This is a genomic window from Pseudarthrobacter sp. AL07, from assembly GCF_029960665.1.
In the GTDB taxonomy this organism is placed as follows: domain Bacteria; phylum Actinomycetota; class Actinomycetes; order Actinomycetales; family Micrococcaceae; genus Arthrobacter.
The window spans coordinates 112,959-169,343 of sequence record NZ_JASBRB010000005.1; the positions used below are offsets into that span (position 1 = coordinate 112,959).

Genomic DNA, 56,385 nt, shown 5'->3' on the forward strand with positions numbered 1-56,385 from the left:
CGCCGGCGGCGTGGTGGGCGCCGTCTGTCACGGGCCAGCCGGACTGTTGAACGTCGAGTTGGCCAACGGCTTTCGGTTGGTCGAGGGCAGGAAGGTGGCGGCCTTCACCAACGACGAGGAAGTTGCCGCGGGGAAGGACAAGGTCATCCCGTTCTTTTTGGCCGACCGGCTTGAGGAGCAGGGTGCCACCCACGTCTCCGCTGGCGTCTTTGAGGAAATGGTCGTGGTCGACGACCGGCTGGTGACCGGCCAGAACCCGGCCTCAGCCGCTGGCGTGGCCAAGGAGATGGAGAAGCTCCTGGCGGAGGTTATCCACCAGGAAAAAGCCGAGGAACAGCACGAGGCGGAGGCGCTGCGCGCCGAAAAAGACGCCGAGAAGAGCGCCAAAAAGGCTGCTGTGGCAGGCACCGAGCACTAACGCCCGCAGCGCGCTGAAACTTGGAGGCCGCCCCGCTGACGGGGCGGCCTCCAACCGGCGTACACGCGCCGGCGACCGTACTGTCCAGCGCATCGCGGACCTGCTTCAGATTCCGCGCTCCATGACGTACGGCAACCTCAACGAATCAAGGGGCCAAGTTTGGGGCAAAACAAAACCCCTGCTTCCCTTTGTTTACTAGGGAAGCAGGGGTCTTGCCAGTTGGCGGTGACGGTGGGATTTGAACCCACGTTGGCTTTGACACCAAACAACATTTCGAGTGTTGCACCTTCGGCCGCTCGGACACGTCACCAACCTGAATAGGCTACCGGAGCATACCGCCCATCCACAAAACGGCATGTGTTCAGCCCCTCATGGCGAAGGGACACTTAGCGCAGCTCCAGTACGAAGGGGCAATTGAGTCCCACTCTTCAACTCGAACGGACAGTTGGGCCTCCAATGTAGCGCCCTCGACGTGCTGCACGGTCAGGGGGCCGAGGAAGGCCGCGGAGTTTTCCACATAGCCATTGGGCCTCGGCGTTATTGTCGGACCCTCACGGGATGATTTGTGTATGGATAGCAGAGCAGCTGTGGCGACGGCGGAGGCCCTTTCGGTGTCTTTCGCGGAGCTTGCTGCTGTGCTCCGGGGCGGGCCGGAAGCCGCCGGCTTCGGGGATGCTGATCCGTTGCGCCGGGTAGCGGATGATTTCCTGGACGGGCTGGCGGAGATCTCACGGTTGGACGCGAAAAGTGCTGCCCTGAAGGTCTGGCTGGCTGCCGGTTACAGCGCCGCTGCCGAGGCCCTGGCGGGCCCTGCTGAGTCGCCGCAGGACCATGGCGGGCAGGAGATGGCTGTCGTCGCTGAGGTCGCCTGCGTGCTGACGGTCAGTGACCGCGCCGCCAGTGCCCTGCTCGCTGAGGCGCACGCGCTGACCACGGCCCTGCCGCTGACGTTCTCGGCGCTGCAGGCCGGGGTCATTTCGTGGCAGCACGCGAGGATCATGGTCGATGAAACCGTGAACCTGGACCCTGCAGGCTCGCAAGCTCTCGAAGGGCATTTCCTGGACCCGGACGTCGCGAATCCGGCCCGTGGGTGCCCGGCCGGTGAGCTCGCCCCCGGGAGGTTCCGGCACAAGGCCCGCACCTGGCGGGAACGCCATCATCCGGTCAGCATCGAAAAGCGCCACGCAAGGAGTGCTGCCGATCGGCGGGTGGAGTACGCCCCGGACCGTGACGGGATGGCCTGGCTCTCCGCGTACCTGCCCGCCGATCAGGCGGCCGGGATCTGGGACCGCACCACCACAGCCGCCCGGGCCCTCCAGGGGCCTCATGAGGGCCGGACCCTCAGCCAGCTCCGCGCAGACACCGTCGCGACCTGGCTCCTGACCGACACCAGCGCCAGCGCCGGGGCCGGAACCGGTGATGAGGGTAGGGAAAACAGCGGCAGCGCGACCGGTGAAACGAGCCACCAAGAGACCGGGGGCATCGCCGTGAGCGGCGGTGTTCCCTCGCCCCGGGCACAGGTGCTCATCACCGTGCCGGTGTTTGCGCTGCTGGGCCTCACGGATGAACCGGCCATGCTCGACGGATACGGACCGATCCCACCGTCCATGGCCCGCCAACTCGCGGCGGAAGGTGCGGAGTCCTTTCGTCGGGTCCTGATCGATCCGCGGGACGGTGCTCCGCTGGAGATCGGGAGGACCAGCTACCGGCTCACGAAAGCGCAACGCCAATGGCTCAGACTGCGCGACGGCAAATGCCCGTTCCCGGGTTGCAGCAACCAGTCCCTGGACAACGAAGCGGACCACCTCCTCGCCTGGGCCCACGGAGGCAGCACCGGGATCAGCAATCTCGGCCAGCCCTGCCACAAACACCACCGACTCCGCCACACCACAGCCTGGAAACCCAGCAGCGCCACCAAGAACGAACCACCCGGCTGGATCTCACCCACCGGACGCCACTACCCCAGCGAACACCCCGACTGGGAACCACCACGCTGGCCACCACAACTGTCGGGCCAATGGTCAGCGCTGGCGCCCCGTGCAGATTGAGGAGTGCCCGAAGACGAAATTCCGGGCGAACCCGTGGGGGGCGATCCCTTTCCCGAACTTCATGCTGCTGAACTTCAGCTGCCAGACAATGAACCGCCCGGCTATTCCCTGTTCTCGGACGCTCTTCCCGACGGTCCGCTGCCCGACGACCCCTACCCGAACTGGGACTTCAGTGCGAACGGACAGTTGCGGCCCCGATTTCAAGGGCTTCAAGTGTCATCTCGACCGGAGTGGGTGTCGCGGAGAGCGCCCGCGGACTAGATTCATAAGCAAGATGACGAATTCAGGCAAAGAGGCACAGGCAACCGCGTACTGGACTACGGGGCCGAAACAAGGCGAGCTTCGGAACGAGGCTCTGCCCGCCCCCGGACCCGGCGACGCTTTGGTCCGCACGCTGTATTCAGGCATCAGCAAGGGCACGGAAATCGTGGTCCACACCGGCTCCGTCCCACCACGCGTGGCCGAGGAGATGCGCGCACCGCACCAAGAGGGCACCTTCCCGTCGCCCGTGAAGTTCGGGTATCTCTCGGTGGGCATTGTGGAGGCGGGGCCCGAAAACTGGGCGGGCCAGAAGGTCTTCTGCCTCAATCCACATCAGGACCGCTATGTCATTTCCACGGACGCCCTCACCAGGATTCCCGACGGCGTCCCGGCCCGCCGCGCCGTCCTCACAGGTACCGTGGAAACCGCCGTGAATGCCCTCTGGGAAGCCGGGCCGAGGCTGGGGGACAGGATCGCCGTCGTCGGTGCCGGTCTGGTGGGCGGCATGGTGGCCACGCTCCTGCGCACGTTCCCGCTGGCACGCCTGCAACTGGTGGACCTTGACCCGGAACGTAGGCACCTGGCGGACAAGCTGGGCGTGGGGTTCGCCCACCCCGATGATGCCAAATCGGACTGCGACATCGTATTCCACTGCTCTGCCTCCCAGGAAGGCCTCGAACGCAGCCTGCAGCTGGCCGGCTATGAGGGGGAGATCATCGAGATGTCCTGGTACGCCAACCGAAAAGTCACGCTGCCGCTGGGAGAGGACTTTCACGCCCGCCGCCTCTCCATCCGGGCCAGCCAGGTGGGGGTGGTTTCCCGGGCGCGGCGGCACCGCCGAACCACGGCTGAGCGCCTGGAATTGGCTGTTGAGCTCCTCAAGGACCCGGTCTTCGATGCCTTCCTTACCGGTGTCTCTCCGTTCACGGACCTTCCGGCGGTAGTTCAGAACCTCGCCGACGGCACCCTCGAAGCCCTGTGCCACGTGATCGAATACCCCAACGCTGACAGCCTTGGAGCGTACAACCCCGGGCACGACAGCCCAGCCGAAGCCAACCCCAAAGACAGGAAGTAGCCAGTGTTCAGCCTGACCGTCAGACGTCACTTTATGATCGCCCACAGCCTCCCGCGGGAGGTATTCGGCCCGGCCCAGGCCCTCCACGGGGCGACGTTCGTGGCGGAGGTGACATTCCGCCGTCGTGCGCTGAACCAGGACTCGATCGTCCTGGACATCGGCGCTGCGGGCGGCATCATCGAGGACGTGCTGTCCGGCCTTAACTACAAAAACCTGGACGAACATCCGGACTTCGTGGGCAGGCTTAGCACCACCGAAGCACTTGCCGAGTACATCGCCCACGCCGTCGCAGCCAAGCTCAAGGATGACGACGACGGCCGCGAGCTCGCGGGAATCGACGTCACCCTGCGCGAAAATCCGGATGCCTGGGCCGCCTACACCCTTGACCTGTCCGCCTGATCCCATGCTGGTCAGGTTCCTGGTCCCCGCCAATATCCGCCACAACTCCGGCGGCAATGTCTACAACGCACTGCTCACCCAAGGCCTGAGATCGTTGGGGGTTACCGTCGAGATACTGGCGGTGGAAGGTTCGTGGCCTGACGCCAGCGCTGGAGAACGACGGCGGCTGGGCGGCCTGCTGGGCGCCTGGGACGCAAGGGCGGACTCACCACAGGCGGACACCACCCCGGGAACCGTCACCCTCGTGGACGGGCTGATTGCATGCGGTGCCCCTGACGAACTGGAGTACGCCGCGGCCGCCGGACAAGACACCTGGGTCCTACAGCATATGCCGTCGCCCAACCACGCCGACGGCGAAGGGCGGGCACTGCGGGCGGCCGCCGGAGTGATCTGCACCAGTTTGTCCGCCGCGGCCTCGGCGGAAGAAAAGCACGGGCTCCCCGCCACCCGGATTGCCCTGCCCGGGACGGACCCAGCCCCGGTGGCGTCAGGTTCGTCCCCGCCCCACATCATTGCGGTGGCCGCGCTGCTCCCTAACAAGGACCAGCTGCTGATTGTGGCCGCGCTGGCCAGGCTCCAGGACCTCGCCTGGACAGCGTCCCTGGTAGGAACGGACGACGCCGACCCCGCCTATGCGGCACAGGTCCGGGCAGCCATTGCCTCCTCTGGAATGGAAGGCAGGGTGCGTGTGACAGGCCAGCTCGCCGGGACGGCCTTGGCGGACGAATGGAACCGGACGGACCTGAGCATTCTTGTGTCGCGGGCCGAAGCCTTTGGGCTTGTGGTGACGGAATCGCTGGCCCACGGCATCCCTGTCATTGTGCGGGAGGGAACCGGTGCCGTGGACGCGTTGGGCCTCGCCGGGGGATTCACCCGCAGGCTCGCGGGAAGAACGGACGGCGGGCGTGGTGGTGAACGTGATGGCGGGATATATGCGGTGCCAGGTGCCGCCGTCGGACTCGCCGGATCCGAAGGCGACGCACCTCGTGGCAATGGACCTGAAGACCACCACGCGGACGTGCTCGCTGCCGTGATCCGGCGGTGGCTGGTGGATGAATCCCTCCGCGCCGGCTGGCGTGCGGCTGCCCTGGCGGCACGGGAACGGCTGCCCGGCTGGGACTCCACCGCCCGGACCGTCCTGGAAATCCTCGGTGGATCTGCTGAAGCAGTGACTGCCGAAGGGAAGCCTATCGCCACAGGGACGGCCGGTGGACAATAAGCCATGACCACGCTCCCGAGCTCCGCCACCGTCTTGATTCCACCGGCCGTGATCCCACCGGCAGTAAGCCGCGATGCCCCGGATCCGCAGGTGCTCACTCCAGAGCTCCTCAGGGCATGGGCCTGGCACAAGCAGGGCCTCGATGGCACACTGCTGGGCGCGGACGCCGCCGACGTGTATAGCAGGGCCGGCTGGGCCCGTTCCGTCGGCGGAGCCAACCCCTACCTCACGCTCTTTGCCCGCGCCGGCACCAGCCGCGCGCAGGCGGATGCCGACGTCCTGGCGCTGAAAATCCACGAGCTGCCCACCGCCCGAGGTTGCACCTACGTGCTGGGAAGGGATGACTTTGCGTGGGGCCTCCAGATCGGCCGGGACGCCGCCGTGGCGCCGTTCCGTGCGCTGGCAAGAATGGGCGTTGAGCGTGGCGAGATCACGCTCCTGGAGGAGGAGATCCTCCACGCCCTGGCCGAGGCCGGCAGCCCACTGGACCCCAAACAGCTCAAGGACCTGCTGGGCGCCTCGGTCCGGAACCTCGGCGAGGAGGGCAAAAAGAAAGGCGCGGCCACCACGTTGCCAACGGCACTGGGCCTCCTCCAAGCGGACGGCCGGATCCGGCGCGTACCCGCCAACGGCCGGCTGGATCAGCAGCGCTACGCCTACACACTGTGGGGTCTGGCGCGCACCGCCATGGACGACGACGCCGCGCGCAGCCTCCTGTTGCAGCGCTACCTCGGCTGGACTGGCGGTGCCACGGTCAAGCAGTCGCAATGGTTCACCGGGTTCACCCTGGCCCACACCAAGGCTGCGTTGGCCGCCACCGGGGCGGTGGAAATTCCCACCGCCAAGGGCGAGATGCTATGGGTGCTGCCCGACGACGTTGGACGGCTTGCGTCGTTCGAGGCGCCGGCCGAGGAACAGATTCAGCTGCTGGCCGGCACTGACTCGTTGGTCCTGCTCCGCAGGAACTCGGGAGATCTGTTTGCCGAGCAGGACAAGGGAAGGCAGGTCCTGGGGTCCACGTTGGCGTTGCAGGCTGATCTGCCGGACCACCCCATCTTCGACCGCGGCCGGATCATCGGACTGTGGCAATACGATCCGGGGGAATTCCGGATCGCCCATTGGCTCTTTGGCGGGGCCACGCCCGCAGTATCCCGGCGCATCGGCGAGGTAGAGGCCTGGATCCGGGAGGAACTGGGCGACTTCCGCTCCTTCAGCCTGGACTCACCAGCCTCGCGCCAGGACAGGATCGACGCCCTTGATGCCGCCGGCTAAGCCGCGTTACAGCTGGCTGCGGTGCGCAGCGAAAAAGTCCCTGAGGACCGTTCCGCACTCCTCTTCCCGGACGCCGCCGTACACCTCAACCCAGTGGTTGAGCCGGCGCTCGCGGAGGACGTCGAACACCGAGCCCGCCGCTCCGGCCTTCTCGTCCCAGGCTCCGAAAACCACGCGGGGAATCCTGGCCAGCACCACCGCGCCGGCGCACATGGCGCACGGTTCCAGGGTCACCACCAGTGTGCAGTCCGCAAGCCGCCAGCCATCCCCGGTGCCGCCGTCGAGCTTGGACAAGGCACGCAACCTGTCCGCAGCCTGGCGGATGGCTACCACCTCGGCGTGGGCGGTGGGGTCTCCCAGCTCTTCCCGCTGGTTCCGTCCGGTACCCAGCACGGCGCCGTCGGGCCCTATCACCACTGCGCCGATGGGCACGTCATCGGTGGCCAGGGCGCGCCGGGCTTCGTCCAGGGCAAGACCCATCCATTCGATGTGGTTCTTTCCTGCAGCGGCCATGGCTCAATGATAGTTTCGAAGGATATCCATCCTTGACACCCACTGACGCCAGGAGGAATTCGTGGACGGCGATACATTCAGGGGCCGTGTAGGCCAATGGTTCAAGCCCTATGCCGCCTTGTGGCTCACCATGCTGGTGGGTGGTGTGCTGGTGGTCATCCTGGCACTGCTGGGTGCTGAGGTTTACAACAACGTAGTGGACGACGCAGGACTGACGTCGTTGGACCTGCCCGCGCTGGAGCTGTCCCAGAGCCTGCGGAACCCGGCGCTGGATGCCGGGGTAACCGCTTTGACCAACATCGGCGGGGGCATCGGCATGCCTATCCTGGCCAGCATCCTGACCGGCTGGCTGACGTTCCTGAGCCGGACCTGGCGGCCGATCATCCTGGTGGGCGGTGCCGCGGCTGTCTCCACAGTGGCTACCACTGTGGGCAAGCGCTTGGTTGGCCGTACCCGCCCGGACCACTCCGAAGCGGTCCCGCCCTTCGAGACTTCGCCGTCCTTTCCCAGCGGCCACACCCTGAACACGACGGTGGTGATCGGTGTCGTGGTGTACGTCATGTGCCTGCAGTTCGAAATGCTGTCGGCGCGCATCACGGCCATCACCGCCGGGGTGATCTTCATCATCGCCATGGGCCTGAGCAGGGTGTTCCTGGGCCACCACTGGCTCACGGATGTGATGGCCGGCTGGTTCCTGGGCCTTGCCTGGGTTGGCATCGTGATCCTGGCGCACCGGCTCTTCCACGTGCTGCGGAAACGCGAGCACGCGGGCCCGGCGCCGACGTTCGAACACCCAGTCCTGCGGGATGATCCGTCGAGCTGATTCCCGGCCGGAGGCTGCCCGCGTGGGTGATAGTTTTGACGCATGCGCACTCTCGTTGTGGACCACCCGCTGGTCGCCCATAAACTCACCGTCCTGCGGGACAAGAACACTCCGTCGCCGGTCTTCCGGCAGCTGACGGAAGAGTTGGTGACCCTCCTGGCCTACGAAGCCACCCGCGAGGTCCGCACCCAGCCGGTCACCATTGAGACGCCGGTCAGCACCACTGTGGGCACCGCTTTCACCAAGCCCACGCCGCTGGTGGTTCCCATCCTGCGCGCCGGGCTCGGCATGCTTGAGGGCATGACCAAACTGGTCCCCACAGCTGAGGTGGGCTTCCTGGGCATGGCCCGCGACGAGGAAACTCTGGACATCATCACCTACGCGGAGCGGCTCCCGGAAGACCTGACGGACCGGCAGATCTTTGTGCTGGATCCCATGCTTGCCACCGGAGGAACCCTGCGCGAAGCCATCAAGTTCCTGTTCAAGCGCGGCGCCTCAGACGTCACGTGCATCTGCCTCCTGGCCGCGCCGGAAGGCCTGGCCAAGCTCGAAGAGGAGCTCGCCGAGGCGAACGTCACCATCGTCCTGGCGTCCATCGACGAACGGCTCGACGAGAAGTCCTACATTATTCCGGGGCTCGGCGACGCCGGCGACCGCCTGTACGGCATTGCCGGCTAGTTATGGGCTCCTCCAGAATTTAGTTCTTCCGCTTTCCCGCCGCCGCAGTTAACGTGTGGCCGATGGAAGGCATCCGCTTCGTCCAGCTGACCCCGCCGGGTTCCGCCTGCTCCATCTGTCTCGGCGAGGGCCTCAATGACGCCCCCAGGTACGGCGCCAAGCCTGCAGATGTGGGCAGTGACATCCAGGCCGCCCACGTGGCGTGTGAGGCAAAATAGGCAGCATGAACATCCCTACACCTGCCGCCACACGAGCACTGACCTGTCGTGCCGTACTTTTCGACATGGACGGCACTCTGGTGGACTCCACAGCAGTAGTGGAGGAGGTATGGGGAGAATTCGCGGCCCGGTACGGTCTGGACATCGCCGAAATCCTCCGCACTTCGCACGGCATCCAGGCCGCGGATACGGTGCGCCGGTTCGCGCCGGCCGGAGCCGACGTTGTGGCGCTCACTGCCGAACTCGGCGCCGTGGAAAGGGTGCGGACTTCCGGTATCGTCGCGTTGCCTGGGGCTGCCGAGCTGCTTAGAAGCATCCCGGCCGAGGCCGTGGCGCTGGTGACCTCAGCGGATAGGACCCTTGCAGACATCCGCATGGACGCCGCGGGACTCGCCATGCCAGCCACGGCCGTGACGGCGGAACTGGTCACACGGGGCAAGCCGCACCCGGAAGGGTACCTGAAGGCAGCCGGGCTGCTGGGCGTGCAGCCGGCGGACGCCCTTGTGTTCGAGGATGCACCCGCCGGAATCGCGGCAGGTGTTGCCGCGGGGATCCGGACTGTGGCCGTGGGCCCCAACACGGGCGAATTGCCGGCAGGAGTGCTCCACATCCCGGACTACGGTGCAGTGACAGTCTCCGTGGAACCGGACGCCGCGGGCCGCCGGCCCAGGGGACTGGAGCCGGCCTAGTACCAGTTGTGCGACAGGTGGAAGTTCAGGGCGCCGCACGGTGACTGGTAGCGCTCCTGGATGTAGTTCAGGCCCCAGTTGATCTGCGTGCGGTAGTTGGTGAGGTAGTCCCCGCCAGCGCTCGCCATCTTCTCAGCGGGCAACGACTGGACGATGCCGTACGCGCCGCTGCTGGCGTTGGTGGCCGTGGTGGTCCAGTCGGATTCCTTGGTCCACAGCGTCTGCAGGCACTGCATCTGGTCAGCGGACCAGCCGTAGGTCCCCAGTTGACCGGCGGCGTAGGCCTGGGCTCCTGCGGGGTCGTTGACGGCCACAACAGGTGCCGGGACAGGCTCGGGAGCCGGCGCCGGGACGGCCTCCGGGGCCGGGGCAGGTGCGGGTTCGGCAGCCTGGGGCGCCACGTTGATCTCGGCCGGTGCAGCTTCCGGGGCGGCCGGGGTCTGGATCTGGGCTGCTTCGAAGCTCAGCTTCGACTGGGCGCTGGCTTCTTCGGCGGACTGGTCCGCGCTGGCTGCAAGCGACGCGGATTCGGAAGCGTGTGCTGCGGCGCTGACGCCGACCAGGAGGGCGCACGCCGTCGCAAACACGGCGACGCGCTGGCCCACGGAGGGAATCCGGGCCGCCTTGGACAGTGGGGACATTGCTGCACCGACGCGGGTCTGCTTGCGGTGGCTGTTGGACTCTGGGTCGCCCTGCGGGCGTGTTTCTACCTTGAATTCAGACATGATGGATCGCCTCTCACACCTGCGGAGTTAGCTGTCGGGTTCGGATAAGGGCATCCGGCCACACGGCACAATCACGTGTTGGCTTAACCCCAAAGGGCACTTGGTGCCCGGGACGGTGGGTCCCCCGCCTCTGCCTCTGAAATCGGAATCCGGGAAGCGGCAGAGCTTGGCGTCATCCGGATATGCGGCCCGAACGGGATCCGCACCTGTTCGACGGTACAGGAGCTGGACGCTTAAGTCACATTTTGGTAACAGGAATCACGACGACGGTGTGTCGCCTTGCTGTCCTCGCGCTTCGGCTGGTTGCGCCACCGCACCGGCGGGGAGGAGCAAGGCGAACTCTGTCCGCTCGGCCCGCGATGTCACTTCCACGTTCCCGCCGTGCGCCTCCATGATGGACTGGACAATGGACAGGCCCAGGCCGCTGGTGCCCTCCGACGCCCCGGCGCCCGAGGTCGGTGCCGTGCCCTTGCGGGCCGCGTCTGCGCGGGCAAACCGGGAGAAAACATGGTCCACGAACTCCGCAGGGATGCCGCCGCCGTCGTCCGTTACAGTCACCGCTGCGCTGCCATCGGCAGACCTCGTAACGGCGGTGACCACGGTGGTCCCGGGCGGCGTGTGCTTGCGCGCATTCGAGAGCAGGTTGACCAGCACCTGACGCAATTGGGACGCGTCACCGGTGACGGCGAGCGGTTCGTCAGGCAGTTCAAGGCGCCAGTGGTGGCCCGGGGCTATGACTTTCTCGTCACTGACGGTTTCGATGACGAGTTGGGTGAGATCAACTTCGGTGAGTTTCAGGGGCTGCCCCTCATCGAGCCGGGCCAGCAGGAGCAGGTCCTCCACCAGGGTGGTCATGCGTTCGGACTGGCTCTGGACCCGCGCCAGGGATTTTCGGCCGTCCGGCGTGAAGTCCTCGGTCATCCGCATCAGCTCCGTGTACCCGCGGATGGCGGTCAGCGGGGTGCGCAGTTCGTGCGACGCGTCCGCAACGAACTGCCTCACCTTGGTCTCGCTCCGCTGCCGCGCCTCGAGTGCGTTGGCGACGTTATCCAGCATCAGATTGAGGGCGTGTCCTACGCTGCCCACTTCGGTTCCGGGTTGGAGTTCGACGCCGGGACGCGCACCGCGAGTGCCACCTCGCCCGCATCCAGCGGGAGCCGGGCCACCCGGGTTGCCACCTCGGAAAGCTGCTCCAACGGCTTCATGGTGCGCCGGATGAGCACGGTTCCTGCCAGTCCGATCAGCGACAGGCCGCCAAGGGAAACGAACACAAAAGTCCAGACCAGCGACGTCAGCGTGCTCTCCTTGGCAGCGAGCGGAAGTCCCGTTACCAGGACATCGCCGTAGCCGGTGTCCACGGCCACAATCCGGTAATCCCCGTTGGACAGCGAACGGTCCACAGGAAAGCCGGTCCGGGTCAGCGCCAGCAGGGTTTGCTTGTCTTCCGCGTCGAGTGCCAGGCGTGCGGTGTCCGAGTTCAGGAAGCCGCCGCTGGGGATCTGGCCGTCCAGAATACGCGCATTCAGCGTTCCTACGCTCTGCCCGCGGGCGTCGAGCGGGTCTGTCCGGGCGTTGAATCCGCCCAAACCCGGACGGCCGGGACCGTTCGAGAGTTTGGCGGCCTGGCTCAGTTGTTCATCCAGCTGGCCGGTCAGAAAGGAGTCCATGGAAGCGTAACTGAACAGGCCCACAGCGCCGCAGATGGCCACCAGCAGCGCCATGGCCAACAGGATCAGTCGCGTGCGCAGGTGCCACGTGTCAGGTTTCAGCCAGCTCCGGGCCGGTGCTGGGCTTGCTCGCGGTGAGGACACGGCCTAGTCCGCCGGCTTGATGACGTATCCGGCGCCGCGCACAGTGTGGATCATGGGCGGATGGACGGCATCCACTTTCTTTCGCAGATATGAGATGTAGAGTTCCACGATGTTGGCCTGGCCGCCGAAGTCGTAATTCCAGACGCGGTCAAGGATCTGGGCCTTGCTGATGACGCGTTTAGGATTCTCCATGAGGTACCGGAGCAGTTCGAACTGGGTGGCCGTGAGCTGGAGGTCATCGCCCGCACGGGTCACTTCGCGGGTGTCGATGTTGAGGACAAGATCGCCCACCACAAGTTCGGCTGTGTCCATCGCGGCAACGCCGGACCGTTGGACCAGGCGGTGCAGCCGCAGCAGGACCTCCTCCATGCTGAACGGCTTGGTCACGTAGTCGTCCCCGCCGGCCGCGAGGCCCAGGATCCTGTCCTGGACGGCGTCCTTGGCGGTCAGGAAAAGCGCAGGCACCTCCGGGGCGAAGGCGCGGATCCTGCCCAGCAGCTCAACGCCGTCGAAGCCCGGCAGCATCACGTCCAGTACCAGGACGTCCGGGCGGAACTCCTTGGCGAGCTTCACGGCCTCGGGGCCATCGGCGGCAACGGCAACAGACCAGCCGGCCATGCGCAGCCCCATGCTCATCAGTTCGGAGAGGCTGGGTTCGTCGTCAACCACCAGGGCACGGATGGGGGAGCCGTCCGGGTGGGTCAGTCGCGGAAGGTTGTTGGTCATGGAGTGCGAAGTGGCCATGGGACAACTCTCCGGTTATTGAGTTAGCCCGCGCTATGGGGTTCCTGTGCGCACGCTGTGAATCCCAGCCTCGCGAGCTGGGTGCTGAGAGATGGGTGCAGCTAATGCACGGGCTGGAGCCGTTTCCGCTGGACAGGCGGCAAAAGGCAGCAAGCAATTTCAGGAAGCCATACTGCGGTGAATTTCAAGGACTTAACACCGCGAATGGACGAACATTGTTCGCCAAAATAGGCTATTTGCACACCTTCGACGGACAGCAGCCGCTAATTTGTCGTCATATAAGAATGGTGATCCATGACACAAATCCGCATTCTGTCTCACTATGCGGGACAACGCACCCATTGTTACTTGCAAGTTCTCATTGTTACGTTGCACACTTTGAATTGTGAACAAGAACTCAACAGCACCTGCAGCCGCAGAATATTGGCCCAGCACATCCGCTGCTGCCGACATGCGCTGTTGTCGAATGCACGCCTGACCTTCAGACCCCGCGGAGTTCCTAGGCATTCGCCCCCAAGCCCAGCGCCCCAAGCCCAGCGTAGGGCGCCCTCCCCAGATCTCATTGCGGGGAAATTCAGCATTCGAGCCGCGATGACGGCCATTCACATTGAGGTAAGCATTCATGTCAGTTGCATCCGGATACGTCCATATCTCCGTCCGTAACGCAGGCAAGGCGGGCCAGGCCTCCGGCCTCCGCCAAGGCTTCGGCGCCCGGCCGGCATTCGTCCCGGCAGCCCCCGGCGCCAGCTTTCCTGCCCCCGGCTACGCACCGCAAGGCTACAATCCAAATTCCTACGGCCAGCTCCGCGCTGTCCAGCCTGCCGAAGCCGCACCGCTTACCGCGCCCACCCCGGTTATCGCTGGTCCAAACGCCGGGCGGCCGGTCGCCAACGACACCGTTGCCCGTGGATTTGTCCTCTACATGGGCATCGACGAGGAAACCGCAGCGGCTGCCGGCACCTCCATTGCCAAGCTTGCCCAGGAAATCCGCACTTACGCACAGTCACTCGTGACCGGCGCCGAAAGCTACGCCGCCGTTGCCGTGGCCCCGGCCGGCACCCCCGGTTCCGCGCTCGACGTCGTCCGGTCCACCTTTGGTGACCCCACCGTGAATGCACAGAAGCGCACCGAGACTGCCCGGCTTCAGCAGCCCCAGGACCCGCGTCCGTCCGGCGTCCTGATCGACCTTGCCCGCCGCGAAGTCCACCTTGACGGCGAGTCCCTGAACCTGACCTTCAAGGAATTTGAGCTCCTGAACTACCTGGTGGAAAACGGTACCCGCACGGTTGGTCGCGATGAGCTGCTTGAGGGCCTGTGGCGCAACGCCGAGGAAGTCCCGAACGAGCGCACCATCGACGTCCACATCCGCCGGCTCCGCTCCAAGCTGGGCCGTCTCGCCAACACCGTCCGCACCGTCCGCGGCCAGGGCTACCGCTTCTACGAGCATCCCGAAGTGATTGTCTGGGCCGCTCCGGAATACTCGATCTAGTCCTTACTTCCGTACCGCGAAAAGGCGGCACGACCCCTCTGCGCCTGCGCTCGTACCGCCTCACTAGCCTCGCAAGCTCGGCCAGGGAACCCTGGCGGCGTGGGCCCCGGCGATGCGGCACTACGCGCAATTCCGCTTTTGTGCGTTCGGGACCCGCGAGTGTTGGCCTCCGCGGCTGTTGCTCGACGGCGGCGCCGTGGGTCCTGCGGGTCTAGGCTTGGGGGATGAGCGACCACCACATCAAACGCCTGGTGATCATGCGGCATTCCAAGGCTGACTGGCCCGGAGGCGTGGCGGATCATGAGCGGCCGCTGGAGGAACGGGGCCACCGCGAGGCGCCCCTGGCCGGCAAGTGGCTGGTCAAGCACGGTATCCTCCCGGACTTCATCCTGTGTTCCAGCGCGCTCCGCACCCGCCAGACCTGCACCTGGGTGTGCTCCGAGCTGGGGGACAAGGCCCCGACGCCGAAACTTGAGGACGGCCTCTACGCGGCCTCTGCGCTGCGGATGCTCGCCGTGGTCAACCATGTGCCTGACACCGTGACCACGCTGATGCTGATCTCGCACATGCCTGGCGTCCAGGACCTCGCCATGCACCTGGCCTCACGCGACTCAAACCACGACGCCTACATGGACGCCGCCACCCGCTACCCCACCAGCGCCCTCACGGTGCTGGAAACGGAAAAGTCCTGGGCCGAGTTGGATGGGCAGGACGCCCGGCTGACCAAGTTCAAGGTCCCGCGAGGCCACTGACCGCAGGGGACCCGGCAACTCCGCGCGTAGCGGCGACCTCGCGCAGCAGTCCGGCGACGTGCTGGATGCCCGGGCTGGCCGCCATGGTCCGGCGGTACACGATGCCCACCTGCCTGACCTGCATGGGGTTGACCAGGGGCAGGGCGACGACGTCCGCAGGCAGCGCAGGCCGGCCGAGGCGGGGGACCAGCGCAACCACGGCCCCCTGCTCCACCAGGGCGATGTGGGTTGAAAAGTCAGGATCGTAGACCCGGATGTCCGGCACCCGGCCTCGATCAGCGAAGATCCGCAGCAGGGCCTCGTTGCAGATGGCGCCGTGCGGTGTGCTGATCCACCGTTCGTCGACGAGGTCGGCCGGTTCCACCTGGCTGCGTCCGGCCAGCGCATGGTCGCGGTGCACCAGAACGTCCGCAACGTCCTCGCACAGCCAGTCGAGCGCCATGTGCTCCGGTATCACCAGCGGGACAGAGTTCCAGTTGTGGACCACACCCAGATCCGCCTCCCCGTTGGCCACCCGCGCCACCGCTTCCCGCGGGTCCTCCGCCAGTACGCTGATCTCCAGCTCCGCTCCGGATGAAGCCAGCCGTCCCAGCAACGGCCCCACCAGGCCCCGGCAGGCGGTGGAAAAGGAAACAACCTTGAGGCGCCCTGAGGGTTTGGTCGGATCCGCCAAGAGGGTGGATTCCAGTTCCTCGAGCTCCGACAGGATGCGCCGGCCGTAGGCTGCCAGGGTGAGCCCGCGCTCGGTCAGCAGCACGCCGCGGCCGCGGCGCTCCAGGACGGGGAACCCGGTCTGCTTCTCCAGCTTCTTGATCTGCTGGGAGACGGCCGAAGGACTGAAGCCCATTACCTCCGAGGCCGCTATGACCGAACCGTGTTGTTCAATCGCAGCCAATGCCCGGAGCGAACCGATCTCAATCATGAAGCAAACGTACATGATGTGACGCAAAATTCAACGCTGGTGCTTCATCTGTTCTTCTGCGAGAGTGGGACCGTGAACCTCCGCCACTCCCTCCTTGCCGCCCTCGTCGCCGTCCTTTGGGGCCTGAACTTCGTGGCCATCGATGTCGGCCTTCATGCGAACGGCGGGGAGGTTCCGCCGCTGCTGTTTGTGGCCCTGCGGTTCCTCCTCGTGGTCTTCCCCTGGATTTTCTTCATCAGGAAGCCGGACGTCAGCTGGAAGGCGATCGTCGGCGTCGGCGTCTTTATGAGCGCGGGCCAGTTCGGCCTCCTCTACCTGGCCATGGCGCTGGGCATGCCGGCAGGGCTGGCCTCCCTGGTCCTCCAGGCGCAGGTACTGCTCACGGTGCTTCTGGCTGCCGGCTTACTGCGCGAGCGGCCCAGCCGGAGCCAACTGGCCGGCGTCGTTCTCGGCGTTGCGGGCCTGACCGTGGTAGCCGTCGGCCGCAGTGCCGTGGCCCCGCTGCTGCCGCTCATCATCGTCCTGGGAGCCGCGCTGTCCTGGGCTGCCGGGAACGTCATTGCTCGGCAGGCCAAGGCCGCCTCCGGGCTGGGGCTGGTGGTCTGGTCCGGAGCAGTAGTGCCCCTTCCCCTCGCCGGACTGTCGCTGCTGGTGGACGGCCCGGAGGCGGTGTTCAGCACCCTGGCAGACCTCCAGCCGGCCACGGTCCTGAGTGCGCTGTACACGGCCATTTTCGCATCGCTGGTGGGGTACGGAATCTGGAACCGGCTCCTGGCCAGCTACCCGTCGTCGGCCGTGGTGCCTTTCACCCTGCTGGTTCCCGTGGTGGGCATGAGCGCTGCCTGGCTGGCACTGGGGGAGGTCCCGACGCCGGCTGAACTGGCTGGCGGGCTGCTCCTCCTGGGAGGAGTGGCGACGGCGGTACTCGCTGGCCGAGGCCGGCGCGGTCTGCGGCTAAGTCAGCGGCGGGGTGCCGGTTTGGCGCCCGTTGTGGTGCCCGGCTTGGGTGCCGGCTTGCGGACCGGGGAAGCGGACGACGACGGCCGCTTGGCTGCCGAGGCTGGCATCCGGGCGGGTGCGCGGGTCCCTGACGCGCGCTGAGCTGTGGCCGCGGTCCGTGTGGCAGTGCCCCCGGCTGCCGGGCGCCGCCCAGCGGGCCCTCCTGCGCCGGACGCGGGCCGCCGCTTGGCCGGTGAGGGCTTCCGTTTCACCGTTCCCGGACGCCTTCCCGCGGGCCAGACGGTGCCAAGGAAGAGGAACACGAGGGTGGCAACTGCTGAGGCTGCACCCCAGTAGAAATAGTTGTCCGGATCCCCGGTGGGGAGCGGTGTGCCGAAGAATGATGATTGCTCGGCGAAGGCCAATTCCCAGGTGCTGACGAAGGCCAGGGAGAAGGCAATGGTGAAGCTGGAACCCGCAGCGGTGGCCACCAGCACAAAGCGGCGCCCGCGGGCCAGGACCTCCGCTATGGCCGCCACGTAGGCCAGCGCAACCAGGCCCAGGAACGTGACCATCACGGCTTCCTCCAGGGTGATGGCGGTGAGCACCAGCATGCCCAGGGCGGCGACAGCCGCGATCACGGCGAACTTCCCGCTGTTACCCATGTGGCGCATGTGTTCAATCATCCTGCTACTTCACGACATAGCCGCGCATGATTGCCATAATTGCTGCAACGCTTTGGTCACGGGTGCGTTCGGGGTTGTAGGTCTGCCGGTCCAGCCCCACCACAAAGCAGGCGCCAAAGATCGCCGTTTCCAGGCTGCCCCGCGAGATCGTTTCGTCCACCGGATAGACGGCAGCCACGCTCTCTATGGCCGCGCCGATCACTGCCAGGAGTTCAGCCCGGAGCACCGCGAACGTGTCCCGCCATTCGCTGGGAGTCCGCCAGTTTTCGCTCACCCACAAACGGGCGAAGGATGGGTAATCGGCCATAAAATCCATGGCCTGGCCGATCATTGCCTCCATGGACACGAGCGGATCGGAGCCGGGCTGCCTGGCCTCGCTGATCAGGCGTGCCTTCAGGATGTCCACGCCGTGCCGCAGCAGCTGCGCGATCAGGTCCGACTTGCTGCCGAAGTTGTAGTAGACGGTGCCCTTGGAGACACCCGCCGCCGCGGCGATCTCATCCACGGTGACGCCAGCTGCGCCACGCTGGCCGATCAGCTCCATGGATGCGTCGAAGAGCTTCTGCCGGGTGGCGTTGGTCCGGGCCGGGCGGAGTTTCTTCTCGGCTGGCCCATGCATGGCCGGCTCGGGCGCGGCGGGAACATGGTCAACAGGATCGTGCCCGCCGGGATCAGTGACGGCAGGATCGTGCACACCAGGATCAGACACCCCAGCTCCGGGAACCGGCTGGCTCATACCGCGATCTCCGGCTTGAGCGTCTTGAGGGTCCAGTACTTGTGCTTCCGGACAGCAAACGTGGACATCGCCGCGCCCAGCAATGTGTAGCCGAGCAGCCCCAGGACAGTGGGCACGATCCCGGACAGCTCCGCGCCGTAGATGAGGTGCCGCATCCCCGTGACCACGTAGCCCATGGGCAGGATTTCGTGGACAACATGGAGAGGCTGCGGGGTGGTCTGCCAGGGGAACGTGCCGCCCGAGGACACCAGCTGTAGCACCAGCAGGATCAGCACCACCAGCTTGCCGGGTGACCCCAGCAGCGCCACGATGCCTTGGATGATGGCGCTGAAGGCCATGGCCGCGGCCAGCATAAACAGCCACATCAGCACCGGATGAGCGGGGTTGAGGCCCAGCGCCAGATCCACCACGAGGGTCAGCAGGCTCGCCTGCACCACCGAAACGGCCAGGAACGGAAGCCATCCGCCGACGGCGATCTTCCAGGCCGGGGCGTTCGACGCCAGGGCCCGCTGGGTGATGGGCCGCATCGCCTGGACCAGCATGAAGATGCCGATCCACAAGGCGAGCGTCAGGAAGAACGGTGCCAGCCCGGCACCGTAGGAGTCCGCCTTTGCCTGCGAGACGTTGCTGACCGCAACCGGATCAGCAATCACCTCTGAGAGGCTGCTCTTCTGCGAATCGTCCGGGTTGGGCACCTGGCCGGCTCCCTTGGCAATTTCGTCGGCCAACGTCCGTGAGCCGTCAGCTGCGGTGGCGGCCCCCGCCTCAAGCTGCCCCGCGCCGGCGTCGAGCGTTTGCGCTCCCTGGACGAGGTGCCCGGTGCCGTCCAGCGCAGACTGCTCGCCGGTGGCCAGCGTGGCCGCCCCGGTATGGAGTTGGTCTGCGCCACCGGAGGCCTGAACAACGGCGTCCTTCAGCGCAGGGGTGGCCGTGGCCAGCTGGGCTGCGCCGACGCTCACGGCTTCGGAGCCGTCCGCGAGCTGCTGGATCTGGGTGGCGTCGGTCTGGATCCGGGTTTTCGCCGCGGCCACGGGGCTGGAGGCTGCCACCGTATCGAAGTCGGCCAGGATTTTGTCTGCCTGCACCTGGGTGATCACTTCGGAGGCGACCAGGCGGGCATTCGATTCGATCACGCGCGTCCGGAGTCCTTGGTCCGCGGCATCGAGCTGGGTGACGACGTCCTGGACCTTGGTGTTCAGCTGCGCATTCCCCGCGGCCACCTGGGCCGCGCCGTTGGCCAGGGTCCGGGTGTCGGTGGGCAGCATGGCGGTCGTCTCTTTCAGGACGGAGAGCCCGCTGCTGAGCTGCCCGGCGCCGTCGGTCAGCTGATTGGCGCCGTCACGCAATTTCAGCTGCCCGTTGTAGAGCTCGCCGGCTCCAGCGCTGAGCTCGCTGGTGCCCGTATGCAGGGTGACCGTCCCGTCGCGGAGGGTTGCCACGCCGTCCGCCACCTGCCCGGCGCCGTCTGCGGCCTTGAGCATCTGGGCGTGGATGGTGCCGAAGCCGGTGAGCAGCTGGTTCGCCGTCTCTTCGCCCACTTCCTTGGCCACAGTTGTGTGCACCGCGGTGGTCAGTTTGTCCACGATGGTGCTCAGCAGATAGTTGTTGGCATCGTTGGTGGTGACGTTCAGCATCGCCTGGCTGGCTGAGTCGAAGCTGCCGGGGGAGACCAGGTTCGCCGAGAACTCCGCCGGGATCTTCAGCGCAAACGCGTACTTGCCGCTGCTGACCCCTGCATCGGCCTCAGCCGCCGTGGGGACCCCCTGCCAGTTGAAAACGTTGCCCTCCACGAGGCCGTCAGCCACTTTCTTGCCCGCCTGGAGCCCGGTGCCGTCGCTGGACGTGGCGCCGGTGTCTTCAACCACCAGGGCGGCCTCGATCTGGTTCAGGTTCCCGTAGGGATTCCAGTTGGCGTACAGGTACACGGCCCCGTACAGGAGCGGCACCATGATCAGGGCCAGGATGGTCAGCTTTGGCAGCAACCCGCCGGTCATCCGCTTGAGTTCGGAACGGGCCAGCCGCAGCACGGTCACTTGGCATCCTCAGTTTCAAGTAGGAGGGATTCGGTTTCTTCGTCTGTGAGAGCCGGCGCATCGGGTGCTTCGTCGGCGTCGGGGAAGGCGTTGCCGATCACCGCGGCCGGCCGCGTCCACCCTGTCGGGAGCGAAGTAACGGTGACGACGACGGCGAGCGGCCGGCCGGCGTCGTACGCCAGCTCCTCAAGCCGCGGGAGCCAGTCCGCGGAGTGCGCACCGTGCCTGTCGGGGGAGTCCACCACCAGGAGATCGGTGTGCGGGTTGGCGAGGGCCAGGGCTGTCAGCAGTTCAATGCGCCGGTCCGGGGCCAGCTGCTCAGTCCACAAGTCCGCGATGTCCTCGAAACTGTTGACCTTGAGCCAAGGCTTGCTGAGCAGCGCGCCCCGGTAGCGGCGGGGGATCAGCACGAGGTCCTCGGTGACAAGGTCCCGGACGCTGAGGTGCTGCTCGGGCTCATTCACATTGGGGGAATCCACCAGGGCGCTCGCGAGCCTGAGGGATTTGGTGCGTTCGTTGGCGTCCCACGAGATCCGGCCGCCAGTGGGTTTCATGCGCCCGCTGATGGTCAGGGCGAGGGCTGTCCGCTGGTCCTGGCGTTCGGCGGTGACGAGGAGGAGCTCACCCCGGCCGACCCGCAGAGAGGTGGGCGGGAGCAAATCGTCGCGCCGGCCTTTCACATGGAGCTGCTGTACGGAGAGCAAGAATGGCCTTTCGACGGGGTATGTCCGTCCCAAGTCTAACTGAACTGACTGGTCAGTTCAAATAGAAGGCAGAGTGGCGCAGGGGAGCAAACCAGCCCGAACGGACACTTGCGGCCCCGACTACAAGCCGTACTTCTCCAGGAGCCGCAGCCACACCTCGCTGACGGTGGGAAACGACGGCACCGCATGCCACAGCCGCTCCAGCGGGACCTCGCCCACCACTGCGATGGTGGCGGCGTGCAGCAGTTCACCCACGTCCGGGCCGGCGAACGTGGCGCCGAGCAGGACTCGGCGGTCCTCGTCCACCACCAGTTGCGCCCAGCCTTCGTAGTGTTCGGAGTGCAGGGAAGATCCTGATACCTCGATGGGCAGTTCCACGGACGACACGTTGTAGCCGTCCCGCTTCGCCTGTTCCACTGTGCGCCCCACGGCCGCCAGTTCGGGGTCGGTGAACACCACGCTGGGAACGGCATGCTGGTTTGCGGTGTGGGCGTAGCGGCTCCAGGGCTTTGGGGTGCCGCGGAGTTCACCCTTGGCGCGGGCTGCGATGGCGTCGCCGGTAGCGCGGGCCTCGTACTTGCCCTGGTGGGTGAAAAAGTTGCTGCCGGCGGCGTCGCCAACAGCGTAGAGCCAGGGATCCACTCCATCCGAGCCCTCCTCGCCCTGAACGTTCGGGGTGCCCGGGACGTCCGGGAGGCCCTGGACTAGTCCAGTGGAGTCTGTGGTGAGTTTCAGCGGCTGTCCGTGCTGCGCCTCGAAACCCAGGCTTTCCAGGCCGAGGCCTTCGAGGGCGGGATGCCGGCCTGTTGAAACGAGGACCTTGTCTGCAATGACGGTTGTGCGGCCGTCCGCCGTCGGGTCCTGAAGTGTCAGGGTGAACGTGCCGTCGTCGTTTTCCCGGACACTCTCGGTGGATGTGTTGAGGCGGACCGCCACGCCGTCCGCGCGCAGCCCCGCGACTACAAGTTTGCTGGCCTCCGCGGGGAACGTGCCCAGCAGGCCGCTCCTGGCCACCAGCGTCACGTCCGAGCCCAGGCGTGCGAATGCCTGCGCCAACTCGCTGCCCGCGACGCCGCCGCCGATCACAGCCAGGCGCTCCGGTACCTCCTTGGCCGAGGTGGCTTCGCGTGTGCCCCAGACCTGAAGGTCCGCCAGGCCGTTGATGGAAGGTGTGGTTGGCGTGGAGCCGGTGGCGAGGACGACGGCGTGACGCGCCTTGAGCTCATAAGTGTTGCCGTCCAGCCCGGCTACTTCAACGGTGTGTGGTGCGGTGATCCAGCAGTGGCCGCGGAGCAGCTCAATTCCGGTATCTTCCAGCCACTTCACCTGGCTGTCGTCCTGCCAGTTTGCGGTGAAATAGTCCCGGCGCTTCAGGACTGCCGCTGCATCCAGTGTCAGGGTGACGGCTTCCGCTGCGCCGGGTACGGCCTGTGCGCCGTGCAGGGCGGTGCCGGGGCGGAGCAGGGCTTTGGATGGCATGCAGGCCCAGTATGAGCATTCGCCGCCCACCAGTTCGGCTTCAACGAGGACCGCCGTCAGGCCGCCCTGGACCACCCGGTCGGCGACGTTTTCCCCCACGGCACCGGCGCCAATCACAATGACATCGAATTCACGTTGCAGCGTTGCAGGCGTCATTCGTCCAGCCTACGCCCGCCTCCTTTGAGGCGGGGAGTGCCGCCGTCGTCAATCCGGCGACTGCAGAAATGCGTAACTTAATGACAAAAGGCCCGTATCGGCGAACCGATACGGGCCTTGCTCTGTGCGCCCAGAGGGATTCGAACCCCCGGCCTTCTGTTCCGTAGACAGACGCTCTATCCAGCTGAGCTATGGGCGCATCTTGCGTTTCGCGGAGTTTCTTGCTCCCCGAACCTCGAATTACTTTACGCGAGGGAGGCCCGGAGTTCCAAATCGGGAAGCCTGTAATCTAGCCGACTAGACCGGTCTAGGTGAGCTTCGTCACTTAATTCCGGCAAGTTGTCCGCTTTTTCCTTGAATTTGCGCGGTTTTCGGTTCAAACGCTCACCAACGTGCACAGTTGGTCCAGCTTGGGGCCCCTGGTGGCCAATAGCATTTAGTCCACACCGATGAACCCGAGGAAGGGAACCGCAATGGGCGATCTCGCAAGACTGCCGCTGCTTGAGAAAGCACCCACCACGCATGCTGGCTTGCTGGCATGGGTCGAAGAGGTTGCTGAACTTACTCAGCCGGACCGCATCCACTGGGTTGATGGTACCGAAGAGGAAAATACGCGTCTCACTGACGAACTCGTGGCGGCAGGGACGCTGACGCGCCTGAACCAGGAGCTCTTCCCTAACTCTTTCGCTGCATTCTCTGATCCCGCGGACGTAGCCCGCGTGGAAGAGCAGACCTTCATCTGCTCCGAGAAGGAGCGCGACGCCGGCTTCACAAATAACTGGATGGCCCCGGTCGAGATGAAGCAGAAGCTGCGCGGATTGTTCGGCGGCTCCATGCACGGCCGCACCATGTACGTGATCCCGTTCGTCATGGGCCACCTGGATGCCGAAGATCCCAAGTTCGGCGTCGAGATCACCGATAGCGCCTACGTGGTTGCCTCGATGCGCATCATGGCCCGCATCGGCACCGACGTCCTGAACCGGATCACCGAGACCGACGCCTTCTTCGTGCCGGCCCTGCACTCCCTGGGTGCGCCGCTCGACGCCGGCCAGGCCGACGTGCCGTGGCCGTGCAACCCGGACAAGTGGATCGTGCACTTCCCCGAGGAGCGCTCCATCTGGTCCTTTGGTTCCGGCTACGGCGGCAATGCGCTGCTGGGCAAGAAGTGCTACGCCCTCCGCATCGCCTCCGTGATGGCCCGCGACGAAGGCTGGCTGGCCGAGCACATGCTCATCCTGAAGCTGACGTCCCCGGAGCAGAAGACATATTACGTCTCGGCTGCCTTCCCGTCCGCCTGCGGCAAGACCAACCTCGCACTGCTCGATCCCACCATCGAGGGCTGGAAGGTGGAAACCCTGGGCGACGACATCACCTGGATGCGGTTCGGCAAGGAAGGCGAACTCCGCGCCGTCAATCCCGAGGCCGGCCTCTTCGGCGTTGCCCCGGGCACTGGCTGGGGCACCAACCCTAATGCGATGCGCGCCATCGCCAAGGGCAACAGCATCTTCACCAACGTCGCACTGACCGACGACGGCGGCGTGTGGTGGGAGGGCATGACTGAGGAAGTGCCCGCTCACCTGACCGATTGGAAGGGCAATTCCTGGACCTCGGACTCCGATAAGCCGGCAGCCCACCCAAACTCGCGCTTCTGCACGCCGATCGACCAGATCGACATGCTGGCCGAGGAGTACAACAACCCGGACGGAGTGGAGCTTTCCGCGATCCTGTTCGGCGGCCGCCGCAAGACCACCATCCCCCTGGTGACTGAGGCCCGCAGCTGGTCAAACGGCATCTTCATGGGTTCCACGTTGTCCTCCGAGACCACTGCCGCGGCAGCCGGGGCAGTGGGCGTGGTTCGCCGCGATCCCATGGCCATGCTGCCTTTCATGGGCTACGACGCCGGAGACTACCTGAACCACTGGGTCAACCTGTCCGCCAAAGGCAACCCGGAACGCCTGCCCAAGATCTTCCTGGTCAACTGGTTCCGCCGCACGGCCGAGGGAGGCTTCGCCTGGCCTGGCTTCGGCGATAACGCCCGCGTCCTTAAGTGGGCCATCGAGCGCCTCGAAGGCAAGGCAGACGCCGTCGAGACGCCGATCGGCTTTGTCCCCACGGGCGAATCCATCGACCTTAAGGGCCTGGATATGACGCCCGCACAGGTCGAAGAAGCTGTCCGCGTCGACCCGGCAGAATGGGCCACCGAGCTCGCATCCATCGAGGAGTGGTACGCCAACTTCGGCGATTCCCTCCCCGAGGCACTGCAGTCCGAGTTTGCCAGCCTGAAGTCCCGCCTGGGCTGAGGTTCCAGAAAGTACGACGGCGGCCCCGCACCTTTGCAAGAAAGGTGCGGGGCCGCCGTCGTACTCTGCGCGAACGGACACTTCTGGCCCCTCGGATGCGCGAAAGGACACTTAAGCACCGGGACTTATGTGTCCTTTCGCGCTTCTGACGCCAGGAAGTATCCGCCGTCAGGAAGCGAGCCAGATGTCTGGGCCGAAGACCTCGTAGTGGATGCTCGTGGCCGGGATGCCGGCGTTGATGGCCTCGTTGCGGATGTGCTTCATGAACGGCAGCGGCCCGCAGAGGTACAGCGACGCGTTGGCGGGCAGGTCCACTTCACGCAGGGACATAAAGCCTGTGTTGGTCCCGTCGCGTGGCTCTTCAAGCCACAGCTGCAGGTCAGCACTGTCCAGGCGTTCGACGTCATCCGTCATCTGACCGCGCAATGCCCAGCTGTCCAGCGTGCTTTCCGCGTGCAGCACCAGCACCTGCCGGTCCGAGCCCGACTCGGCAAGGGACCGGAGGATCGACGCCGTGGGCGTGCAGCCGATGCCGGCCGATGCCAGGACCACCGGGCCGTCGCCACCCTTCAGGGTGATCTCGCCGTAGGGATTCGAAATCTCCAGGACGTCGCCAACCTCGACGGCGTTGTGCAGCACAGGGGAGACCTCGCCGCCGTCGTCGAGCTTGGTGGTGAAGCTGCGGCTCGTGCCTGCATCGCCCGAAAGTGAGTACTGCCGGACCTGGCGCAGGCCGTCGGGGAGTTGGACCTTGACGCTGACGTACTGGCCGGCCAGGGCGGGTGTGACCGGTGTGTCGTCTGCGGGTTCCAGGGTGAAGGTCATGGAGCCGATACCGGCATGGTTCTTTGAGGCAACCTTCCATGGCGTCCACATCTTGCCGTTGGCCTGTGCTGCGTAGAGGCCCTTTTCGAGCTTGATCAGGGCGTCGGCCATCAGCCAGTAAACTTCGGTCCAAGCTTCGGCGATCTCCGGGGTGATGACCTCGGCCAGATCCTCCGCGATGGCCGCGAAGAGGTGCTCATAGACCACCTGGTACTGGGGCTCACTGATGCCGAGCGATGCGTGCCGGTGGGCGATACGGGACAGTACGGTTTCGGGGAGGGTGTCCGGGTTGTTGACCAAGTGCGTGGCGAAAGCGGCGATGCTTCCGGCCAGCGCCTGCTGCTGGTCGCCCGAGCGCTGATTGGAGCGGCTGAACAGGCCATCCAACAGTTCCGGGTGGGCGGCGAACAGCCGTGCATAGAACTTGGGAGTGATGGCGCCGATCCGGGAACCGACGAGCGGCAGTGTGGCTTCTATGACGGGGCGGGATTTGTCCGAGAGCATGTGTACTCCTGCGATAGGGTCCGGGGTTGCGCCCGGTCAATGTGAATACTTACATTTGAAATGCGTATATTCGTAACTCAAGTTCTACACCTCGTAGAAGTGGGAATCAAATTGGCGGGGAGGTGGGCGCGGCGCGGGGCTACAGGCCGGCGCGCAGGCCGATCATCTGGAAGACGGGTGCCATCTGCCGCGAGCCGGGAAGTTCGGCCACAACCACTGCATCAAGTTCCCGGTAAAACGCTTCACGGGCACGGGCCAGCGCGGCGCGAAGCCTGCATTCGTGGATCAGCGGGCAGTCGCCGCCCGGCGCGACGCAATCGGTCGCGTCCGTCCGGGTGTCAAGGTCCCGCAGGACCTGGCCCACCGTTGCCCGGCGGCCAGCGGAGCTGAGCCGTGATCCTCCCGACCTGCCGCGCTCAACGTCGATCAGGCCCAGTGTCCGCAGCTTGGCCATCGCCTTGCTCACGTGGTTGTACGGAGTGCCCACGGCATCGGCGATGTTCTGTGTAGTCAGGAGGGTGCCCCCGGGCGCGGCGGCCAGGACCATCAGCGCCCGGAGGCTGACATCTGCGAAGGCGTTGATTTTCATGGCAACCGGGGCGCGGTCTAGTCCACCCAGACGGTGGGTTCGCTGGTGTCAGCGGCGAGCTGGCCAAACTCCCACTCGTGGGTCCCGGTGTTGGCGGCGTAGGGGAGGACCGCGGCGAAAACTGATCCATCGCGATGTTCAGCAGCTACATGGATGGCATCTGTATCCTCCTCGATCAAGAGGATGTCGCAGACAATAGCGGCCGCGCGGAAATCAGCCCGGTTCTGCCGAAGCAGCTCGGTGAGGTCGCTGATCATCGTGTCCGCGTCGAAGTCAGCGTCGGAGCCGTCCTGGGCATCAGCCGGGGTAACGGCCACGAGGCGGACTTCGCCGTCGTTCTCCACCACCAGTGCGAATGGCAGGAAGCCGCCATTTCGCTCAAGCTGTTCCTGGGCTGCGCCGACGCCAGTGCCCAGCAGGTTTTCCAGGTCCGTGGCCGAGGCCTCCGGAACGGAATTCCGCCACGAAGCCACCGCCACCGGGCCGTCGGTTTCCATGGCTTCGCGGGCCACTTCCGGCTTAGCGCCTGACATTGGAGAGCACGCGGTCGCGGACGCGTTCCATCGTGGACCGGTCCGTTGCTTCCACGTTCAGGCGGAGGAATGGTTCCGTGTTGGACGGGCGCAGGTTGAACCAGAAGCTGCCGTCATTTGCGGTGAAGGTGCTGCCGTCCATGGTGTCCACGGTGATGTCCTCGGCGGCAAAGTCGGTGCGGACGCGCTCAACGGCGCCGGCCTTGTCCTCGATTTCGGAGTTGATCTCACCGGAGGAGACATACGGCTCGTACTCGCGGCCGAGCTCGGACAGCGGTCCGTCCTGCTCCCCGAGGGCAGCGAGCACGTGCATTGCTGCGAGCATCCCGGTGTCTGCGTTCCAGAAGTCGCGGAAGTAGAAGTGGGCAGAGTGCTCGCCGCCGAACACGGCACCTTCCTCGGCCATGACTGCCTTGATGAACGAGTGGCCCACGCGCGTGCGGACGGCGCGGCCGCCGTCGTGCGCTACCAGTTCCGGCACCGCACGGGAGGTGAGCAGATTGTGGATGACCGTGGGCGTCGCCTCGCCCTGGGCCTTGGCGCGGGCGATTTCGCGGCGTGCCACCATACCGGTGACGGCCGACGGCGAGACGGGCTCGCCCTTTTCGTCGATGACGAAGCAGCGGTCGGCGTCGCCATCGAATGCCAGGCCGAGATCGGCACCGTGCTCAACAACGGCGGCCTGCAGGTCGCGGAGGTTCTCCGGCTCGAGGGGGTTGGCTGGGTGGTTCGGGAAGGAACCATCCAGCTCGAAGTACAGGGGGATGATATCGAACGGCAGTTTCGGCAGGAGGGCGTCGCCCAGCACCGCCGGAGTGGTGAGGCCGGCCATGCCGTTGCCTGCGTCGACAACTACCTTGAGCGGCCGGGACGCGGAGAGGTCCACCAGCTGGCGTAGGTACTCGGAGTAGTCCTTCAGGACGTCGTGGACGCCGATCAGGCCGCGCGCGGGGGCCGCCGGGATGGAGCCTTCGTTGAGGTACTGCTCAGCGAGTGCCTGGATCTCTTTGAGGCCTGATTCGGAGGAGATGGGCTGCGCGCCGGCCTTCGACATCTTGATGCCGTTGTATTCGGCAGGGTTGTGGCTGGCGGTGAACGTGGCGCCGGCGGCGTTGAGCGAACCGCAGGCGAAGTAGAGCTCATCGGTGGAGATCAAGTCAAGGAGCTTGACGTCGGCTCCGCGGGTGGCCGCACCGTCGGCGAAAGCCTTGGCGAACTCGGGCGAGGAGGGACGCATATCGCCGCCCACCAGGATCGTCTGTCCTGCCAGTTCCAGGACATCAACGAACGCGGCGCCCACGGCTTCGACGATTTCCGCGGTGATGGATTCGCCCACGATGCCCCGGACGTCGTAGGCCTTGAAGGATGCCGAGAGGTCAAAAGTCTTTGTCTGTTCGCTAGTCACGGGTCTTATCTTACGTGGACCCGCGGACCTTCCCGGTTGTCCACATACGGAGGTCCCGGCTTTATGGGTGTCGGTGCGGGCTGGGATACTGAATCAATGGTCGATACCCAGAACGCCGTCCTTCTTTCCGCTTCCCCTGACTCACCGTCCGCCACAAAAAGCCAGGCTTTGGAGGTTCTCCGCGAACTTGTGGGGCATCCGGAGGCGGATTTTCACGACGGACAGTTTGAGGCCATTAAAGCGCTGGTCGACGGCGGCCGGCGGGCTTTGGTGGTCCAGCGTACCGGTTGGGGAAAATCGGCGGTGTACTTTGTGGCGTCCCTGCTGCTCCGGCGCCGCGGGGCAGGCCCTACGCTGATAGTTTCGCCGTTGCTCGCCTTGATGCGGGACCAGGTTGCTGCCGCCGCCCGCGCCGGAGTGCGTGCTGTGGCCATCAACTCGGCGAACCAGCTGGAATGGGACACCGTCCGGGAACAGCTCGCCGCCGATGAAGTCGACGTGCTGCTGGTGTCCCCGGAACGGCTCACCAACCCGTCCTTCCGTGAAAACCAGCTGCCGGAGCTCATCCGGCGGACGGGTCTGCTGGTGATTGACGAGGCACACTGTATTTCGGACTGGGGCCACGATTTCCGGCCGGACTACCGCCGGATCGCTGATCTGATCACCCAGCTGCCGGAGTCCGTTCCTGTCCTGGCCACCACTGCCACAGCGAACTCGCGCGTGGTCCACGACATCGAGGAACAGCTTGGCGCGGGCGTCCTCACCATCCGCGGAACCCTGGGCCGTGATTCCCTGCGGCTGGGCGTCCTCACACTCCCAAATTCCCGCGAACGGCTGGGCTGGCTCCTGACGCACCTGGCCGACCTGCCCGGCAGCGGCATCATCTACACGCTGACAGTGTCCGCCGCGGAGGACACCGCCCGGCTTCTCGCCGAAGCCGGGCACACCGTACAGGCCTACACCGGCAGGACCGATCCCGCTGACCGGGAGCGAGCAGAGCAGATGCTCAAGGACAACCAGGTTAAGGCGCTGGTGGCCACCTCGGCGCTCGGCATGGGCTTCGACAAACCGGACCTTGGCTTCGTCGTCCACCTCGGGGCACCGTCCTCCCCGGTGGCGTACTACCAGCAGGTGGGCCGTGCGGGCCGTGGCGCGGCGAACGCAGACGTGCTGTTGCTGCCAGGTTCTGAAGACCGGGATATCTGGCAGTACTTCGCCACCGCCTCCATGCCCTCGGAGGAAAAAGCCACAGCGGTGCTGACAGCGTTGGCTGACGCCGGAACTGCCGTGTCAACGGTGGCTTTGGAGGCCCGGGTTGACCTCCGCCGCACCCCGCTGGAGCTGCTGCTGAAGGTCCTGGCCGTGGATGGCGCCGTGGAACGTGTCGGCGGCGGGTGGCGTTCCACCGGCCAGCCCTGGATCTACGACGCCGAGCGTTACCGCCGAATCGCCGAGGCCCGGGTGGACGAGCAGGACTCCATGGTGATCTACCAGGACACCGCCGGGTGCCGGATGGAATACATCACCTCGGTCCTCGATGACGAGACCGCGCACCCCTGCGGGAAGTGCGATAACTGCGCAGGCCGCTGGTTCCGGGCTGACATCGCCGCGGACGCCACGGCGGCGGCCGGCCAGACCCTCACCCGCGCCGGCGGCGTCCTGGAGGCACGGCTGCAGTGGCCCAGCGGCATGGACCGCCTGGGCGTTCCAGTCAAGGGCAAGATCAAGCCCGATGAGGGACTGTCTGATGGCCGCGTGCTGGCAAGGCTGACTGATCTCGGCTGGGGCGGGGCGCTGCGGGAACTCTTCGCTGCCGGCGCCGCGGACCGTCCAGTGGACCCGGCCATGCTGCAGGCCTGTGTCCAGGTCCTGCGGGAATGGGCTACCGGTGACGGCCGGAACCCGGGCTGGAGCGGTGCAGGACGGCCGGCCGCAATCGTCAGCATGCCCTCCCGCAGCAAGCCTGAACTGGTCCGGTCCCTCGCCCAGGGAATTTCGGAAATCGGCCGGATTCCTTACCTTGGCGAGCTGGCCCTGGGCCACGGCGGACCCACTGGAAGCCGCGGCGGCAACAGCGCCTACCGGCTCGCGGGCGTCTGGGACCGCGTGGTGGTGGGGCCGGAGTTGGAGGCGGCCATGGCATCACTCCGGGGCCAGGGCGTGATGCTGATTGACGATCTCGTGGACAGCCGGTGGACCGTTACCGTTGCTGGACGTGCCCTGCGCCAGGCGGGGGCTGGGGCTGTTCTTCCGCTGGTGCTTGCCCAGGCCGGCTGACCTCGGCGCCAGCCTGCCGGTGCAGTGACAGGCTGTCCGCCGTACTCAAGAGCATCAGGACGGCCATGGTGAGGAAGGCCCCGCGGAAGGGTCCGGCGTGATCGGCGGGGAAGGCCCCCGCGCCGTCGAAAATCCGGATCAGCAGGGCGCCAACAGCGATGCCGGCCCCTGCGGCGAGCTGCACCAGGGTCGCCGACACGGAATTGGCCGACGTCAGCTGGGCGGGCGCGATGTCCGCGTACTGCACTGAAGCGTAGGCGGAGAAGCCGATGGAGCGGAAGGCCCCGCTGCAGACCAGCAAGGCGAAAATCAGGGCCTGCGGTGTATCCGGAGTGAGCAGGGCGCACAGTGCGAAGGTCACCGCCGAGGCCAGGGAGCCGAAGACCAGCATGGCCCGGAAACCGAAACGTCGGATCAGCGGCGTGGTGGCCGGCTTGATGCCGATGTTGCCGATGAACACGGCCGCCACCATGATTCCTGCGTGCAGGGGCGACCAGCCGAAGCCGGTCTGGAACATAAGCGGCAGGAGGAACGGCACCGAACTGATGGTCAGGCGGTAGACAAACCCGCCGGTAGCCATGGCCCGGAATGTGCGTGTTGCAAAAACACTGAGGTCGAACAGCGGATTTTTGGCCCGCCTCATCCACACTACGGCCGCAATGAGGGCAAACCCGCCTGCAGCGGCGCTCAATGCAGCCCATGGACCGTTGGGGTGTGCGGTGGCCAGTTCCAAGCCAACCACCAGTGCGCCCACGCCGGTTGTGGTCAGGAGCAGGCCCAGCCAGTCGAGCCGGCGGGTGCTGTCTCCTGCGCCGGTTGGAACCAGCTTCAGTGCGGCGATGAAGGCGGCCGCGCCCAGCGGGAGATTGATGAGGAAGATCCAGTGCCACGACAGGTAGGTTGTCAAGGCGCCGCCCACCAGCGGCGCCAGTACGGGCGCCAGCAACGCGGGCCACACCAGGAAGGCTGTGGCGCGCAGGAGTTCCGACTTGGGTGTGCCGCGCAGTACGAGGAGGGTGCCGACAGGAACCATCATGGCCCCGCCGGCGCCCTGCAGGATCCGGCTCAGCGTCAGCACGGTCAGGTCGGGGCTGACGGCGCAGGCCAACGAGGCGAGCGTAAAGAGGGCAATTGCGACGCAGAATACTTTTCGCGCCCCTGCGCGTTCAGCAAGCCAGCCGCTGAGCGGGATGCCCATGGCCACGGTCATGAGGTAGGCCGTCATGGTGATGTTTACGTCCGCGGCCGGAACGTTAAGGTCGCTGGCGATGTTGGGTATGGCAGTGGTCAGGATGGTGCCGTCCAGGAACTCCATGAAGAACGTGGCAGCCACCAGTAGCGCCAGGCGGGGATTCCACGCCGGGCTTGTGCTGGTTTCCGCGCCCGAGGAATTGCTTGCTGCCATCCCACTATCCTGCCACCGCCGCCCCGGCTGGAGCCCCACACCCGGCTCCCGCCCCGGGAACGCAAAAGGCCCCGGTCCAGGACCGGGGCCAAACGCGGAGACGGGGGGATTTGAACCCCCGGTGGAGTTGTGCCCCACACTTCATTAGCAGTGAAGCCCATTCGGCCGCTCTGGCACGTCTCCAATGGCTATTACTAGCCCACCAAGGATACGCAGAACGGGGCACGCAGTGCAAAACGGCCGCCGAACGCCTGGCTCAGCCCTGGCGCCCTGCCCCACGGGATGCCTTGCGCCGGGCCCAGGAACAGTGCCCTACGGTCATCCGCCTGCCAGCGTCCGCCATAGGAAGTGCTGGCTGCGGGCCTGGAGCGCGGCGGCCTGCCGGTTGTCCGATGCTCCGGCGTGGCCGCCCTCCAGCGCCTCGTGGAACCAGACATTCGGGATGCCCATCGCCTGCATCCGGGCAGCCATCTTGCGGGCCTGGACCGGCCCCACCCTGTCATCCGACGTGGCCGTCCAGATGAATGTTTCGGGGTACTCCACGCCGTCCTTGAGCAGGTGGTACGGCGAGAAAGTCTTGATGTACTCCCACTCCGCCGCCACGTCCGGGTCGCCGTATTCGGCGATCCAGGAGTGCCCGGCGGAGAGCCGCGTGTAGCGCCTCATGTCCAGCAGCGGAACGCCGCAGGAGATAGCTCCGAAAAGCTCCGGGTAAGTCGTGAGCATGTTGCCCACCAGCAGCCCGCCGTTGGACCCGCCCACGCAGCCAAGCCGCTCGCGGGAGGTGACGCCGCGGTGGACGAGGTGCTGTGCCACGGCGGCAAAGTCCTCGAAGGCGCGGTGCCGGTTTTCCTTCAGCGCGGCCCGGTGCCAGGACGGCCCGTATTCGCCGCCGCCGCGGATGTTGGCCACCACGTAGACACCGCCGCGGGAGTGCGCTGCCTCGCCGGGCCCGCCGGAAGTGGCGGTACGGCGCTCCAGCCACGCCCTGCCGACGGTTCCGCTGTACGCAGGGGTCCGGGAAACCTCAAAGCCGCCGTAGCCGGAGAGCTGCGTCGGGTTCTGCCCGTCCAGGACCAAGTCCCGAGATGCCACCTGGAAGTACGGGACCCGGGTGCCGTCCGCGGACACGGCGAAGTGCTGCTGCACCTCGTACTGGTCGTCGTCAAAGAACGACGGCGACGCCTTCACTTCCGCATGATGGCTCACCACACCAGTGGTCGCCACAGCAGCGGTCACCTCACCAGTGCTGCTGGAACCGGCGCGCTCCAGCGTTCCGCGCATCAGTGTGCTGGGAGTGGTGAAGCCGGTGGCGACCAACCAGAAATCGTCGCCGGCACCGCCGTCGGCCGGTCCTTCGTCTTCGTCGTCCACAGCGTAGGCGTTGACGTCGTGCAGCGGCGGGCAGGCGTCAAGCAGCGAGGAAGCCCAGGCGCCCCCGCTGGCCGTGGACCCGCTGGTCGCGTCGCCGGCGGACGCTGCGCCCGGTGCGGAGGGATCCAGCACCCGGATTTCGGACGAGACGTCCCGCAGCAGGTTCAGCAGCAGGAAATTCCGGGTCCAGCTCCACGACTGCAGCGACGTGTGCGCAGCCGGGGCAAAAAGCACCAAGAGCTCCCGCGACCCGGCAAGGTAGTCCTCGAACTTCGCCGCCAACAAGGAACCGGCGGGGTACGTCGTGCCGGCCAGGGACCAGTCCTGCTGCGGCCGGAACAGGAGCCACTCCCGGTGCGCGCTGAGGTTCACATCTGTCGGCGCATCAATCTCGAGCCAGGCGTCATCCCAGCGGATGAACGTGCTGCGGTTGTAGAAGTCGATGTAGTCCACGGCGAACGTGCGCTCGAAGCCGGGAGTGGAATCGTGCGCCACCACGGCCATCATGTGGTCCTCCGGCACCTCAAAAAGCCGGGCAGCCGTGGAGAGGGCTTCGCCGCGCCGCAGCGTGACAGCCGTCCGGGCGTAGGAGGATGCGGTCCGCGGCAGGTTCCCGGCCGTAGAGGCGACCAGCAGTGTGTCCACGTCCAGCCACGAGACGTTTCCCTTCGCCGTCGGCAGGTCAAAACCGCCGCTGGCCGGGTCAACGAACGTGCGGGTCCCGACGTCGAACTCGCGGTAACGGTTGGCGTCGCCGCCGTCGGGGGAGAGAGCCAGCAGGGCCAGGCGGTATGGTTCGCCGGCGGCAGGGCGCAGGAACGTGGCGCCGTGGAAGACCCACTCCTCACCTTCAGCGGCGGCGAGGGCGTCCACATCCAGCAGGACATCCCAGTCGGGGGAGTCCGTCAGGTAGCGTTCCCAGGTGGTGCGGCGCCACAGCCCCTTCGGGTTCGCCTGGTCCTTCCAGAAGTTGTAGTACCACTCGCCGCGTTTGCCTACCATGGCGATCCGGTCCGTGGAGTCCAGCACCTCCAGGATGCTTCCTTCCAGTCCTGCGTAATCGGCGTCCTCCAGGAGGTCCTCGGTGCGTGCGTTCTGTTCGCAGACCCAGGCAAGCGGTGCCTCGCCGTAGATTTCCTCCAGCCAGACGTTCTCATCTGTGGGTTCGGGGGCGGACGATGGACCGGGCGCTTGATCAGCTGCAGTGGTGGTCATGCGCCCCATCCAAACAACAATTTCGCGCCGCAGGCAAGTCAAGTGCCTGTAGCGCATGCCGATACTCTGGATGCCGTGGGTAAATCGAAGAGCATCCGGACAGCCATCATCGGCGCCGGACCCCGGGGAACCAGCGTCCTGGAGCGCCTGCTCGCACACGCGGCGGCACACGCCGCTGCCCACCCCGGCCCCGCAGCCCTCCATATCGACGTCATCGACCCCTATCCGGCAGGTCCGGGGCATGTCTGGCAGCCGGGCCAGTCCCGGCTGTATCTCATGAACACCCCGTCCTTCTATCCGACGGTTATTCCGCAGGACCCCCGGATGGCTCCGCCCGTCGCGGGCACCACGTTCGACCACTGGCGAGCCCGCCAGCAGCGTGAGCCGATGCCTGCCCTGACGTTGGACGAGCGGTCCGAACTGGCTGCGTTGGGATCGCGGGACTTCCCCAGCCGGGCACTCTACGGCCGCTACCTGCGCTGCACGCTGGACGAGTTGACGGCAAAACTGCCCGACGGCGTCACCGTCAGTTTCCACGAAACCACCGCCGTGTCGGTGCGCCCTTCAGACCACGGAACAGCGGGGACGCCGGGGGAGGCAATCCCAAATACCGGAACGTTCGACGTCGGACTCGGCGGCGGAGGTTCGCTCACGGTCGATTCCGTGGTGCTGGCCTTGGGGCACCTTGCGTCCCGGCTGAACCCTGAGCAGCGCGAACTCCAGGCATCGGCCGCACAGCTGGGCCTGAGCTACTTTCCGCCTGCGGTCCCGGCGGACGTCGACTGGGCCGCGGTTCCGCCCGGCGAACCGGTTCTGGTCCGGGGTATGGGGCTGAACTTTTTCGACGTGATGGGCCAGCTCACGGAGGGCCGCGGCGGAAAGTTCATCGACGCCGGGACCCGGCTTGACTATCAGCCTTCCGGCCACGAGCCCCGGATCATTGCCGGCTCCCGCCGCGGCGTCCCGTACCGGGCCAAGGCGGCGCTGGCCGGCTACTACCCGGCGTCGGTCACCCTGCGGTACCTGACCGAGGCCGCGCTGGAGCGGTTCGCGGCCACCGGGATCCGCCCGGGGTTCGACCACGATCTCTGGCCCCTTCTGCACCGCGACACACTCTGGGCCTACTACTCCACCCTGGTGCGCTCGCAGCCGGCGGCCGTCCCCGACGCATCCGCGTTCCTGGCCGCGCTGGATGAGGCGCTGCGCCCGCATGCCCACAGCGCCGTCAACTGGGAGGCCGCGGTGGAGAGCGTCCTGGCCGTGCACGTTGGGCCGCGGCACCGGCTGGATCTGCGGGGACTCGCTTCTCCCCTGGCGGGCAGGTCCTTCGGATCGCGCGCTGAACTGGATGCCGCCGTCGTCGAGTACCTGCTCGATGACGCCCGCCGGTCCGCCCTCGGCGAGGAGGATCCGGTGAAGATGGCCATCGGCGCTCTGCATCACGGGCGCGCGGTGCTGAAAACGGCAGTGGCCGACGGCGGTATCACCGATGAGTCCTGGGTGGCCGGCCTGCGTGGCTGGTTCGAGTCGTTTGTGGAGGGCCTGGCCAGTGGGCCGCCTGCGCTGCGCGCTGAACAGCTGGCCGCCCTGGCGCGCGCCGGCGTGGTCAGCTTTGTGGGGCCAGACCCCCGGTTCAGCGTGGACCGACGGACTGGCCGCTTTGCCGCCGTCTCACCCTGGGTGAGCGGTCCGCCGGTGGCGGCGAAGACCATGGTGGAGGCCCTCGCGCCGGCCAACCGCGTGTCCGCGAACGATTCACCGCTGCTGGAACAGCTCCTCGCGGACGGGATGGTGCGGCCCCGGCTGATGATGACGGCGGAAGGCGCGCCGGTGCAGGCCACCGGGCTCGACGTTGCGCCGCACCCGTACCGGCCGCTGGCGGCCAGCGGCTCGGTCGCGGATGGCTTGTTTGTGCTGGGCCTGCAGCTGTCTGCCACCCAGTGGGGCACGGCCATTGCCGCGGAAGCGCTCCAGCCTGGCGGCCCCACGTACGCCAGCGGGCAGCGGACCCTCCGCGACGCCGACGAAATCGCGCAGGCGATCCTCGGACAGTGAAGCCTTCGGCTGACGAACCTGCCACGCTGACGTGACCGGGACCCAAGCACACCCCGACCACCGTATTATCTGGACAAAAATGCGCGCGGGTGCATCCGCTCCACTTTCCTGGGGTTTCCCGGTAGCCAGGGAATTCGCTTGTGCGATGATTTTGAACATCGTTCCGGCTGGGGTCGGCCAGCGAGGCCATCAGGAGCTTAAACGAAGAAGCCCCGGCCCGCCATCATGTGGCGTACCGGGGCTCCATTCGCGGAAGGTAAGAGATTCGAACTCTTGGTACGGGGTTACCGCACACTAGTTTTCAAGACTAGCTCCTTCGGCCGCTCGGACAACCTTCCCTAACGAGTAGTGTTTCATAGGCAGTTGGCTGCAACAAAACAGAGTCTGCCGTGCGTCCGGTGCACACTGGTTCTGGGGCACGAATCAGCTAGAAAACGGGAGTCCGCCATGAAAGCCGTCTACATTGTCGAACACGGTGGTCCGGAAGTGCTGGAAATCCGCGAGGTGAACGCGCCGTTGCCCGGGACTGGCGAGGTGTTGATCGACGTCGTCGCCGCCGGCCTGAACCGGGCAGACGTGCAGCAGCGCCGGGGCTTTTACCCGCCTCCGCCCGGTGCCTCCGAGATCCCCGGGCTGGAAGTCTCCGGGCGGATCGCCGGCTTTGGTCCGGGAGTCACCAAAGCCTTCTCGGTGGGTGACAAAGTAGTGGCTCTGCTGTCCGGCGGAGGCTACGCGGAGCAGGTTGCGGTGCCGGCGGAGCAGGTCCTGCGGATTCCCGACGGCGTTGATGTGGTCACCGCTGCGTCGCTGCCGGAAGTCGCAGCCACGGTCTACTCCAACCTGATCATGACGGCGCAGCTGCAGGCGGGAGAGACCGTCCTGATCCACGGCGCCACCGGTGGGATCGGCACCATGGCGATCCAGATGGCCAAGGCCTTCGGTGCCAGGGTGGCCACCACCGCGGGGACAGCGGAAAAGGTGGGAACGGCGAAGGCGTTCCTGGGCGCAGACATCGCCATCAACTACACCGAAGAGGACTTTCCGGACAGCCTGCGGCGGCAGAACGGCGGCAAGGGTGCCGACGTGATCCTCGACGTCGTCGGTGCCAAGTACCTGGCGCAGAACGTTGATGCGCTCGCTGACTACGGCCGGCTCATAGTCATCGGCCTGCAGGGCGGTGCCAAGGGGGAACTGGATCTTGGCCAGCTCCTGCGGAAGCGCGCGGCAGTGGTGGCCACGGCACTGAGGCCGCGCCCGGTGGCGGAGAAGGGCGCCATCATGAACGCGGTGCGCGAATCCGTGTGGCCCCTCATCACGGACGGCCGGATCCGCCCGCTGGTGGCCAAGACCTTCCCGCTGGACCAGGCCGCGGCCGCCCACCGGTACTTCGACAGCGGCGACCATGTGGGCAAGATCCTGCTGGTTATGTAGGCCGGGAAGATACTGAGTATTGCTATGTGCGGCGGACTCGGTTAGCCTCACTCTATACGCGGTATGCCCGGGTCTTGAGGGTCCGTGCACACCGACGCTCACGCCCCCGCTAGGAGCATCATGTCCATCCGTCACAGCCTCCTCGCCCTGCTGCAGGACCAGCCGCGTTACGGCTACCAGCTCAGGGTTGAGTTCGAAAACCGCACCGGGTCCACCTGGCCCCTGAACATCGGGCAGGTGTACACGACGCTGGACAGGCTGGAACGCGACGGACTGGTCAGCAATGACGGCAGTGACGGCGTAGGCCACGTGGTCTACAGCATCACCCCCGCGGGCAAGGCGGAAGTGCAGAACTGGCTTGCCGCCCCCGTCGAGCGCAACAACCCGCCCCGGAACGAGCTGGCCATCAAACTGTCGCTCGCGGTCACGCTGCCCGGCGTCGATGTGCAGTCCATCATCCAGGCCCAGCGGGTGGCGTCCATCCGGGCGCTGCAGGACTACACCAAGGCCCGACGTGACACGGCCGCCAACCAGCGGGCGGCGGATACCGCCTGGCTGCTGGTGGTGGACTCGCTGATCTTCCAGACGGAAGCGGAAGTCCGCTGGCTGGACCTATGCGAGGCCCGGATGCTGCAGCAGGCGCAGACCGCAGGCCACGCAGCACCACGTAAATCGTCCAACGGGGTCACTGTGGAAGAGGCTTCCCCGCTCATCGCGGACAACCGCCGATGAGCGTCCAGGGGCCGCAGCAGGTCCTGGAACTCGCCAAGGTCAGCAGGACGTTCGGTGAAGGCGCGACGGCGGTCGCCGCGTTGCGCGAGGTTGACCTCAGTATCAGCGCCGGCGAGTTCGTCGCCGTGATGGGCCCGTCAGGTTCCGGGAAATCCTCCCTTCTGGCGCTGGCCGGGGGACTTGACCGGCCGACGTCGGGCGGTGTCTTTGTGGAGTCCACGCCACTGGGCGGGCTGGGACTGAACGAGCTCGCCCGGTTGCGCCGCCGCGCCGTCGGCTACGTCTTCCAGGACTTCAACTTTGTCCCCACCCTGACCGCGGCTGAAAACGTGGCGCTGCCGCTGGAGCTGGACGGGACGGCCACCCGGAAGGCGCAACGCCAGGCGTTGGATGCGCTGCGGCAGGTGGGAATCCCGGAACTCGCGGACCGCTTTATGGACCAGATGTCCGGCGGCCAGCAGCAGAGGGTGGCCATCGCGCGGGCCATCGTGGGCGACCGCCGGCTGATCCTGGCCGACGAACCCACGGGAGCTCTGGATTCCACTACCGGCCACGGCGTGATGGAAGTGCTCCGCGGGCGTGCGGATGCCGGCGCGGCCGTGATGCTGGTGCCCCATGAGGCCAGGAGACCGCAGCCGAGCGCGTGCAATACCGGCGCCACCCAGGCGCGGTTCCGGCCCATGCTCATGGCGCTGCTGATCGCGGTGCCGCTCACCGGTGCGGCCCTGGCTTGGCTGTTTACGTGGGCGAGGCTTCCGGTGTCCCGCCGGGAGGTGGGGACCTGAGCGGTCTGCCGCGGCAATGGAGGAGTGCGGGGGGAGCCGCACATCTGGGTTGGGCCGTGGAGTTGGGCAGGGCCTGTAATTAGGTCACAGAATTGGGTCTTTTTGATTGGCCCCAGCGGGCCTACCGTGGGGCCTAGGGCGCTGTCCCTCCCGGACAGCCGAAGTACGGAGGGACCTCTTATGACAACCCATGTTGCCGATTGCAGTGTTACCCGTTGCTCGTTTAATGACCATGAAGGCTGTACGGCCCAGGCCATCACGGTTGGCGGGAGTAAAGACCACGCCAGCTGCGCCACGTTCATCGACACCGGGACGCACGGCGGGCTGCCCAAGGTCCTTGCGGATGTTGGAGCATGCCAGCGCTCCGAGTGCGTCCACAATGACCACCTGATGTGCAATGCCCCGGAGGTCCATGTTGGCCCGGGCGCTGACAACGCGGACTGCCTTACATACTCACACGCGTAGCCACTGCTCCCCCGTGCGAGCAGACATTGAAGCCCCCGTCCAGGTAACCCTGTACGGGGGCTTTTGCGCCACCCGGCGCCTGCAGCCCGCCGTTCACCGCAAATGGCACTCGGTGCGCGCACAATGCCATTTCCACGTTTGCGTGGCGTTGGTAGGGTGCCTTTGAGCAACCCACCGAAGCACAGAATCTCAAGGAGGAGACATGGTCAGCAGGCCTGACGACGCGGTAAGTGCAGCGCAAGGAGGCGGGCCGCTGACCGCAGATCCGAAGCTTCCGCCAACGGCCGTGGATGCGGCCGTCAGCGAGGCCGAAGACAGGAAATGGACTCCGGCCAAGATCGCACTGTGGTCAGCCATCGCGCTGCTCGGTGGCGTCGCCTGGTTCATGCTGGCGATCGTCCGTGGCGAGACCGTCAACGCGATCTGGTTCGTCTTTGCCTCGGTCTGTACCTATCTGATCGCCTACCGCTTCTATTCCAAGGTGATCGAACGCCTCATCACCAAGCCGGATGACCGCCGTGCCACGCCCGCGGAATACAAGGCTGACGGCAAGGACTACGTCCGCACCGACCGCAACGTGCTGTTCGGCCACCACTTCGCTGCCATCGCCGGCGCCGGCCCGCTCGTCGGCCCGGTCATCGCCGCCCAGATGGGGTACCTGCCCGGCACCATGTGGATCATCCTCGGCGTCGTCTTCGCCGGCGCCGTCCAGGACTACCTGGTGATGTTCTTCTCCATGCGTCGCGGCGGACGTTCCCTGGGCCAGATGGCCCGCGAGGAACTCGGCGTCATCGGCGGCACCGCGGCCCTGGTTGCCACGCTGCTCATCATGGTCATCATCGTTGCAATCCTGGCCCTCGTTGTGGTCAACGCCCTGGGCGAAAGCCCGTGGGGTGTCTTCTCCGTCGGCACGACCATCCCGATTGCCCTCTTTATGGGCGTGTACCTGCGCTACCTGCGTCCTGGCAAAGTCATGGAGGTCTCCCTCATCGGCTTCGTCCTGCTGATGGCCGCCATCATCGGTGGCGGCGCCGTCGCCGGTACCGAATGGGGCGCCGCGATGTTCCACCTGGACAAGGTCACCATCGCCTGGGGCCTGATCATCTACGGCTTCATCGCCGCGATCCTGCCCGTGTGGCTGCTGCTGGCCCCGCGCGACTACCTTTCCACCTTCATGAAGATCGGCGTCATCGGTATGCTTGCCGTCGCCATCATCGTGGTGCGCCCGGAAATCAACGTCCCGGCCTTCAGCGAGTTCGCCAGCCGGGACAATGGTCCGGTCTTCTCGGGCGCACTCTTCCCGTTCCTGTTCGTAACGATCGCCTGTGGCGCACTGTCCGGCTTCCACGCACTCATCGCTTCCGGTACGACGCCCAAACTCATCGAGAAGGAACGCCAGACTCGGTTTATCGGTTACGGCGGCATGCTGATGGAGTCCTTTGTTGCGATCATGGCCCTCGTAGCGGCGCTGTCGATCGACCGCGGCATTTACTTCGCGATGAACGCCCCCGCGGCCCTGACCGGCGGCACCGTGGAAACGGCGGCCGTTTGGGTCAACTCGCTGGGGCTCTCCGGTGTGAACCTCACCCCGGACATGCTGGCGCAGACCGCGAAGGACGTGGGCGAGCAGAGCATCATCTCCCGTTCCGGCGGCGCCCCGACCCTCGCTGTCGGCCTGGCGCACATCATGCAGCAGTTCATTGGCGGACCTGCCATGATGGCCTTCTGGTACCACTTCGCCATCATGTTCGAGGCACTCTTCATCCTGACCGCCGTAGACGCCGGCACCCGCGTTGCGCGGTTCATGCTGCAGGACTCGATCGGCAACGTCATCCCGAAGTTCAAGGAACACTCTTGGCGGATCGGCGCCTGGCTCACTACCGCGGTCATGGTGGCGGCCTGGGGTGCTGTGCTGATGATGGGCGTCACCGACCCCCTCGGCGGCATCAACACGCTCCTGCCGCTGTTCGGCATTTCGAACCAGTTGCTCGCAGCCATCGCGCTGTCGGTGTGCATGGCCATCGCGGCCAAGCGGGGCTCGTTCAAGTATCTGTGGATCATCGTTGTACCGTTGGCGTTCGCTGCGGTCGTGACCATTACGGCCAGCTTCCAAAAGATCTTCGCCACCACACCCGCGGTGGGCTACTTCGCCAACAATGCCGCGTTCAGCAAGGCGCTGGCGGACGGCAAGACCTCCTTCGGCTCCGCCAAGACCCAGGCGGCCATGGAAGCAGTGGTCCGCAACACCATGATCCAGGGCATCCTGTCCATTGTGTTTGTGGTGCTCAGCCTGATCGTGATCGTCGCCGCGATCCTGGCCACTATCAAGGCCTTCCGCGACCACTCGGCAGGTATGCCCATGGTGGACAACGAGGACCGTCCGAGGGCATCCCGTGTCTTTGCTCCCGCCGGACTCATCCCGACGCCGTCTGAACGGGAACTGATGGCGAAATGGGACGAGCTGCCGGCCGATCAGCGGCTGGGTAAGGCGGGACACCACTGATGGGTGCGGGTGCCGTTGGTTTCCGTGGGTTCGCCACGTACTTCAAGGGGATCATGGGCGCCGATGCGTACACGAAGTACTTGGAGCACCACAACGCTTCCGGCCACGCGGAAGCCCCGATGACCGAACGCGAGTTCTGGCGCGACCGGACCGACCGACAGGACTCCAACCCGCAGGGCAGGTGCTGCTGATGTTGACGGCCGGCCAGCCTTCACCGGCTGGCCGGCTTCATCGACTGGGCTGCGCGTCGTCCGCTCGTGAGAGTATGAACGCATGAGCGATCCCACAGACACTCAGCCTGCTGATGTCCCCGTTGAGGGCAGGACCCTCGACAACGGCGAACCGGCCATGCCCGCCGCGGCCAGCCCGGCGGGAGCCGGCGCCGATGCGCCTGGCCCGGTCAGTACCGACCCGGCGGCAAGCGGCAAGGCCAAAGGCAGCAACCTGCAGGACCTCGTAGACGAGCCCGCGAAAGTCATGCGGATCGGCACCATGATCCGCCAGCTCCTGGCGGAGGTGAAGTCAGCTCCGCTGGACGACGCCGCTCGCGAACGCCTGGCCGAAATCCACGAGCGTTCCATCAAGGAGTTGGAGGACGGCCTGGCGCCGGAACTTGTTGAAGAGCTGGAACGGATCAGCCTGCCCTTCCCGGAGAACGCCACGCCGTCCGACGCCGAGCTTCGGATCGCCCAGGCGCAGCTGGTGGGGTGGCTGGAGGGCCTCTTCCATGGCATTCAGACGGCTATCGCGGCCCAGCACGCGGCACGGGAGCAGGCCGCCGCGCAGCTGCACCTGAGGCAGCTTCCGCCGGGCACCATGATCGCCCCTGGTGTGGTTATCGGGGAGAACGGCGAGCCTCAACGGGCCGCCGCAGGCCAGCGTTCCGGTCCGGTACCGTCCGGGCAGCCAGAGGACCCGGACCACGGTCCCGGCCAGTACCTCTAGGTTCCTGCGTGGGATTCTTTTCTGCCGCCCGCCAGGGGCGCAAGGACGATACTGAGCTGGGAAAGGGCCTTTGGCGCCGCGCCCATGATCGCTTCCACCGGGGCCTGGACCGCTATCACCAGGTCCTCGAAGGTGTCGAAGACGAGCAGCTTTACGCAGAACTCGTGGAAGTAGCCAACGAGCTGGCGGGGCTTATGGAACGCGTCCGTGTTGTTTGCGTCGAGGCCCAGCGGAAGTCGCCCAGCGAAGGCCTGGACATTCCCGGGGACTTGGCAGGTGTACACCGGTCGCTGTCGAAGGCGGGCAATTCGCTGGCCACCACAGCCGAGGCTGCCGCTATGTTACGGCTCGCCGTCGGTCCCGTCCCGGTAGGGGCGGCTTCGGTGCGCCGCCGCGCGGAATCGGTGTTTGAGCAGGTGGCCGACGCTGAACGCCGGCTCGCCGAGGATGCCGCCGCCAGTGGCCAGCCCGAGAGCCTTTCCGGCTAACAGTCAGGCGGCGATCCTGGCCTGCCTGACGGCAACAGCGTCGATGACAGCCCAGGATTCCTCGCTGCCGCAGTTCCGGCTGGCGAAATGCTCGGCTTCCTCAAGGGAATCGAAGCCTTCACTGATGATCCGGCCGCAATCAGCGTCGAAGTACGTGACGTGAAATTCCTGTGCAAGTTGGTTTTCCATAAATCCAGTCTGCGACCGGGGTCTGACAATAACCGTTCATCAGTCCCGCGTGTTGCCAAGGCGGAGCACCCGCTCCTGCGCGAGCATGGCTGAACGCTTGGCCTTATCTGCTGCCCGCGCCGCTTGCCTGGCCTCGGCTGCGGCCGTGCCCAGACTCTTCCTGGCACTATCGAGCTGCTCTTCCGCAGCTCTGAGTTTGTCTCGCAGCTCATGTGTTTCGCGGGTCAGGTCCGAAACTTCCGCCTCCGTATCCGCCAGCTGCCGCCGCCGGTCCGCGGCCAGCCCGGCGGACTCATCCTCGGCAGCCTGGGCCTCGGCCAGGGCAGCGCTGGCTTTCTCCAAGGCGGAGGGGGACACCGGACGCGGAGTCTCCCGGACGGCCTTAAGCCGTGGCTGGTCCGCGGGCCTGCGGGCGCCGCGTTCCGGCGCCGGCACTGCGCCCGGAAGAGCCACGGCCCCGTCAAGTTCGACGGTGTCCACGCCGTCGGCGGACAGAGCCTGGACCAGCAGTCCACTTTGGACGGCGGCGGTGGCCCCTTCGTCGGCCGTCATCGCCTGCAGGGTCCGCCCGACGTCGGCCGCGATTGTTGCGCTGATGGTGCGCCCCTGGCGCTCGGCAACGGCGCCGGCGGTGGCGACGGCGATCCCCAGCAGGGTGCGGCGCTCACGTGACAGTTCCCTCAGTGCGGCGGCGTCGAGGGATGCCTGGGCCCCTCGCATCCTTTGGCCGAGCTCGGCAAGCTGCGCGAGGACTCCTGGCTCATGGCTGGCCAGCATGTTGACGGCCCAGGCCGCCACTGATGGTTTTGGCAAGGCCTTGACGGCTGCCGGGAGCTCCTTCCCGGAACCGGCGGAGGCTTTGGCTGCGGCCGTCCGGGCAGCCACAAATTCCTCGAAGGGCAGGGCATACAGTTCGAATGCGATAGCCGCCAGCGCCTTGTCATCCATGCACGCCATCATAGGTGGCGCGGCTGGACGAGGCCGGGAAGCCTAACAGCCTAGACTGGCCGCATGAGGAGAGTGTGGGGGCTCATTGTCCGGCTGGCGGTTCTGATCTTGGCCGTTTGTATTCCGGTGGGGGGCTGCTCGAACGTCTGTCCGGCCATGGGGTGGGTCAACTTCGTCACAGTCGAATTGTCGGGTGATGTCTCGCGGGTAGGCACAGTGCAGCTGTGTGCTGATGGCGCGTGCTCGGAGTTGCGACCGGAGCCCGGGACAGCAGTGCCGCGTATTGTCGTGACAACACCGCTGGATGCCGAGGCTTCTCTTACACCGGAAGCTCAGCCGGCCATTGCCCCGTTTTACGCTGAACGGATCGATGCCGATACCTGGCGGTTCCAGGTCAATATGAGCTTCCCTGACCATGTGACCGCGAAAGCGCTGTCTGCCGCAGGCGAGGTCATTGCCGAGACGGACGTCGACCTGGACTGGAAGCGGGTGGGCGGCTCAGCCCAGTGCGGCGGGCCGGTGGAAGCTTCGCCGGTGCGGCTAGCGGTGCCCTAAAACTGCGCGTTCGCGCGAGCTGCGTGGGCTTCGCGTGCGATTCCCGCCCGGCAGGTCCTCCACGAGGGCACGCCTGGGCGGTAAGCGGCTTCCCTGCTTAACCAGCGAAAAACCCCCTAAAAACCTTGGTTTCTAGGGGGTTTATCCCGAGCTTCCTATCAGAATCGAACTGATGACCTTTTCATTACGAGGGAGCATGTTTCGCCGTGTCCCACATGGGAAGAGACGACACTGGGTGACGAAAAAGTGACGGCTATTTCCAGCCCAACTGTGCAAGGGCGGTGTTCAAACGCCCCGCACTGTCGTGGAGATCGTGGTCAAACAGGCCCGCGTACGTATCCAACGTCATTGTGGCGCTGGCATGTCCGGCAATCCGCTGAATCACTTTGATGTTGGCCCCGGAACTGACGGCCAGGCTCACGGCAGTATGACGGAGGTCGTGGAACGTTGGCCGCGGGAAATTGGAAGCCGCTGCCCGCATGTCTGCGATGGCGGGGGAGTAGTGGCGGCGCGTCCACGTGCTGTTGCGCAGCACGGTCCCGCGTGCACCGCTGAAAACTCGGGTGGATGCACTTGAAGTGCTGGAGCTTCTCTTGAGGCGTTGGGCAACCAATGCCGGCAGTGGCACCACCCTGCTCTCGCCACCTTTGGTCGGGCCAAGAACGAGGTGGCCTCCGACCTCGGAATAGGCCTTGCTGACCGCCATTGCAGGTTTGTCACCCAGATCGACGTCTTCATAGGTCAGCGCGGTAATCTCACCCCAGCGGAGCCCGCACGTTCCCGCCACCATGACAAAAAGTTCAAACTCGCCGCAGGCATTGGCCAGCGCCGTCAGTTGGGGCATGGTCAGATAAACGTGGTCCCGCTGGGTCACGCGCGCGGGAACGTAATCAGTCTGGCCGAGCGGATCCTTGGCGGGATTGGCCGCCAGCAGCCGCTTCTTGACTGCGTGTCCCATCAATCTGCCGAAGTACAACGCAACCTCGCGCCGGGTGGTCATCCCCGCTGGCTGGCCGTCGCGGCCCCTCAACGTGACAATCCAGGCCGCAACGTCGTCGTATCTTACTTTGCTGATGGGTGTCTGTCCCCACCGAGGAGCCACGTAGTTCTCATAGCAACGCCTGTAATTATCCGCTGTCTTCGGGCTGGCCGGTTTCCGGCCGTTAGCACCCATGGACGTGATCCTCGCGATCCAGTCTTCATAGAGCTTGGCGACAGTCAGCTTTGTAGCTGCACGGGGATCAATGTAGGTTCCGCCTTGAACCGACCGAACGGTGGTGTGCCAGAAGTCTTCAGCCTCCCGCTTCGTGACGAATCGCTTGCGACGGCGATTGCCGTCGGCCGTTGTCCAGTCGACCTGCCACCGCTTGGTTCCGCTGGAGAGCTTGTTAATGGCCATCGGGTTTGTCCTTCCGCGCGCGCATACTTGACCAGATTTCGTCCTTCATGCTCAAAAAACCCGGAGCTATCCGGCCTTGGCGTCCCTTGCCTTCCAAGATTCCCTTGGCTCTGGCGCGCCGCAGCCGCGCGGACCAGGTGTCGATGCTTTCACCGCTCCATTCCGCAAGCCTCTTGATGGGTTCGACGGACACTTTCCCGAGAGCGACATATGCGGCGGCAATATGTGTGTAGTCGCGGTCAGTTTCCACCCGGGAGGGGAAGGGCGTGATATCACGGCGGAGGTCAGCTACTGAAAGCTGTTCGTGGTGCTCGCGCAAGAGGGCGCGCGCATGTGCCATTGGGATGGATCGCAGCAAAGATGTTGTGATGCCCTCCAGCGAGTCCTGGGATTGGATTCCGCTTGTCCCGTGTTCGAACTCGTCGAACTCAATGCTCAGTTTGTTTGGTTCCCGGAAATGCCCCATCGGGTGGCCAACCTCCCAGCCAATACTTACCTCGAATCCATGGACGAGGTATCGCGCCCACAGGGCTGTCACCTCATACTCGCCAACCGTGTATTCCTCCACAGCCGGGCCTTCTTTAGGGCCGCGGTATTCAACGTTGGGGGCAAGATCGGGAAGCTGCACTGCGGTCATGGGAGAAACGGTAACACAATAAGCCTGCCAATATAAACGTGCTTGACACATGTCCGTTGCCAGCTATGCTGTATTTATTGCCAACACAGAGTGCTTGGCAAGACAACCGTGTTTATATTCAAAGGAGTCCCTTGGACATCAACCCCCACGGAAGCTTGCAGCGTCTGGATAACGCCACGTCCCCGTATCTCACGAGGCGCCAGACAGCCGCGTATCTGAATGTCTCCGAAAAGTGGCTGGCTCAGTCCGGTCGGGCCATCGGGCCCCGCTTCCATAAGTTTGGATCGCAGTGTCGCTACCTCCGCGACGACGTCATCAGCTGGGCGCGCCAGCAGCGCGCTACTTCGTGATCGCTTCAGGCGGCCGCCCCGCCGGGGCGCCCCGCACCCGCTCCCGGTAAAGGCGACCTCTCGATCAGTGGGGTAACCCCCATGGCCGTGTGGCCTTCGATTCCATCTCCCGCCGAATGCCTGTCGGCGTCAACAAATAAGGAAAATATGTACACATGCAGTACAACGCGCGAACTGCGCAGCCGGCGCGAACTTCCCGCGCAGGGCCGGATGATCGCCCCTCTGGGTAACCACTTTGTCACGTGGCTCCTCTCCAACCCTGTAAGGGTTGATGCTCTGTGACCACCGCAACCAACACATACCGGGACCACTGGCTGCAGGCCGTTACCGATGAGATGGCACTGAGCACTGGGACTTGCCTGGTGGCAACTGCCATTGCAGACTCCCTTGGCCTGGGGCGCGTAGCACCCACCAACTGGCAGAAGTTGAACGCCTCGCTCGGACGCGACAGGAGGAATCCGGCGGTACTCACCAGCATTTCGGAACTTCAGTGTGCCGGTTATCTGGAGCGCTGCCTGGGCACTGGATGGGCCCACACCGAAGGGTGGCGGCTCACGCTTCCGGGAGAGGGGCAGTGATGGTTTCCGTTCCCGGGGTGCCCTGCCAGCCGTTGCAGTACTTGACGGCCGTTGCCAAATCTGAGCTGTCCTCCGGTACTAAGGCCACCTGCTGGGCGCTTGCAAGCTTCGCGAACACCAAGACGGGCGAGGCATACCCCACCGTGGCGACACTCGCCAAAGCCGTCGGATTGTCTGGCCCAACGGTTTCTCAGCATACGAAGCGTGCTGAGGCGGCGGGCTACCTGCACAAGCACGTCCGCCACAACAACTCGATTCTCTACACGATTACCATCCCGGTCACGGACGACATGATCATTAACCTCGACACCGAAACCTCCTTGGATCTGCTGTCCCCGCCGGAGGACAACGCGGACCGGAACGAATAAAGCGACTGCTTGGGACCGCCTAGCTCCTGGATAACTGTCAGGTAGCTACCTCGCCAAAAGGCGCCCTCCCAGCCGCCCAAATCCGGGTGGGGTATCCGTGAATAGCACGGGTACCCCTACTCCGGAAATTTCGTCCCCGGGTACCACCAAAAACCCTGTCCCTAACTACCTCACCGTTAACTACCTCAGGTAGAACGACCCCAAGGAGTTCTACCTTTATGGAACTACCTCTATACAACGACCCCGGTGCATCATGCCTGGACCAGTCACATTGAGGATCGTCGGATGACCCCCTGCTTGGGCAGGGTCATCACGGTAATGGACGTTATGGTCCCTGCCTTGGGGCAGGGCCGTCACGGTAAGACCACCATCAGCAATTCGGCTGTCAAGGCAAGCGGAGCGCCACGCAGCCCGAAGGGCGGAGCAAGCTCCGCGTAACTCAACGATCCGTTGCGATGACCGCTGTTATTTACAGCCATCCGCGCAAGAACACCAAAAGGGGAATCTGTGATCAAATCCATGTCCCGGCCCAGGAAGGATAGAGCTGAAACGCTTCGACAGGCGAGGACCTTTGATGCCACTAAACGCCACTATGAGCGTCTCGGACTGTGCCGCCCATGCGCAGCACAAGCGGGCTGGGGCCACCAGGTGGGGTTTTCCCGCGTCAATCCGCCCTGCCATCAGTGCCAGTCGCTCGTTGATAGCTTCCCTGTCGCCGAGCCGGGGAGGTGGCGGTCCAACTCTCCGCGTCGGGAGGCCAAGTTCGCCTCCTCGCTCCGGTTCGGAGTGGGCCACTAGCGGCCCTGGGTGGGGAATTTCTGACAACGGGGATGGCGCACGGCACCGCGCGTTTACCATCGCCTGACAGTGTCAAAAAATTCGCCCTGGGGTCGGCGTGTTGAACAGTAGCGAAGCGTCCGAGTGGAACCGGTCCGTTCGCAGGAACGCCGATGGAATCGTTCATCCTCCTGCCGGGTCGGACAGGCCGGATCATGTCTTTAATTACCTTCACCGGACCCCTCTTTGCAGTAGCTGGGATCAGAGTATGGCCGGAAATCGGCCTTCGGTCCCTCCCCGATGTTTTGCCTCAGCCGCCAACAGTGGCGCCACTTTCCTTGCCGAGTCCACGCGCCGTACTGGCGCATCCCCTCTTCCTTCCCGACCCGTCCACCGGCGGCCCCTGAGCCGACCGCCGATTCATCAATTGGAGATTCTATGGCAGACACGTCCTTCAACACCACAGCCGTAGGCCAGGAGGCAGAACGAAGTATCCGCTCTATCTACTTGGATCGCCGTACGACGGCGAAGCTCACGAGGGAGCCCTGGACGGTCCATGTATACCGCAAGGCGATCGACCAGTCACCGCTAAAGGCGAGTGTAAAGAAAACCTTGCATGGCATGGTTGACGGGGCAGGCAACCGCCACACCACCGTCGACAGGGCGACCCTTTGTCTCCGCAACGGGACGACGCGTGTGGCGACGATCACGGAACACTGGCACAAGGCTCGCGACGCCGGTCTTCTGACGAGTAAGGAGAGGTGGAACGACAGCTCCATCCACACGCTCCGTATTCCAGGGACCTATTTTCCGGACGATGAAGACGTGTACGGAGATCCGATGGATGGGTGGCATATTTGGTCGTCGGAGGAAATTGCCTGGTGGGAAGCACTTGACGACGGGTCTTGGGTGTTGCCGCCTTGGCGCGACGGCCGGCATAGGCCCTCGTTCTGAAAACCGCACTCTGAATAAGGCGAGCGCTAAGCCGGGAGGCTTGCGAGCCTTATGGCCGTTCCGGGCATCAGGGCGCTGCGGCCCGGTGCGCCCTGATGCCAGAATCTTCCTGGACCAATCACACGAAAGACCAGATGGCTGTGGGGTCGCTTAGGCGACCACCGCTCTGCTGGCTCAATACTTCACTGTTGCCCTCATTGGGCAACTTAGTATGCGAGGTGTCGAACCGTCCTCGACACGTCAAGTGTCGCGGACTTTGTCAGATCAAATGCAGTTCCTGCCCGTCCCGTCGGCCTTGAGGGCCGCCAGATAAGTAGAGGATTGGGCCAGATGCCGCCGGGGCGTCCGGCGCCCCGGCAGACACTATGGCATAATAAATCATATTTAATCGTATACCCGTACGGCACCGTACCAGCTATGACGACCGGGCAGGCGAAGTTATTGGTTTGGGGTCTCCCCCCCAGGGGTCGGACTGAGTACCCAATGGTCCTCGTAATGGAGTCCGGCCTGCGCATCCCTTGCATGCAGCTTCATCATGGGAGTAATGGTTATTGCCCGGAGTTATAGAAAGGACCGACACAATCGGGGGACGGCCCCTGCTGCCACGTTGTGTGCTGGAGCGCCTTCGCCTTCTCTTGCAGTTTCTTGCGCTCACGCCTCAGCAGGTGCCAGCCGACGCCAGCTGTGGGGGCAGCCGCCGCAAGCTTTTGGTACCGGCCCCCGGAAAGGCTGCGATCACCTTGAGCACCAGCCGCACCGCCATCACCGTCCAGCAGGTGACAAGGAGTGCGGTAAGTCGGTCATTGTGCTTCGCAATGGATCACATGCCGAATCCGGTTTCAATCTAAATTTCATTCCCCATTCTGGCGGATGGCACGCCTGCAACTCGGCAGTCGCATGTGCCCCCTCCCAGCGCCGGTCGTCTTTGCTCGTGAGATGACGTAGGGGACGAACGTTCGGCCGGTTTTCTCCGGGCGGTACTTCCACTTGGGCTGAACCGGACGGAACAACGTCCCGCTAGCCGAGAGGCCGCGCCGCATCATATCTGGCCGTGGGGTGAATGGCCTAGGACCCTGACAGGAGGCCGTGTCCTTGGAATTCTTGACAACGCCTCTGCACACCCGGGCCGGGATCCGTCCATGATCCCACATTGGCATTTTGCCGCCGGCAACCGGCGGGAGTCTGATGGGCGCCCGCCGCAAAGGCAAAAGGCGGCCTGCCATCTGGCGTGGCTGACGCACGAGGACCCGAGATCGCATGGACAAGAGGCGGCAGTGAATGCATCCGCGAGCCCTGAACTTGGGCGAGAAGTAGGTGGATCACTGACATGCTACTGGTGACAAGAGACGCAGGTGAAGTGGCGACGCGGCGGGAGACGCAGGTGCGACAGGGTTCGACACACCATGGTTCGCAAGAGACGCGGGTGTCTGGCGTCGGACTAAGAGGTTGACCCGGACGCCGAGTCCGGCCGCTTCCTTGTTGTGCCGAATTCTCCGGCTCAGCGGTCAGGAATGCCGCACATCCGTCGCGTGTAGCGTGAGTGCTGTGCGCGGCGAAGTCAGTGGTCCGCATGGAAGCCCATATCGTCGATTTAGCGGTGGCTACGACTTCCAGCGTTCGGCCCTCGCCGCCCCGCCCGGCGCTTCGGGTCCTCAACGGGTCGTCTACGTCAGTGCCGACGACGCACGCTGCAAATCTGCTACTCCTCCTTCCTCCCTCCTCCGTCTCACTCACACACACACCGAAATCTCCCCGAGGTGACTGACCTAGGACAAGAAGGCTTCTCGTGGCGCGGCTTGCGCCGTGTCCCGAAGGGCCAGCCCGGCCCTGAGTATATTGATCGCCGCGTTAATATCGGCGTCGTCCCGATGCCCGCACGAAAGGCAGAGGAAATCCTTGCCGTTCCGGTTGGCCGACTCTGTGTGCCCGCACTTACGGCAGGTCTGGGAGCTGTAGGCCGGCTCGACCTGGATGAATTCCCGCCCGGCGCTTTCAGCCTTGGCACGTATCATTTCCAGGAACATACCCCAGCCTGCATCAAGTATGGATCGGTTGAGTCCCGTCTTTGCGCTACCCCCATTCAGTTCGTAACCCCCGGCGCCGTCGGGCCGGGGCGCCGCCCGCCGAGTCATGCCGGCGATTGTGAGCCTCTCCGCCACAATGACGTCGTAGACCGCCACGAGACGGCGTGCCACCTTATGAAGGTAGTCTCGCCGCTGGTTGTGAATCTTCCGGTGCACACCGGCAGCCCTCTCCCGGGCCTTGCGCCGACGGCTGGATCCCAGCTTGGTGCGGGACCACGCCTGCTGGGCAGCAGCCAGACGGACCCGGGAAGCCTTGCCGTAGGCGGGGTTCCCGATCCGTTCCCCCAGGGAGGTATAGGCCAGCCCGTTGGCCCCAATGGCGAGGTCGATGCCGACCGCGGCGCCAGTCTTCGGCAGCGGCGCCGGGACGTCCTGCTCTGCTGCCAGCACCACATACCAGTGCCGACCCTCGCGCTTGACGGCAATCCTGGTTATCCGCCTGGCCACGACCGCGCGGTGCTGTCTGACCTTGACGTGGCCGACACCCTTGAAATAGACCCTAGACTGCGTCGGGTGAGAGTCCCACGTGGCGCCTAGCCCGTTGCGGTGGTCAACCGTATCGAAGTAGCCGGCGCCCTTGAACCTCGGGTAGCCGGGAGGCTTCCCGCCGGCCTTGACCCGCCGGAAGAAGGCCTGAAAGGCCTTGTCCAGTCTGCGGAGGGTTTGCGTCTCTGCGGCGGCAGACCAGCGCGCATAGTCCGGATCGAACGCCCGGATATGCTTCAGCTGGGCGTCCTGGTCGACGAACCGGATTCCGACGCGGGAGCGCGTCCACGCGTCCCGACGCTCCTGAAGAGCGGCGTTGTAGAGGAACCGATGGTCATCCAGCATCACCCGGAGCAGGTCATCCTGCTTCGAGGTCGGGTACATGCGGAACTTGTACGACCGGATCATGACATCCGGTGGCCGGGCTCCCATGGTCCGCACCTGACTTTCGCTCGATGGCATGCACCAAAGATGCATGTATCACTAGTAGAGCAGACAACACTGACAATGTCAGTTGACATGTATAAATGCCCACTCGCCCGCACCAGTCCTCCGAGGAGCAGACACTCCGGTGGGCTGAACGTAGGGCGATGGTCGGGGCACGGATACGAGAGTTGCGACTCGAGCAGGCTCTCTCTCAGGAAGCGCTCGCCTTGGAATCCGGGTTGAGCCGGAACATGATTATTGGGATCGAGTGGGGCCGGAAGAGCGTCGCCTACGAGCGCCTGTGGGATATTGCCGGGGTTCTGGGGTGCAACGTGGCCGAACTGCTCACAGCGGCGGACCGGCCGCCAAGCAGCAGTCCTTACCGCGGTGGCCGCCAGGCGATGCAAAGACTCGGCGACGTAGAGGCCTGAAAGTTCAGATTCGGCACAGCTCACGCCTGTAGTGCGGAGAAGTTGGGGAGGCCCAATACCCTTCAAGCACATACCAAGGTGCACCTGCTACGTTAGGCCTCCCTCACCGCTATCCTCATTTGGTGAAGCATTCCGATACACCCAGCTCCTCGCCTGCAAAACATGCATTGGCGGGCGCGATCATCCCCGCAGTTGCGGCCCTCGTCGGCGCCTTCATAGGTGGCGGGTTCACGGCCCAGACCGCCTCGGTGGCTGCGGAAACGGTCCCTTGAGGCTTACCTGCTCGCGGGCAACGCTCGCGGCGACTCGCTCGAGCGATGGCAGTACAAAGACAGTGCCGCGGCCCTTCGGGAAGTCGCGGAAGGCAAACTCTCCCTAGAGCCAAGCGCGATATTCAACCGATGCGGGATGAAGGCAGGCAGCTTCCTGCTCAACATGCTTATCACCTCAGGAACGTTACCCAACTTCGACGTCGACGAATCCTTTTTCCAGTATTGGGTGAGCGAGTGGCTGGGAGGGATCAACAACCCCGAGAATCGCCTCATCATGCGACGATACGCGCGCTGGGGGCTCTCCACAAAACCATGGGCCGGGCTCAGCTCCCGTCCGACGAACTACACCGCCAGATTTCAACGGCTCCGGAGCCAGCTTCGGGACAGCGAAGCGTTCCTCACCTTCGCCGACTCACTTGGGCACACCCCGCTCACTCTGCCTCAGCGATTCCTCGACGCCTTCATCGCGGAATCCACAAGTCGGCGAGACAATCTCGCACAGTTCACAAGGTGGCTGAAGAAGAACGGGTTCGGCCACGCCGTTGCGTCCCATCGATCGCGGCAGATGCCCGCTAGCGTCATGAGCCCAGATGGCCGTTGGCGCCTGGCGCGTCGACTTCTGCACGGCCCTGCCGTCGATCCGGTCGATCGCGTGGGCGGTTTACTTATCCTGCTTTATGGACAAACTGCCACCAGGATCGTTTCCCTCCACCGTTCGGCGGTCACTTTCGAGAAAAATGAGGTGCTGCTGACCATCGCGGACCATCCGATCCGCCTCCCAGACGAACTCGGCGAAGCTACCACCGTCCTGTTCAATCGCTCGACGACCGCCCACACCGACCAATCGGACACGTGGCTCTTCCGTGGCCGCGTGCCCGGGAAACATCTCACCTCCGGGGCGCTGGCTAGACGAGTGACCCGGATTGGGGTACCTGTACGAGATTCCCGTTCAGCGGCCTTGCTCGACCTCGCTTCGGATATGCCAGTCGCACTCTTGGCTGACCTCCTGGGTTTATCGATAGCAGCCGCGTCGCGGTGGTCCAAAGTCGCCAAGCGCGATTGGTTGAGCTATCCGTCTCTGCGGATGGGGCCATATACCGGAGGCTAACCTTGGATGCACCAAGCCCTGGAGAGCCTAGCGTCGGCACATCAGATCTTCGTCTGCCGATTCTCAGCGGCGTTGACTTGCAGAGCGTAGGCCCTGAGCCATTCCCGCAGGTACTATCCGAGTATTTGGAGGTGTGACGGTATGCCCACAAAGCCGCCAATACTGTGGCGGAAACCGCAGGTAATGTTGATGCATGACTGACC

At 65.2% G+C, this 56,385-nt stretch carries 50 protein-coding genes, 4 tRNA genes, 2 pseudogenes and 1 riboswitch (1 of these 57 cut by a window edge); of the genes and pseudogenes, 32 read left to right on the forward strand and 24 right to left on the reverse strand.

The annotated features are described in order from the left end of the window. Positions 1-418, forward strand: partial view of a type 1 glutamine amidotransferase domain-containing protein gene (locus tag QK290_RS07025; protein WP_282329970.1) — the 3' portion only. 362 nt of this gene lie to the left of the window's left edge; the window shows 418 of its 780 coding nt (coding positions 363-780); the start codon falls outside the window, past its left edge; it ends in the stop codon at positions 416-418. A 220-nt stretch (positions 419-638) separates the two neighbouring features. On the opposite strand, the gene QK290_RS07030 is transcribed toward QK290_RS07025, so the two are convergent. Further along, positions 639-728, reverse strand: a tRNA-Ser gene (locus QK290_RS07030). A 259-nt stretch (positions 729-987) separates the two neighbouring features. Between QK290_RS07030 and QK290_RS07035 the strand changes: the two genes are divergently transcribed. The 5 genes from QK290_RS07035 (at position 988) to QK290_RS07055 (ending at position 6,692) form a co-directional block, all read left to right on the forward strand. Continuing rightward, positions 988-2,466: a DUF222 domain-containing protein gene (locus tag QK290_RS07035; protein ID WP_348994658.1), complete on the forward strand. Its 1,479-nt coding sequence runs from the start codon at positions 988-990 to the stop codon at positions 2,464-2,466. Positions 2,467-2,740: 274 nt separating this feature from the next. Continuing rightward, positions 2,741-3,802, forward strand: a complete 1,062-nt coding sequence (locus tag QK290_RS07040; RefSeq protein ID WP_282329971.1) for a zinc-binding alcohol dehydrogenase — start codon at positions 2,741-2,743, stop codon at positions 3,800-3,802. Between the two features lie 3 nt (positions 3,803-3,805). Further along, positions 3,806-4,201, forward strand: coding sequence for a 6-carboxytetrahydropterin synthase (locus QK290_RS07045; protein WP_282329972.1), 396 nt, complete (start codon positions 3,806-3,808; stop codon positions 4,199-4,201). Between the two features lie 4 nt (positions 4,202-4,205). After that, positions 4,206-5,420 (forward strand): glycosyltransferase family 4 protein, encoded by a 1,215-nt coding sequence (locus tag QK290_RS07050; protein WP_282329973.1) that lies wholly within the window; start codon positions 4,206-4,208, stop codon positions 5,418-5,420. Positions 5,421-5,423: 3 nt separating this feature from the next. Continuing rightward, on the forward strand, positions 5,424-6,692 hold the full coding sequence (locus tag QK290_RS07055; protein WP_282329974.1) for a crosslink repair DNA glycosylase YcaQ family protein: 1,269 nt from the start codon (positions 5,424-5,426) through the stop codon (positions 6,690-6,692). 6 nt (positions 6,693-6,698) lie between these two features. Here QK290_RS07055 and tadA read toward each other — a convergent pair whose 3' ends face one another. Then, positions 6,699-7,205, reverse strand: coding sequence for a tRNA adenosine(34) deaminase TadA (gene tadA, locus QK290_RS07060; RefSeq protein ID WP_282329975.1), 507 nt, complete (start codon positions 7,203-7,205; stop codon positions 6,699-6,701). A gap of 130 nt (positions 7,206-7,335) precedes the next feature. Between tadA and QK290_RS07065 the strand changes: the two genes are divergently transcribed. The 4 genes and pseudogenes from QK290_RS07065 to QK290_RS07080 all read left to right on the forward strand — a co-directional run bounded on the left by QK290_RS07065 (position 7,336) and on the right by QK290_RS07080 (position 9,613). After that, positions 7,336-8,028, forward strand: a complete 693-nt coding sequence (locus QK290_RS07065) for a phosphatase PAP2 family protein (protein WP_282330051.1) — start codon at positions 7,336-7,338, stop codon at positions 8,026-8,028. 42 nt (positions 8,029-8,070) lie between these two features. After that, positions 8,071-8,706, forward strand: a complete 636-nt coding sequence (gene upp, locus QK290_RS07070; RefSeq protein ID WP_282329976.1) for a uracil phosphoribosyltransferase — start codon at positions 8,071-8,073, stop codon at positions 8,704-8,706. 59 nt (positions 8,707-8,765) lie between these two features. Further along, a pseudogene (locus tag QK290_RS07075) lies at positions 8,766-8,852 on the forward strand (glyoxalase); the annotation flags it as partial. A 77-nt stretch (positions 8,853-8,929) separates the two neighbouring features. Continuing rightward, positions 8,930-9,613 carry an HAD-IA family hydrolase gene (locus QK290_RS07080; RefSeq protein ID WP_282329977.1) on the forward strand — a complete coding sequence of 228 codons (684 nt, stop codon included), beginning with the start codon at positions 8,930-8,932 and terminating at the stop codon, positions 9,611-9,613. On the opposite strand, the gene QK290_RS07085 is transcribed toward QK290_RS07080, so the two are convergent. The 3 genes and pseudogenes from QK290_RS07085 to QK290_RS07095 all read right to left on the reverse strand — a co-directional run bounded on the left by QK290_RS07085 (position 9,610) and on the right by QK290_RS07095 (position 12,893). After that, the gene (locus tag QK290_RS07085) at positions 9,610-10,338 is read right to left on the reverse strand and encodes a hypothetical protein (protein WP_282329978.1); all 729 of its coding nucleotides are present in this window, start codon (positions 10,336-10,338) and stop codon (positions 9,610-9,612) included. The two genes, QK290_RS07080 and QK290_RS07085, sit on opposite strands and share 4 nt — an antisense overlap. A gap of 5 nt (positions 10,339-10,343) precedes the next feature. Next, positions 10,344-10,496: riboswitch (cyclic di-AMP (ydaO/yuaA leader) on the reverse strand. Between the two features lie 100 nt (positions 10,497-10,596). Continuing rightward, positions 10,597-12,149: pseudogene (locus QK290_RS07090) on the reverse strand (HAMP domain-containing sensor histidine kinase). 3 nt (positions 12,150-12,152) lie between these two features. Then, complete coding sequence (locus QK290_RS07095) at positions 12,153-12,893, reverse strand: response regulator transcription factor (protein ID WP_282329979.1); 741 nt, start codon at positions 12,891-12,893, stop codon at positions 12,153-12,155. A 622-nt stretch (positions 12,894-13,515) separates the two neighbouring features. On the opposite strand from QK290_RS07095, the gene QK290_RS07100 reads away from it, so the two are divergent. Both QK290_RS07100 and QK290_RS07105 read left to right on the forward strand, forming a co-directional pair. Further along, positions 13,516-14,382 carry a winged helix-turn-helix domain-containing protein gene (locus tag QK290_RS07100; RefSeq protein ID WP_282329980.1) on the forward strand — a complete coding sequence of 289 codons (867 nt, stop codon included), beginning with the start codon at positions 13,516-13,518 and terminating at the stop codon, positions 14,380-14,382. Positions 14,383-14,606: 224 nt separating this feature from the next. After that, the gene (locus QK290_RS07105; RefSeq protein WP_282329981.1) at positions 14,607-15,134 is read left to right on the forward strand and encodes a histidine phosphatase family protein; all 528 of its coding nucleotides are present in this window, start codon (positions 14,607-14,609) and stop codon (positions 15,132-15,134) included. Here QK290_RS07105 and QK290_RS07110 read toward each other — a convergent pair. Beyond that, positions 15,112-16,056 (reverse strand): LysR family transcriptional regulator, encoded by a 945-nt coding sequence (locus tag QK290_RS07110; RefSeq protein WP_282329982.1) that lies wholly within the window; start codon positions 16,054-16,056, stop codon positions 15,112-15,114. The two genes, QK290_RS07105 and QK290_RS07110, sit on opposite strands and share 23 nt — an antisense overlap. Before the next feature lie 72 nt (positions 16,057-16,128). Between QK290_RS07110 and QK290_RS07115 the strand changes: the two genes are divergently transcribed. Continuing rightward, a complete protein-coding gene (locus QK290_RS07115) occupies positions 16,129-17,157 on the forward strand; it encodes an EamA family transporter (RefSeq protein ID WP_282330052.1) in 1,029 nt (342 codons plus the stop codon). A gap of 528 nt (positions 17,158-17,685) precedes the next feature. On the opposite strand, the gene QK290_RS07120 is transcribed toward QK290_RS07115, so the two are convergent. The 5 genes from QK290_RS07120 to QK290_RS07140 all read right to left on the reverse strand — a co-directional run bounded on the left by QK290_RS07120 (position 17,686) and on the right by QK290_RS07140 (position 22,988). Further along, a complete protein-coding gene (locus QK290_RS07120) occupies positions 17,686-18,300 on the reverse strand; it encodes a TetR/AcrR family transcriptional regulator (RefSeq protein WP_282330053.1) in 615 nt (204 codons plus the stop codon). 113 nt (positions 18,301-18,413) lie between these two features. Beyond that, a complete protein-coding gene (locus QK290_RS07125; RefSeq protein ID WP_282329983.1) occupies positions 18,414-20,450 on the reverse strand; it encodes a YhgE/Pip domain-containing protein in 2,037 nt (678 codons plus the stop codon). Beyond that, complete coding sequence (locus tag QK290_RS07130; RefSeq protein ID WP_282329984.1) at positions 20,447-21,154, reverse strand: ABC transporter ATP-binding protein; 708 nt, start codon at positions 21,152-21,154, stop codon at positions 20,447-20,449. Before QK290_RS07130 ends, QK290_RS07125 begins: the two co-directional genes overlap by 4 nt. Positions 21,155-21,274: 120 nt before the next feature. Beyond that, entirely contained in the window at positions 21,275-22,789 is a 1,515-nt protein-coding gene (locus QK290_RS07135) for an NAD(P)/FAD-dependent oxidoreductase (protein WP_282329985.1), read from the reverse strand. 125 nt (positions 22,790-22,914) lie between these two features. Further along, positions 22,915-22,988, reverse strand: a tRNA-Arg gene (locus tag QK290_RS07140). 274 nt (positions 22,989-23,262) lie between these two features. Between QK290_RS07140 and QK290_RS07145 the strand changes: the two genes are divergently transcribed. Beyond that, positions 23,263-25,089 (forward strand): phosphoenolpyruvate carboxykinase (GTP), encoded by a 1,827-nt coding sequence (locus QK290_RS07145; RefSeq protein ID WP_282329986.1) that lies wholly within the window; start codon positions 23,263-23,265, stop codon positions 25,087-25,089. 168 nt (positions 25,090-25,257) lie between these two features. Here QK290_RS07145 and QK290_RS07150 read toward each other — a convergent pair whose 3' ends face one another. The 4 genes from QK290_RS07150 to QK290_RS07165 form a co-directional block, all read right to left on the reverse strand. After that, entirely contained in the window at positions 25,258-26,418 is a 1,161-nt protein-coding gene (locus QK290_RS07150; RefSeq protein WP_282329987.1) for a globin domain-containing protein, read from the reverse strand. Between the two features lie 139 nt (positions 26,419-26,557). Then, positions 26,558-27,007, reverse strand: coding sequence for an Rrf2 family transcriptional regulator (locus QK290_RS07155; protein WP_282329988.1), 450 nt, complete (start codon positions 27,005-27,007; stop codon positions 26,558-26,560). Positions 27,008-27,024: 17 nt separating this feature from the next. After that, on the reverse strand, positions 27,025-27,504 hold the full coding sequence (locus QK290_RS07160) for a hypothetical protein (RefSeq protein ID WP_282330054.1): 480 nt from the start codon (positions 27,502-27,504) through the stop codon (positions 27,025-27,027). A gap of 22 nt (positions 27,505-27,526) precedes the next feature. Further along, positions 27,527-28,945: a phosphomannomutase/phosphoglucomutase gene (locus tag QK290_RS07165; protein ID WP_282329989.1), complete on the reverse strand. Its 1,419-nt coding sequence runs from the start codon at positions 28,943-28,945 to the stop codon at positions 27,527-27,529. 96 nt (positions 28,946-29,041) lie between these two features. On the opposite strand from QK290_RS07165, the gene QK290_RS07170 reads away from it, so the two are divergent. Then, positions 29,042-31,222 carry a RecQ family ATP-dependent DNA helicase gene (locus QK290_RS07170; protein WP_282329990.1) on the forward strand — a complete coding sequence of 727 codons (2,181 nt, stop codon included), beginning with the start codon at positions 29,042-29,044 and terminating at the stop codon, positions 31,220-31,222. Here QK290_RS07170 and QK290_RS07175 read toward each other — a convergent pair. The 3 genes from QK290_RS07175 to QK290_RS07185 form a co-directional block, all read right to left on the reverse strand. Continuing rightward, on the reverse strand, positions 31,146-32,627 hold the full coding sequence (locus QK290_RS07175; protein ID WP_282329991.1) for an MFS transporter: 1,482 nt from the start codon (positions 32,625-32,627) through the stop codon (positions 31,146-31,148). The genes QK290_RS07170 and QK290_RS07175 overlap by 77 nt on opposite strands. Before the next feature lie 95 nt (positions 32,628-32,722). After that, positions 32,723-32,810: transfer RNA gene (locus QK290_RS07180), tRNA-Ser, on the reverse strand. 135 nt (positions 32,811-32,945) lie between these two features. Beyond that, positions 32,946-35,216: a prolyl oligopeptidase family serine peptidase gene (locus QK290_RS07185; protein WP_282329992.1), complete on the reverse strand. Its 2,271-nt coding sequence runs from the start codon at positions 35,214-35,216 to the stop codon at positions 32,946-32,948. A gap of 75 nt (positions 35,217-35,291) precedes the next feature. On the opposite strand from QK290_RS07185, the gene QK290_RS07190 reads away from it, so the two are divergent. Beyond that, positions 35,292-37,271, forward strand: coding sequence for an FAD/NAD(P)-binding protein (locus QK290_RS07190; RefSeq protein WP_282330055.1), 1,980 nt, complete (start codon positions 35,292-35,294; stop codon positions 37,269-37,271). Between the two features lie 250 nt (positions 37,272-37,521). On the opposite strand, the gene QK290_RS07195 is transcribed toward QK290_RS07190, so the two are convergent. Beyond that, positions 37,522-37,609 (reverse strand) — tRNA-Ser (locus QK290_RS07195). 109 nt (positions 37,610-37,718) lie between these two features. Between QK290_RS07195 and QK290_RS07200 the strand changes: the two genes are divergently transcribed. The 8 genes from QK290_RS07200 to QK290_RS07235 all read left to right on the forward strand — a co-directional run bounded on the left by QK290_RS07200 (position 37,719) and on the right by QK290_RS07235 (position 44,620). After that, a complete protein-coding gene (locus QK290_RS07200) occupies positions 37,719-38,702 on the forward strand; it encodes an NAD(P)H-quinone oxidoreductase (protein WP_282329993.1) in 984 nt (327 codons plus the stop codon). A 120-nt stretch (positions 38,703-38,822) separates the two neighbouring features. Continuing rightward, positions 38,823-39,434, forward strand: coding sequence for a PadR family transcriptional regulator (locus QK290_RS07205; RefSeq protein WP_282329994.1), 612 nt, complete (start codon positions 38,823-38,825; stop codon positions 39,432-39,434). Then, positions 39,431-40,219, forward strand: coding sequence for an ABC transporter ATP-binding protein (locus QK290_RS07210; RefSeq protein ID WP_282329995.1), 789 nt, complete (start codon positions 39,431-39,433; stop codon positions 40,217-40,219). Before QK290_RS07205 ends, QK290_RS07210 begins: the two co-directional genes overlap by 4 nt. Before the next feature lie 180 nt (positions 40,220-40,399). Beyond that, positions 40,400-40,684 carry a DUF1540 domain-containing protein gene (locus QK290_RS07215; RefSeq protein ID WP_282329996.1) on the forward strand — a complete coding sequence of 95 codons (285 nt, stop codon included), beginning with the start codon at positions 40,400-40,402 and terminating at the stop codon, positions 40,682-40,684. 202 nt (positions 40,685-40,886) lie between these two features. After that, positions 40,887-43,187: a carbon starvation CstA family protein gene (locus tag QK290_RS07220; protein ID WP_282329997.1), complete on the forward strand. Its 2,301-nt coding sequence runs from the start codon at positions 40,887-40,889 to the stop codon at positions 43,185-43,187. Continuing rightward, a complete protein-coding gene (locus QK290_RS07225) occupies positions 43,187-43,378 on the forward strand; it encodes a YbdD/YjiX family protein (RefSeq protein ID WP_282329998.1) in 192 nt (63 codons plus the stop codon). Before QK290_RS07220 ends, QK290_RS07225 begins: the two co-directional genes overlap by 1 nt. 82 nt (positions 43,379-43,460) lie before the next feature. Further along, on the forward strand, positions 43,461-44,132 hold the full coding sequence (locus QK290_RS07230) for a bacterial proteasome activator family protein (protein WP_282329999.1): 672 nt from the start codon (positions 43,461-43,463) through the stop codon (positions 44,130-44,132). Between the two features lie 8 nt (positions 44,133-44,140). Further along, the gene (locus QK290_RS07235) at positions 44,141-44,620 is read left to right on the forward strand and encodes a hypothetical protein (protein WP_282330000.1); all 480 of its coding nucleotides are present in this window, start codon (positions 44,141-44,143) and stop codon (positions 44,618-44,620) included. Between the two features lie 3 nt (positions 44,621-44,623). Here QK290_RS07235 and QK290_RS07240 read toward each other — a convergent pair whose 3' ends face one another. Together QK290_RS07240 and QK290_RS07245 are read right to left on the reverse strand one after the other, a co-directional pair. Next, positions 44,624-44,809 carry a hypothetical protein gene (locus tag QK290_RS07240; protein ID WP_282330001.1) on the reverse strand — a complete coding sequence of 62 codons (186 nt, stop codon included), beginning with the start codon at positions 44,807-44,809 and terminating at the stop codon, positions 44,624-44,626. A 39-nt stretch (positions 44,810-44,848) separates the two neighbouring features. Further along, a complete protein-coding gene (locus tag QK290_RS07245; RefSeq protein WP_282330002.1) occupies positions 44,849-45,757 on the reverse strand; it encodes a hypothetical protein in 909 nt (302 codons plus the stop codon). Between the two features lie 288 nt (positions 45,758-46,045). On the opposite strand from QK290_RS07245, the gene QK290_RS07250 reads away from it, so the two are divergent. Beyond that, a complete protein-coding gene (locus tag QK290_RS07250; RefSeq protein ID WP_282330003.1) occupies positions 46,046-46,312 on the forward strand; it encodes a hypothetical protein in 267 nt (88 codons plus the stop codon). Positions 46,313-46,565: 253 nt separating this feature from the next. Here the strand turns inward: QK290_RS07250 and QK290_RS07255 are convergent, their stop codons facing one another. After that, positions 46,566-47,711 (reverse strand): site-specific integrase, encoded by a 1,146-nt coding sequence (locus tag QK290_RS07255; RefSeq protein WP_282330004.1) that lies wholly within the window; start codon positions 47,709-47,711, stop codon positions 46,566-46,568. Further along, positions 47,701-48,348, reverse strand: coding sequence for a hypothetical protein (locus QK290_RS07260; protein ID WP_282330005.1), 648 nt, complete (start codon positions 48,346-48,348; stop codon positions 47,701-47,703). The genes QK290_RS07255 and QK290_RS07260 overlap by 11 nt, the downstream gene beginning before the upstream one ends. Before the next feature lie 497 nt (positions 48,349-48,845). Here QK290_RS07260 and QK290_RS07265 point away from each other — a divergent pair, with 497 nt between their 5' ends. The 5 genes from QK290_RS07265 to QK290_RS07285 all read left to right on the forward strand — a co-directional run bounded on the left by QK290_RS07265 (position 48,846) and on the right by QK290_RS07285 (position 51,375). Next, complete coding sequence (locus QK290_RS07265) at positions 48,846-48,980, forward strand: hypothetical protein (RefSeq protein WP_282330006.1); 135 nt, start codon at positions 48,846-48,848, stop codon at positions 48,978-48,980. Further along, entirely contained in the window at positions 48,977-49,276 is a 300-nt protein-coding gene (locus QK290_RS07270) for a hypothetical protein (protein WP_282330007.1), read from the forward strand. The genes QK290_RS07265 and QK290_RS07270 overlap by 4 nt, the downstream gene beginning before the upstream one ends. Next, positions 49,276-49,644, forward strand: a complete 369-nt coding sequence (locus QK290_RS07275) for a helix-turn-helix domain-containing protein (protein ID WP_282330008.1) — start codon at positions 49,276-49,278, stop codon at positions 49,642-49,644. Before QK290_RS07270 ends, QK290_RS07275 begins: the two co-directional genes overlap by 1 nt. 285 nt (positions 49,645-49,929) lie before the next feature. Then, entirely contained in the window at positions 49,930-50,082 is a 153-nt protein-coding gene (locus QK290_RS07280; RefSeq protein WP_282330009.1) for a hypothetical protein, read from the forward strand. Between the two features lie 777 nt (positions 50,083-50,859). Further along, entirely contained in the window at positions 50,860-51,375 is a 516-nt protein-coding gene (locus tag QK290_RS07285; RefSeq protein ID WP_282330010.1) for a hypothetical protein, read from the forward strand. A gap of 1,766 nt (positions 51,376-53,141) precedes the next feature. On the opposite strand, the gene QK290_RS07290 is transcribed toward QK290_RS07285, so the two are convergent. After that, positions 53,142-54,377, reverse strand: coding sequence for a transposase (locus QK290_RS07290; protein WP_282330011.1), 1,236 nt, complete (start codon positions 54,375-54,377; stop codon positions 53,142-53,144). A gap of 182 nt (positions 54,378-54,559) precedes the next feature. Here QK290_RS07290 and QK290_RS07295 point away from each other — a divergent pair, with 182 nt between their 5' ends. Continuing rightward, positions 54,560-54,802: a helix-turn-helix transcriptional regulator gene (locus tag QK290_RS07295; RefSeq protein WP_348994446.1), complete on the forward strand. Its 243-nt coding sequence runs from the start codon at positions 54,560-54,562 to the stop codon at positions 54,800-54,802. Positions 54,803-55,210: 408 nt separating this feature from the next. Next, positions 55,211-56,182, forward strand: coding sequence for a hypothetical protein (locus QK290_RS07300; RefSeq protein ID WP_282330012.1), 972 nt, complete (start codon positions 55,211-55,213; stop codon positions 56,180-56,182). The last annotated feature ends 203 nt before the right edge of the window (positions 56,183-56,385 follow it).

Bases quoted from the DNA above. Each gene is read 5' to 3' on its own strand.
- QK290_RS07255 (WP_282330004.1), bottom strand. From the start codon at position 47,711: ATGGCCATTAACAAGCTCTCCAGCGGAACCAAGCGGTGGCAGGTCGAC.
- QK290_RS07300 (WP_282330012.1), top strand. From the start codon at position 55,211: ATGAAGGCAGGCAGCTTCCTGCTCAACATGCTTATCACCTCAGGAACG.
- QK290_RS07135 (WP_282329985.1), bottom strand. From the start codon at position 22,789: ATGACGCCTGCAACGCTGCAACGTGAATTCGATGTCATTGTGATTGGC.
- QK290_RS07110 (WP_282329982.1), bottom strand. From the start codon at position 16,056: ATGATTGAGATCGGTTCGCTCCGGGCATTGGCTGCGATTGAACAACAC.
- QK290_RS07170 (WP_282329990.1), top strand. From the start codon at position 29,042: ATGGTCGATACCCAGAACGCCGTCCTTCTTTCCGCTTCCCCTGACTCA.
- QK290_RS07145 (WP_282329986.1), top strand. From the start codon at position 23,263: ATGGGCGATCTCGCAAGACTGCCGCTGCTTGAGAAAGCACCCACCACG.
- QK290_RS07150 (WP_282329987.1), bottom strand. From the start codon at position 26,418: ATGCTCTCGGACAAATCCCGCCCCGTCATAGAAGCCACACTGCCGCTC.
- QK290_RS07050 (WP_282329973.1), top strand. From the start codon at position 4,206: ATGCTGGTCAGGTTCCTGGTCCCCGCCAATATCCGCCACAACTCCGGC.
- QK290_RS07200 (WP_282329993.1), top strand. From the start codon at position 37,719: ATGAAAGCCGTCTACATTGTCGAACACGGTGGTCCGGAAGTGCTGGAA.
- QK290_RS07105 (WP_282329981.1), top strand. From the start codon at position 14,607: ATGAGCGACCACCACATCAAACGCCTGGTGATCATGCGGCATTCCAAG.
- QK290_RS07210 (WP_282329995.1), top strand. From the start codon at position 39,431: ATGAGCGTCCAGGGGCCGCAGCAGGTCCTGGAACTCGCCAAGGTCAGC.
- QK290_RS07040 (WP_282329971.1), top strand. From the start codon at position 2,741: ATGACGAATTCAGGCAAAGAGGCACAGGCAACCGCGTACTGGACTACG.
- QK290_RS07280 (WP_282330009.1), top strand. From the start codon at position 49,930: ATGACCCCCTGCTTGGGCAGGGTCATCACGGTAATGGACGTTATGGTC.
- QK290_RS07265 (WP_282330006.1), top strand. From the start codon at position 48,846: ATGTACACATGCAGTACAACGCGCGAACTGCGCAGCCGGCGCGAACTT.
- QK290_RS07230 (WP_282329999.1), top strand. From the start codon at position 43,461: ATGAGCGATCCCACAGACACTCAGCCTGCTGATGTCCCCGTTGAGGGC.
- QK290_RS07035 (WP_348994658.1), top strand. From the start codon at position 988: ATGGATAGCAGAGCAGCTGTGGCGACGGCGGAGGCCCTTTCGGTGTCT.
- QK290_RS07160 (WP_282330054.1), bottom strand. From the start codon at position 27,504: ATGGAAACCGACGGCCCGGTGGCGGTGGCTTCGTGGCGGAATTCCGTT.
- upp (WP_282329976.1), top strand. From the start codon at position 8,071: ATGCGCACTCTCGTTGTGGACCACCCGCTGGTCGCCCATAAACTCACC.
- QK290_RS07275 (WP_282330008.1), top strand. From the start codon at position 49,276: ATGGTTTCCGTTCCCGGGGTGCCCTGCCAGCCGTTGCAGTACTTGACG.
- QK290_RS07290 (WP_282330011.1), bottom strand. From the start codon at position 54,377: ATGGGAGCCCGGCCACCGGATGTCATGATCCGGTCGTACAAGTTCCGC.
- QK290_RS07260 (WP_282330005.1), bottom strand. From the start codon at position 48,348: ATGACCGCAGTGCAGCTTCCCGATCTTGCCCCCAACGTTGAATACCGC.
- QK290_RS07055 (WP_282329974.1), top strand. From the start codon at position 5,424: ATGACCACGCTCCCGAGCTCCGCCACCGTCTTGATTCCACCGGCCGTG.
- QK290_RS07155 (WP_282329988.1), bottom strand. From the start codon at position 27,007: ATGAAAATCAACGCCTTCGCAGATGTCAGCCTCCGGGCGCTGATGGTC.
- QK290_RS07080 (WP_282329977.1), top strand. From the start codon at position 8,930: ATGAACATCCCTACACCTGCCGCCACACGAGCACTGACCTGTCGTGCC.
- QK290_RS07205 (WP_282329994.1), top strand. From the start codon at position 38,823: ATGTCCATCCGTCACAGCCTCCTCGCCCTGCTGCAGGACCAGCCGCGT.
- QK290_RS07175 (WP_282329991.1), bottom strand. From the start codon at position 32,627: ATGGCAGCAAGCAATTCCTCGGGCGCGGAAACCAGCACAAGCCCGGCG.
- QK290_RS07120 (WP_282330053.1), bottom strand. From the start codon at position 18,300: ATGCATGGGCCAGCCGAGAAGAAACTCCGCCCGGCCCGGACCAACGCC.
- tadA (WP_282329975.1), bottom strand. From the start codon at position 7,205: ATGGCCGCTGCAGGAAAGAACCACATCGAATGGATGGGTCTTGCCCTG.
- QK290_RS07065 (WP_282330051.1), top strand. From the start codon at position 7,336: ATGCTGGTGGGTGGTGTGCTGGTGGTCATCCTGGCACTGCTGGGTGCT.
- QK290_RS07240 (WP_282330001.1), bottom strand. From the start codon at position 44,809: ATGGAAAACCAACTTGCACAGGAATTTCACGTCACGTACTTCGACGCT.
- QK290_RS07225 (WP_282329998.1), top strand. From the start codon at position 43,187: ATGGGTGCGGGTGCCGTTGGTTTCCGTGGGTTCGCCACGTACTTCAAG.
- QK290_RS07185 (WP_282329992.1), bottom strand. From the start codon at position 35,216: ATGACCACCACTGCAGCTGATCAAGCGCCCGGTCCATCGTCCGCCCCC.
- QK290_RS07095 (WP_282329979.1), bottom strand. From the start codon at position 12,893: ATGGCCACTTCGCACTCCATGACCAACAACCTTCCGCGACTGACCCAC.
- QK290_RS07245 (WP_282330002.1), bottom strand. From the start codon at position 45,757: ATGGATGACAAGGCGCTGGCGGCTATCGCATTCGAACTGTATGCCCTG.
- QK290_RS07220 (WP_282329997.1), top strand. From the start codon at position 40,887: ATGGTCAGCAGGCCTGACGACGCGGTAAGTGCAGCGCAAGGAGGCGGG.
- QK290_RS07085 (WP_282329978.1), bottom strand. From the start codon at position 10,338: ATGTCTGAATTCAAGGTAGAAACACGCCCGCAGGGCGACCCAGAGTCC.
- QK290_RS07285 (WP_282330010.1), top strand. From the start codon at position 50,860: ATGGCAGACACGTCCTTCAACACCACAGCCGTAGGCCAGGAGGCAGAA.
- QK290_RS07215 (WP_282329996.1), top strand. From the start codon at position 40,400: ATGACAACCCATGTTGCCGATTGCAGTGTTACCCGTTGCTCGTTTAAT.
- QK290_RS07100 (WP_282329980.1), top strand. From the start codon at position 13,516: ATGTCAGTTGCATCCGGATACGTCCATATCTCCGTCCGTAACGCAGGC.